The following is a 56,362-nucleotide window of genomic DNA, read 5'->3' as shown; positions in this document are numbered from 1 at the left end:
GGCATGGCGCGTCGCCTCGTTCCTGATCCGGAGCTGTTGGAAACGTGGCTTCTGCATCATGTCGGCACGTCAGTGCCGGCGGCATGATCTGTGGGATGTGTGTGCGCCGAAGCTACCGGAGCGTTGGGCATCCAGGGTGTTTGATGGTTCTCCTGCAACTGTAGCCGCTTCTGAAATCGCGAGAATGAAGAAGAAGTGGAGGACGGGAAGGACTGGCAAGCCCAGCCACGGCATTGGGAGCTTCAATGGACACTCATTCCGCGATCTGCGCTTGAAGTCTGCAAAGCGCGGTGAAGCAGACCTTGGTCGTCGCCGCTCGAAATGCAGAAAAGCCCGCAACTCGGACCTCCACTCTTCGAAAACGCTGCGCGATGTTGGAGTGGCCGTTCTGGTGAGGCTGCGCCGCAGCGCGGGCTCCGATCATGGACGGCCGGTATGCGCCAAAATCGCCAAGTTTTGGAGCCGCGCGTTCTAGGTCCGTGGCGAGTTAAACGAAGATAGATGGCGCAGGCAAGCGACGGCAGTTGCACGCCCTCGAAGCTAAATTTAAAATCATCACAATGGCTTAACCTTGTGCCCGTTCGCCCGGCGTCGCGCCGCCAATCCCGTGTCCGTACCGTGTCCGGACGCGCGCCCAGAGAAAATGACCCGACAAACGCCGACAGCAAGCGTTGCATCTGACCCTTGTATAGGTCTCTGACCCGCATCTAACTTGCCTGCTGTTCTCGACGGCAGTCGCCAGAAGTGAAGCAGATGGTTTGGGGCGTTGCGATCGAAACAGGGCCATCAGGCCAGGTCGACGGGTTTCCTTCGATAGATGGAGCGAGTTCTTCGATGCCTCCCATGACCAAGGGACGATCTCGAGGTTCTTTCCAAGACTGCAGATCGTCGATACATCGGTGTGAAAGGGCACGCTTCGAGGGGTTTTCCGAGAGCTTTGGGCGTTCATGAGGCTTCCCCGATTGACGACCGATTGGCGGGTCTTGTGGAGATTCACCCGGTCTTGGGGAGCGAAACCGAGTTTTCGCGACGAATGAGAAGGTCCAACGACGCCTTGGACACCGCAGTAAGGAACTATTCGGTATGATTAAGGGCGCTCGGCTGTGATGAAGGAACCGCTCGTTCTCTACATTAACCTTTTGCGTAGCGAAAGACGGCGGGCAGCGATGGAGGCCCGGCTCCGGGATGCCGGTTTCAAGACTTGGCAGCGCATCGAGGCCTGTGACGGTCAAAAACTGGACCTGGCGTCGTTCGACGCGTACTCCGACAATGACACTGCAGCGACGATAGGGCGCTCGCTGCTCAAATCGGAGGTTGCTTGTTATCAAAGCCACCTTGCAAGTCTCGACGCCTTCCTGTCGTCCGACGCAGATCATGCGATCATTTTCGAGGATGATGCTCTTGTGCCGGAGAATCTCGCTCAACTGTTAGAGGGGATCGTCCAAACTCTCGATGGCATGGATCTGGATTGGGATGTTGTGCATCTCGGCGCGCTGAACATCAATCAGATGTCCAGCCGTGTTGCGGCTTTCGCCGGGCACGAGATCTGTGTCGCGCATTTTTTTCCTATTCGAATGCACGCCATCCTCTGGACACGACCGGCAGCGGAGCGATTTGTGCAACGCTACCGCAGGATCTTGATGCCGGTCGACAAACAGTTGAGCGAGGACATGATCAGGAGCGGGACTGGTCTTGTGGTCTGGCCGTCGCCCGTAACGCAGGAGGGTCTGGAAAGCGACATCGAGGCTTCGGGGGGCAGAAGAAAGACATTCAAGAAGCGGTGGAACGAACCCTTGTTGCGCTGGCGCCGCAAGAAGCGGAACAAGGAAATCGCCGCCGAACAAATGCTGCAATTCGAGAAAGCGCGAAGAGACGGTGCCTGACGCCTGCGGTCGCGCTCGATAGGCTGCGGGCTTGCCGGCGCTGCTGGGTCAAGGCCTTGTTCTTGGGTCCGCGAGCCCCCTTACAAAAATCTGCCTACAGCTTTGAACCAGTCACGCACTCAGCCGGTCATCGTGTCGAAGAACGCGGCCCAGCGGTCAATCTGCGCCTGCTTCCCGTAACGTGAAATCGCAAACTGTCGTATCTCATGCGCGTCGTAGTCCTGAAGCCGCTCAACTGTTTGCAGCATCGCGTCTGCGAAAGTGTTCAAGTCGCCCGTGGGGGTTAACTCTCCAAGGAAGCCTTCGGTCATGATACTCCTCGGGCCGTCCGAATTCGTGGCCACGACCGGCTTTCCTGCTGCAAGCGCTTCGACGATTGGCAGACCGAAAGTTTCATAATCACTTGGCACACAACAAAAATCGACCGCATGTGCCAGGCTACGAATTTGGTCGCGCGAAAGATGTCCGAGGAAATGGATATTCGGATGCTGAGCCTTGGGTCCCGGTTCGTGCATGACGCGACCAGCCACCAAAAGCTGCGCATCTGGGAACCTTTCCAGTGTCATTAAGAAAGCGTCGATCAGAATATCCAAGCGTTTGATCTTGCGCCATTTTGTCCATGCGCCGATCAGTGGCCCGCCTGTTCGGTAAGTTTCGAAGGAAATGGTGTCTACCGGCTCCGAGCTTTCGATATCTTCGGGGGCCGGGTTAGGGATCGCGGCAGAGTTCTTCAGGGTCACGCCGAAATTGCTTTGGATGTGCGAAAGGACTGGCTCGGACACAGCCGCTATCCCGTCGGCTTTGCGGAAGAAATCCTTGAGCCTCCGTCGCTGTCCTATGAAGTGCTTGCGTTCGTAGGACGTGAGATGCTCCCAGCTTCCAAAGGGACGGCCCAGACGGTTGGCAACCTGCTTGGCGAACTTGCCGGAATCCGGTGCGCTTTGCAGGGACAGGACAAGGTCGATGTCTTTCCCATTGCAGAAGGAGGCGACAGCGGAGGCGATCAGCTGCGCATTGACAGCGTTGACCGGCATTTCTCCAAGAAACGTGCCGGGTGCCATGAGTGGGTTGATGTAAATGGCGTCGCCAAGATTGTTGAGCGTCTCGGCCTTCTCGCCCTTTTGATCCTTGATGGAGAAAACGTACACCGTCTCGAAGATGGTGCAGAACTGCCGGATGGTGACGGGAAAAAGCCCGGCCTTTGCCTTGTCGTCGGAAGGCGGGCCTTTCACGATTACCAGAATCGACTTACGCAAAGGAACTGTCCTTGACTGTTCTATTTGTGCTGAGATGTCGGCCGGCTTCTGCGGCAGTCACGCTCCAACTGGAACGTCCACAGGCCTGGGGCTACGAGACGCTCGCGCAACTGGCATGCCCTTGAGCCCGCTCATACGCCTGATCAGGCATGGGGATCAAGTAGGCCGGGCTCGGAAAAGACGCCAACATGGTTGACCTGCCCTCCGCAATTTCCCTCGTTATGCGGTCGACTTCGCCACCAAGGCTGCGAATTTGAAGGCATTTGCAGGTAAAGACACCACGATCGAGTGTCCTCTCGTCTTGGGCATCCCATATTATGCCCACCGGATCAGTGGAACGGGAACATTCCGCGCGTGGTTGTGACGAAGGAGAAGGTCCAGCTTCAAGCTTCCAAACTCTTATCAAGCGTGGGGCACATCGCCAGGACCAGGCAAGCAGACTTCCCGTCCCGCGGTCTTTCAAATCGTTGCACCCATCAGGCGGCGGAGCGATCCGACACCGATCCAGGCACGTAGTTCAGCACCGGCGCAAGCCAGCGCTCGGCCTCCTCCACGTCAATCCCTTTACGCCGCGCATAATCCTCGACCTGGTCGCGTTCGACCTTGCCAACGCCGAAATAGTAGCTGTCGGGGTGGCCGATATAGAGGCCCGAGACCGAGGAACCGGGCCACATCGCCATGCTTTCGGTCAGGCGCACTCCGGTTGCCTCCTCGGCGTCGAGAAGCTGGAACAGGGTCCGCTTCTCGGTGTGGTCGGGCTGCGCGGGATAGCCGGGCGCGGGACGGATGCCATCATAAGGCTCGCCGATCAATTGCTGCGGGTCGAAGGACTCCTCCGCTGCGTAGCCCCAGAACTCGCGGCGCACGCGTTCGTGCAGCATCTCGGCCATGGCTTCGGCGATCCGGTCGGCCAGCGCCTTCACGAGGATTGCGCCGTAATTGTCGTTGGCTTTGTCCAGCCGCTCGGCGATCTCGATCTCTTCGGGGCCTGCCGTCACGACGAACCCGCCGATGTGATCTGCGCCCTTGCCTTCGGGCGCCACGAAATCCGACAAGGCCAGATTGCGGCGGTCACCACGCTTGGCCGTCTGCTGGCGCAGCGTGTGGAAGGTGGCAAGCGGCTCGGTCCGATCCGCGCCGGAAAACAGGCGGATGTCGTCGCCGACCGCGTTGGCGGGCCAAAACCCCACCACGGCGCGCGGCGTGAACCAGCGTTCGTCGATGATACGGCTCAGCATGTCCTGCGCATCGGCGAAAAGGGCGCGCGCGGCCTCGCCCTGTTTCTCGTCATCGAGGATCTTGGGATAGACGCCGCGCATCTCCCAAGTGTGGAAAAACGGCGTCCAATCGATGTAGCGGGCGATCTCGGCCAGGTCCCAATCTTCGACCACCTGCGTGCCGGTAAAGGATGGGGCCTGCGGTGCGTAGGCATCCCAGTCGAGCTTGAGCGCATTGGCCCGTGCCGCGGCCAGCGGGACCCGCTGCTTGGCGCGCTCGCCGCGTTCGTGTTTCTCGGCGACCTCGGCATACTCCGCCTGGATACCCGAAACGTACTGCTCCTTTTGCGTGGGGCTGAGCAGCGCTCCCACAACGCCGACCGCGCGGCTGGCATCGGTGACATAGACGGTCTGCCCGCGCGTGTAGCGCGGCGCGATCTTGACGGCCGTGTGCACCTTCGAGGTTGTCGCGCCGCCGATCAGCAGCGGAATGTCGAAACCTTCGCGCTCCATCTCGGAGGCGAGGTGCACCATCTCGTCAAGCGACGGGGTGATGAGGCCGGAGAGGCCGATGATATCCACATTCTCTTCGCGGGCGACCTGCAGGATCTTCTGCGGCGGGACCATCACGCCAAGGTCCACGATCTCGTAGTTGTTGCAGGCAAGGACGACGCCGACGATGTTCTTGCCGATGTCGTGCACGTCGCCCTTGACGGTCGCCATCAGGACCTTGCCCGCCGATTGACGTCCGTCGCCGCCCGACAGGCGCTGTTCCTCTTCCATGTAGGGGAGCAGAACCGCGACGGCCTGTTTCATCACGCGGGCCGATTTCACCACCTGCGGCAGGAACATCTTGCCTGCACCGAAGAGGTCGCCCACCACGTTCATCCCGGCCATCAGCGGGCCTTCGATGACGTGAAGGGGGCGCTCGGCAGCGGCACGCGCGGCCTCGGTGTCTTCCTCGATGAATTCGGTGATGCCGTTGACCAGCGCATGCTCCAGCCGCTTTTCCACCGGCCAGTCGCGCCAGGCGAGGTCGCGCACCTTTTCCTCGCGCTTGCCGCCCTTGAAGCGGTCTGCAATGTCGAGGAGGTTTTCGGTCGCCGTGCCGCCTGCCTTGGGCTGACGGTTCAGGACGACGTCCTCGCAGGCCTCGCGCAGCTCTGGGTCGATCTGGTCATAGACCGCCAGCTGTCCCGCGTTGACGATCCCCATGTCCATGCCTGCCTTGATGGCGTGGTAGAGGAAGACCGCGTGCATCGCCTCGCGCACCGGTTCGTTGCCGCGGAAGCTGAACGAGAGGTTCGACACACCGCCCGACACGTGGGCATGCGGCAGGTTCTGCCGGATCCAGCGCGTGGCCTCGATGAAATCGACGCCGTAGTTGTCGTGGTCCTCGATGCCGGTGGCGACAGCAAAGACATTGGGGTCGAAGATGATGTCTTCGGGCGGAAAGCCCATCTCGTCCACGAGGATGCGATAGGCGCGGGCGCAGATCTCGGTCTTGCGCTCGAAAGTGTCGGCCTGCCCGGCCTCGTCAAAGGCCATCACGACGACGGCTGCGCCATAGCCCATGCACAGGCCGGCGTGATGGCGGAACGCCTCTTCGCCTTCTTTCAGGCTGATGGAGTTCACCACCGGCTTGCCCTGTACGCATTGCAGGCCGGCCTCGATCACCTCCCACTTCGAGCTGTCGATCATGATCGGCACGCGGGCGATATCGGGCTCGGAGGCGATGAGGTTCAGGAACTCGATCATCGCCTGTTTGCTGTCGATCAGCCCCTCGTCCATGTTGACGTCGATGATCTGGGCGCCGTTCTCGACCTGGTCGCGGGCGACGTCCAGTGCTGCGGCATAGTCGCGGTTGACGATCAGTTTGCGGAAGCGGGCCGAGCCGGTCACGTTCGTGCGCTCGCCGATATTCACGAAGGGAATGTCCGGCGTCAGGACAAAGGGCTCGAGGCCCGAAAGGCGAAGGTATCTCTCGGTCATGCCGGCACCTTTCTGGGGGCGAAGGGGACCACCGCCTCGGCGATGGCGCGAATATGATCGGGTGTGGTCCCGCAGCAGCCGCCGACCACGTTGACGATCCCGTCGCGGGCGAACTCGGCGACCTGCGCGGCGGTTTGATCCGGGCTTTCGTCATAGGCGCCAAAGGCATTCGGCAGCCCGGCATTGGGGTAGGCGCAGGTATGGGTCGTAGCCACAGCGGCGATTTCGGCCATATGCGGGCGCATCGCCGCCGCCCCGAGCGCGCAATTCAGCCCGACGCTGAAGGGCCTCGCATGGGCGACCGAATGCCAGAAGGCGGTCGGCGTCTGGCCCGACAATGTCCGCCCGGAGGCGTCGGTGATCGTGCCGGAGATCATGATGGGCAGACGCCGCCCGGCGCGGGCGAAACTCTCATGCGCGGCGAAGATCGCGGCCTTTGCGTTCAGCGTGTCAAAGATCGTCTCGATCAGGATCAGGTCGGCGCCGCCCTCGATCAACCCGTCGATCTGTTGCCCGTAAGCGATCCGCAACTCGTCGAAGGTCACGGCCCGGTAGCCCGGATCGTTCACGTCCGGGCTGATCGATGCGGTGCGGTTCGTCGGCCCGACCGCCCCGGCGACAAAGCGCGGGCGGCCATCCTGGGCCGTGGCGCGATCCGCCGCGCGGCGCGCAACCTGCGCACCGGCGACGTTCAGGTCGTGCACGGCCGCCTCCATTCCGTAATCGGCCTGGGCGATGGTCGTGGCTGAAAACGTGTTGGTCTCCAGGATATCGGCACCCGCCATGGCGAACTCGAACTGGATGTCCTCGACCGCCTGTGGCTGGGTCAGCACCAACAGGTCGTTGTTGCCCTGCTGCGGATGCTCGGCGTCGTAGTGGTGTCGGCAACCGGGGCCATGGATGTGACCGTTCCCGGTAAAATCCTCTTCCGTCATGTTGAGCGTCTGGATCATGGTGCCCATCGCGCCGTCGAGCACCAGAATACGTTCGGCGGCAAGCGCACGAAGGGGGGCAAGCACGGGGCTGTCGGGCAGGGAGAAGTTCAACATGGGCGTCGGTCCGATCCTTGGATTGAACCGCTATATAGGGCCTGCTGAACATGAGTTGAATTGAATGTTTCTACGGATGATTATGAGGCGCGCTCATTTCTGCGCGGTCCGCCACATGGATGGCCGCATTCAATTCAAAGCCGTCTTGGAATCCTCGGTGGCGGGATCACACGACGGCTTCAGCATTGTCGGGCGCTTTCAGCCGCGTCGCGGTCAAGGCCGACAAGGCGACCATCCCCGCCGCGGTGCCGAGGGTCAGTGCAAGCCCCCCGACCTGATAGGTCAGGCCCGACAAAACGGTTCCGATCAGCCGCCCTCCGGCATTCGCCATGTAGTAGAACCCGACATCCATCGTGACTCGTTCGTCCCGCGTGAACACGAGGATCAGGTAGGAATGCAGCGCCGAGTTCACGGCGAAGAGCGCCCCGAACAGCAAGAGCCCCGCAACCAGCGTGACCGTCAGCCAAGGCTGCGGCTCAGGCGAAGCCAATGTTGCGGCGCTCAGGGCAAACGGAACGAGGAACAAACCCCAGGCCCACGCTTTTGCCGCGCCGATCAAGGCGCTTTCCGACCGGTCCTTGGCCCGCAAGACGCGCGGGGCATTTGCCTGCACGATGCCATAGAGGATGATCCAGACGGCCATGAAGGTGCCGATCATGAAGAATGCCGCGCGGTTCTGCTCTTCGCTGCCGTCCGAGAGAACGGCGTAGAAATAGATCGGGATGCCGACGACGAACCATACATCCCGCGCGCCGAAAAGAAACACGCGCGCCGCGCTCAGCCAGTTCACGTTGGCCGATTTGGAAAACACCTCGGAAAACTTGGCGCCCTTGCGCCCCTTGGGCAGGCCACTGGGCATGGTCACGGCGATGGTGACAAGGATCACGGCAAGGACAGCCGCCATGACCAGGGTCGCCCAGACGAAGCCCATGGTCGCCAGAAGCGCCGCACCAAGCAGGAACCCAAGACCTTTGACCGCGTTCTTCGAGCCCGTCAGAACGGCGACCCAGCGAAACAGCCCGCCGTCTTCCTTGGGCGCCAAAAGCTTGACGGCGGATTTCGAGGACATCTTCGCAAGGTCCTTCGCCACGCCGGAGGCGCCTTGGACGACCATGACATAAGCGACGGAGAGCGTGACCGCCCAACCGGGATCGAGCTGCGCCAGCGCAAGCAAAGCGACAACCTGGATGCCAAGCCCTGCATAGAGGGTCGAGGTCAGGCCAAACCGCGCCGCCAGCCACCCGGCAGACAGGTTCGTCACCATCCCCGCGATCTCGTAGAGCACGAAAAGATAGGCGAGTTGGATCGGGCTGAAGCCGAGCGTGTGGAAATGCAGCAGCACCAGCATGCGCAAGGCGCCATCGGTCAGCATGAAGGCCCAATAGGCGGCCGTGACGGCGATATAGGCCGACAGACCCTCGGGGCGGTCCTTGGCCTGTGCGCTCACAGCGATGCCCCGACCATGCGGGCGACATCGACGAGGCGATGCGCGTAGCCCATTTCATTGTCGTACCAGACGTAGATTTTCACCTGAGTGCCGTTCACCACCATGGTCGAGGGCGCGTCGACGATGCCAGAGCGGGTATCATTCGTGTAGTCAGCAGAGACCAGTGGCCGTTCCTCGTAGCCGAGGATCCCCGACAACTCCCCCGTCGCAGCCGCTTCGAACAAGGCGTTCACCTCTTCGACGGTGGTGTGGCGCTCGACCTCGAAAACGCAGTCCGTGATCGACGCGTTCAGCAGAGGCACCCGCACGGCATGGCCGTTCAGGCGGCCCTTGAGTTCGGGATAGATCAGCGTGATCGCGGTGGCGCTGCCGGTTGTGGTGGGGATCAGGGAATTCAGCGCCGAACGCGCGCGGCGCAGGTCCTTTGCAGGCCGATCGACGATGGTTTGCGTGTTGGTCACGTCGTGGATCGTGGTGATCGAGCCGTGCTTGATGCCGATATTTTCGTGGATGACCTTCACCACGGGCGCGAGGCAATTGGTGGTGCAACTGGCGGCGGTGACGATGTGGTGCTGTGCGGGGTCGTAGATGTCGTGATTGACGCCGTAGACGATGTTGGCTGTCGGCCCGTCCTTGACCGGGGCGGACACGACGACCTTCTTCACGCCGGCTTCGAAGTAGGGGGCGAGCTTGGCCTCGGATTTGAAGACGCCGGTGCAATCGATGACGACATCCACCCCGTCGAGCGGCAGTGCGCCGAGGTCGCGCGTGCCGATGAAGGGCAGGCGTTTCCCGTCGATCGTGACACTGCTGTCGTCATGCGAAAACGCCGCGTCCCACCGGCCATGCACCGTGTCGAACTCAAGCAGGTGAGCATGCATGGCCGGGTCGCCGACGGCGTCATTGATCCATGCAATCTCGGCACCGCTGGCCAGCAGCGGCTTTAGGGCGAGCTTCCCGATCCGGCCGAGGCCGTTGAGCGCGTAGACAGTCATGCGGAGGTCTCCTCGGTCGTGCGGCCGATATCGTCCACCGCTTTTTGTAGCGAAATCCGGTCCAGTGCATCGACCGGCAGGGCGGCGAAAGCGCGGATGCGGTTGCGAAGCGCGCCATAGGCCTGTTGGAAGGCCAGCGATTTCTGGGCGTCGGTGCCCTCGGCCGTGACCGGGTCGGTCATGCCCCAATGGGCGCTGACGGGTTGGCCCTTCCAAGCCGGACAGTCCTCGTTCGCGGCCTGGTTGCAGACTGTGAAGACGAAATCCATCACCGGCGCGTCATCGCCCTGAAACTCCGCGATGTTCTTGGACCGAAGAACCGAGGTGTCGTGGCCCTTGTCGGCCAAAACTTGCAAGGCGAAGGGGTTCAGTTCCGAATAGGGTTTCGTGCCGGCGGAGTAGGCGTTGAACCGGTCACCCGCCTCGGCGCGGAGTAGGGCTTCGGCAAAGATCGAACGGGCTGAATTTCCCGTGCAGATGAACAGGACGTTAAATTTGCGGGCCGACATGGCGGGCTCCTGTGGCTCGGGGGGCGAAAGTGGCGGCAGGCAGAGGTCGGCCCGTCCCCGGCAACAATCCGTCACCAGGTAATCGAGCGTCTTTCGTACCTCTGTCATGTTGATGGCGTAGAGCAGTGACCGGCTGACCCGGTCCTGTGTGACCAAGTCCGCGTGGACCAGCGACGCAAGGTAGCCCGAAAGCGTGCTCGGCTTGATATCCAGCACCTCGGCGATCTCACCCGCCGAAACCCGGTCGGGGTAACGGCGCATCAATAGGCGAAAGATCGCCAGCCGCTGCGGATGGCCTAGAATCGTTAGGCGGTCGGGAATCAAATTTTCCATAATTCGGAAATTATCGAATTATTGAGTGCGGACAAGCTAAGATCCGCGCTGTCATGAAAGTTTCACGTTCAGGCTGACCGTGTCGCGCGCGGCACCAGGCGGTCCAACAGGTCAAGGCAGGCCTGCAACTGGCTGAGGGAGATGAACTCATCCGCCTTGTGGGCCTGCTCGATCGAGCCGGGGCCGCAGACGACGGTTTCCATGCCGAGCGATTGGAAAAGGCCCGCCTCGGTTCCGAAGGGCACCGTTTCGGCGCGGTTGGCGCCGGTCAGCTCCAGCAGGATATCCCGGGTCCGGTTGCCTTCGTCCGGTTCCAGACCGGCCACCTCGCCAATGACCGTTGTTTCGATCGTCGCGCCCGGATGGATGGCGCGCATGGCGGGCAGAAGCTCGGTTTGCACAAAGCCGGTCAGCGTGGCCTTCACGTAGGCTTCGTCCTCGGCCTGGACGGGGCGCATTTCCCAGTCCAGTTCGGCATGGTTCGCGATGATGTTGTGGACGGTGCCGCCGCTCAGCCTGCCGAGGTTAATGGTCGTCCACGGCGGATCGAACGGGCAGGAGGTCGGCGCGCGCGTCTTGAGCGCTTCGCGCAGTTCAAGGAGTTTCGCCGCGTATCGCGTCGCGAACTCGATGGCGTTCACGCCCAGGTCGGGCGCCGAGCCGTGCCCTTCGAGGCCGGAAAACACGGTGGTGTATTCGCAGCAGCCCTTGTGCCCTTCGATCACGCGCATCTCGGTCGGTTCGCCAATGACCGCAAGCCTGGGAAGAAGGTCGCGCCCCTTCAGGTGGTCCACCAATTGGCGGGCGCCGAGGCAGCCCACTTCTTCGTCATAGGTGAAGGCGAAATAGAGCGGGGTTTCCAGATCATCCGGGTCGACGCTGCCGGCATGGGCGAGGCAGGCGGCAACGAAGCCTTTCATGTCGCAAGTGCCCCGCCCGTAGAGCAGGCCGTCCTCTTCACGCAAAGTGAAGGGGTCGCTGGACCAGGCCTGGTCGGTCACCGGAACCACGTCCGTATGACCCGAGAGCAGCAGGCCGCCCGCAACCTCGGAGCCCAGGCGCGCGAACAGGCTGGCCTTGTGGCCGGTGCGATCTGTCACCAGCTCCACATGCGCGCCGAGCGCCGAGAGGCGGTCTGCGAGATACACCGTGATCTCGACATTCGGATCGGCCGACACGGTCGGAAAGGCGATCAGGTCACGCAGGATCGCGCGTGTTTCGTCGAGGCGACTCATCGGTATGTCCCTGCGTGTCTCTGGCAGATGGGTTTCGTCGACTACGCGGCCAGCGCCCGATCGAGGGCATTGGACAGTTTGTCGACCAGTTCTCCGATCTGATCCTCGCTGATGATGAAGGGCGGCGCGAGCAGGACGTGATCCCCGACGCGTCCATCCACCGTTCCGCCCGCCGGGTAACAGATCAGGCCTTCGTCCATGGCGGCCTTCTTGACCTTTGCGTTCAGTTTGCGGCTTGGATCGAAACTCTGTTTCGTATCGCGATCCTCGACCAGTTCGATGCCACGGAACAGGCCGCGCCCGCGGATATCGCCAACATGGGGGTGTTGGCCGAACCGCTGCCGCAAGGCCGCTTCGAGGGCGTCACCGCGGTCGCGCACCTGCGGCAACAGCCCGTCGTCGAGGATGCGGCTGACCACGGCGTTCCCGGCGGCGGCGGCCAGCGGGTGGCCATGATAGGTGTGGCCATGCTGGAAGCTGCCGGACCCTTGGGCGATTGCGTTGAAGATCCGCGCCGAGGACAGCATCGCGCCGATCGGGGCATAGCCGGCGCCAAGGCCTTTGGCGATGGTCACGATATCGGGCGCGACGCCGTCCTGCTCGCAAGCGAAGAAGGTGCCTGTCCGCCCCATGCCGCACATGACCTCGTCGAGGATCAGAAGCACACCGTGCCGGTCGCAGATCTCGCGGATATGTTTGAAATAATCCCCCGCCGAAGGCACGGCGCCAGCGGTCGCGCCGACGACCGGTTCGGCGATGAAGGCCAGCACCGTTTCGGGGCCGAGGCGCTGGATCTCATCCTCGAGGGCCTGTGCCGCGCGCTGGCCGTAATCCTCAAGGCTCTCCCCGTCGTGGCGGTGGTGATACTCGAAGCACGGATCGATGTGATACGTCTCCATCAGGAGCGGGGCGTATTTCTCGCGCCGCCAGGCGTTGCCGCCTGCGGCAAGCGCCCCCAGCGTGTTGCCGTGATAGCTTTGCCGCCTTGCGATGATGCGATGGCGGCCTGGTTGGCCAATCTCCAATGCATATTGGCGCGCCAGCTTGATCGCGGCTTCGACCGCTTCGGACCCGCCGGACAGCAGGTAGACACGGTCGATCCCGTCGGGGGCATGGGCGATCAGTTTGTCGGCCAGGGCCTCGGCCGGTTCGGACGTGAAGAACCCGGTATGGGCAAAGGCGATCTGGTCAAGCTGTGCATGGATCGCCGCGCGCACGGTCTCATCGGAATGGCCAAGGCAGGACACGGCGGCCCCGCCCGATCCATCCAGATAGGCGCGGCCCGCTTCGTCATAGATGTAGCAGCCTTCGCCCCGTGTCGCGGTCGGCAATGCGCCGGAGCCGCGCCCGAACACATGGTTGGCCATCGCGTCAGCCCTCCCGTACCACGAAAACAGATTGCCTGGCATGGCGCACGATGCGCGCCGCATTCGGGCCGATCAGGTAGTCACTCAGTTCAGGCCGATGGGAGGCCAGCACGATGGCATCCACGTCGAGCCGGTTCGCCGCCGAGATGACCTCGTCATAAACGCGGCCCAGAAGGACATGGGGGTGCACCTCGACATCCGCCGGGACATGCTGGGCCACCCAAGCCTTAAGTTCCTCGCCCACATGGGTGAGCGCCTTGTCCTCGTAGCCTTTCTCGAAAAACGTGCCGACAACCGACATCCCGAAATCGGGAACCACCGTCACGACATGCAGAACGCCGTCTTCCGGGCCGGCCAGGCGGAGCGCGGTCGGCAGGGCCTTGGCCCATGAATGTTCCGCGGACAGGTCCACGGGCAACAGGATTTTCTTATACATGCGCGCCCCTCCTTCAGAAGGCCGGTTTGGTCTGGCGCCGCCGCTGCAACAGGATCACCAGACCCAGCAGCAGCAACGCAGGAATGTAGAAGATCTGCGCCGGCATCCGGTCACGCGGCACAAGGACCGAGGCCAGTGTCACCGGGTCGTCGGCGTAGAAATCGAAATCGGCCAGCGCCTCGGCGGCGTCGGTTCCGAACATCGGCTCATCGAGGCGCATCACCTCGCCATCGGGAAAGAGCAGAAGGCCGGTGGCGTCCAGCCGCTCGGCCGCACTTCCGGCTGCGATGTCGATGGGCAGGGTGAGCGAGGTGGTTTCCCCGGTGTCGAAATCGGGGCCTTCAACCTCGACCCGCAGGCGGCTGCCCTCCGTCGCATCGGCGAGGGCTTCTTCGAACTGGATGGGGGGCACGTCCCGGAAGGGCGGCTGCACCATGTTCAACCACACATTCGGCACGAACAGGGTAAAGGCCACCAGCAAAAGCGCCGCGCTCTCGTAGATGCGCGACCGGGCCAGGAAATAGCCTTGGGTCGCTGCCGCGAAGAGCAGCATGGCGAAGGTCGCGATCACGAAGACCGAAACGGCCTGAAGGATGCCCGCCGTCGTGCCCAGGTCCACGCCGTAAAGGATCAGCGTCGGGTTGAAGATGAACAGGAACGGCAGCGCGACGGTCCGCAGGCTGTAGAAGAAGGCGGTAAAGCCCGTCCGGATCGGATCGCCCCCCGACACGGCGGCGGCCGCGAAACTCGCCAGCCCGACGGGTGGCGTCACGTCGGCCATGATGCCGAAATAGAAGACGAAGAGGTGCGCCGCGATAAGCGGGACGATCAGTCCTTCTTGCGCACCGAGCGAAACCACGACCGAGGCCATCAGGGACGACACCACGATATAGTTCGCCGTGGTCGGCAGCCCCATCCCGAGGATCAGCGAGAACAGGCCGACGAGCATCAGCATCACGATCAGCACGCCGCCGGAAAGCTGCTCCACCAGCCCGGCCAGTTCCGTGCCGATGGGTGTTTTCGTGACCGTCGCAACGATGATACCGGCGGCAGCCGTGGCCACGCCAATGCCGATCATGTTGCGTGCACCCGCGATCAGCCCGTCCAGCAGGTCGGCAAGGCCGCCCTTGAACTCGGACACCATCTGCCCGCCTTGCCCGCGGAAAATGGCCTTGAGCGGGCGCTGGGTGACGATGATCAGCAGCATGAGGGCGGTTGCGTAAAAGGCCGACTTCGCCGGGCTCTGGCGTTCGACCATCAGGAACCAGACCAGCACCACGATGGGCAGGATGTAGTGCAGGCCCGTGGCATAGACCTCTTTCACGGTCGGCAGCTTGATCTCGGGATCGTTCGGATCGTCGACTTCGAGGTCTGGACGGCGGGCTGCAACAGCGACGAGGAGGGCATAGACGCCAAGCAGAACCGCCATCATCACCGGGCCGGCCAGCGCCGGGGCGACGGCGCGCAAGGCTCCGACGCCGTAGATCAGCGCGGTAAAGGCGGCGCCAGCGACGGCGAAACCGATGAAAAACTTGACCAGCATGCCGATGAAGCTCTTGGCCTCACCCAAGGCAGGCATGTCCTTTTTCAGGGCTTCGAGGTGCACGATGTAGACCAGCGCGATGTAGGAAATCACCGCCGGGATGAAGGCGTGCTTGATGACCTCGACGTAGGAAATGCCGATGAATTCGACCATCAGGAAGGCCGCGGCGCCCATGACGGGCGGCATGATCTGGCCGTTCACGGAGCTTGCCACCTCGACCGAGCCCGCCTGTTCATTGGTGAAACCCACACGTTTCATCAGCGGGATCGTGAAGGTGCCGGTCGTAACCACGTTGGCGATGGAGGAGCCCGAGATCAGGCCCGTCATGGCCGAGCCGACAACCGCCGCCTTGGCCGGGCCGCCGCGCAGGTGGCCGAGGCCCGCGAAGGCGAGCTTGATGAAGTAATTGCCCGCGCCTGCTTTGTCGAGAAGTGAGCCAAAAAGAACGAAAAGGAAGACAAACGCTGTTGAGACGCCCAACGGAATGCCGAAGACGCCCGCGGTATCCAGCCATTGAGCGTTCATCAGCGCGGTAAAGCTGAGACCTTCATGCTCGATCAGTTCGGGGATCAGCCAGCCGGTGCCCATGTAGGCATAAAGCAGGAAGATCGAGCCGACGATCGTCAGGGCCGGGCCAAGCGCGCGGCGGCTGGCCTCCAACAGCACCAGAAGGCCGATCGCGCCAATGATGACCTGCGTCTGCGTCGGCAGGCCGGAGCGCGCGGTCAGGGCCAGCGTGTCGGAGAAAAGAAAAACGTAGAAGGCCGAACCACCGCCAACGATCGCAAGAACCCAGTCGGCAATCGGGATGCGGTGGCGGGGGGAGGATTTGAACGCCGGATAGGCGAGGAACGCCAGAACGATCGCGAAGGTCAGGTGGATCGGCCGCGTCTGCGACGAGTTGAGCGCGGGGATATACTCGGCGAACCAAAGCTGCGGCTGCGCGATCCAGAGCTGGAACAGCGACCAGGCCAGCGCCAAACCGGCGATCAGCAACGCAACACCGCGATTATCCGGGTCGCGCGCGCCGCTATCGCTGGAGGCGACGAGATCCTGAAGTTCTTCGTCGCTGAACTGGCGGCCACCGGCCTGTTGCTGTTCGTTGCCGTTCGTCATGCGCGTTCCCCCGGTTTCCGGCCAGGATGCCGGTCGATCGTTCCGAAACAAAAAGCCCGGAGCCGCGTGTGCGGCTCCGGGCAATACCCTCAGGCGAGGCTGCCGCAGATCATTCGATCAGGCCGGCTTCGCGATAGTAACGCTCGGCACCCGGGTGCAGCGGGGCCGACAGGCCGTCATTGGCCATTTCCGCCGGATCGAGGTTGGCGAAGGCCGGGTGCAGGCCCCGGAACTGGTCGATGTCCTCGAAGATCGCGCGAACGACCTGGTAGACGACCTCTTCGGGCACGTCCGCCGAGGTGACGAAAGTTGCGCCGACGCCGAAGGTCGTCGTGTCTTCGTCATTGCCGCGATACATGCCGCCGGGGATCGTGGCGGTGCGGTAGAACGGGTTGGCTTCGACCAGCGCGTCGACCGCTTCGCCGGTGACGTTCACCAGAACGCTGTCACAGGCGGTGGTGGCTTCCTGGATCGAGCCGGAGGGGTGGCCGACGGTGTAGATCATCGCGTCGATGTTGTTGTCGCACAGCGCCTGGCTCTGCTCGGCGGCTTGCAGTTCGGACGCGACCGAGAAGTCATCCATCGTCCAGCCCAATTCGGCCATCAGCACTTCCATCGTGCCGCGCTGACCCGAGCCGGGGTTGCCGACGTTCACACGCATGCCCTGCAGGTCTTCGAAGTTCTCGATGCCGGCATCGGCGCGGGCGACAACCGTGAAGGGCTCCGGGTGCACCGAGAAGACGGCGCGAAGCTCTTCGAACGGACCCTGCTCTTCGAAGCGCGAGGTGCCGTTGAACGCGTGGTACTGCCAGTCGGACTGGGCCACGCCGAATTCCAGTTCACCGCCGCGAATGGCGTTGATGTTGAACACCGAGCCTGCGGTCGATTCGACGCCGCAGCGGATGCCGTGCTCGGACCGGCCACGGTTCACGAGGCGGCAGATCGCGCCGCCGGTGGGGTAGTAAACCCCGGTCACGCCACCGGTGCCGATGGTGATGAAGGTTTCCTGGGCCGTAGCGCCACCGGCCGCAACCGCGCCGGCGATGGCCACAAGGCCACCGAGAACGTGCTTTTTCATGAGTACTCTCCCTGTCGATTGCGCGGCCCATCGGGCCACGAGACCTGCGAACAGTGAAACAAATGGTTGCCTGAGGTCAAGATCTGCAATCAACTGTTTCATCAGCGAGGCAAGTCGCAGAAACGGGAGGGATAGAGCTTGACTAGTCAAGCCGTCACGGAGAGCCACACATCGATGGACACGTTGCGCCGCGCGCTGGCGGAGATCGCAAGGGGCGCGTCACCCCGCGTGGCCGAGTTGGCAAAATGGGCGCAGAAGCACCCGGAAGAAATGGCCTTTCATTCCGTGCGCGGCCTGGCCGAATTCGCTGATGTGAACCCGAACACGGTGTTCCGGCTTGCACGGGCCTTGGGCTTTGATGGGTACGAAGCCTGCCGCCTGGCGTTTCAACAGGCTTTGCGCGGTGGAGAGGACAGCTATGCCGACCGCGCCGCCCGCCTGCGGGACACCGAGAAGGGTGCGCTGTTCGATGCCTTGGCCGGGGCGGCGCAATCGAATCTCGGTGCGCTGTTCGATCCCGAGACGGTTGAGCGCGTGGACCAGGCAGCGAGCCTGTTGCTGTCGGCGCGGCAGATCCATTGCGTCGGGGTGCGCAGCTGCTATTCGATTGCGCATTACCTGTCCTATACGGGCCGAATGGCCTTTGCCAATTTTGCCGCGACCCCGGCCGAGCCTGGCGCGATCGCCGACACTTTGACCGCGACCGGGCCGAACGATGTGGTGGTGCCGATTTCCTACTCGTTCTATTCCGCCGAGGCCGTTCGCGCCCATGAGATCGCGAAGTCGCGCGGCGCACGCATCCTTGCCATTACGGATCTTTATTCGTCGCCCTTGGCCGACGGCGCCGAGATCGTCCTGACCCCCAAGATGGATGGCCCCCAGGCCTTGCCCAGCTTGCTTGCCTATTTCGCATTGGCCGAGGCGCTGATCGCCCGCATGGTCTCCACCTCGAAAGAGGCGCGTGGCCGTATCGCGGATTTCGAGGCGCGGCTGACGAAATGCGGGGCGTATGTGGCCTGACGTGCAGGGAGGCGGCTGAACACGTCTGTGCCATGGCCAGCCGAAGGTGGATGCCGGCAGATCAACACGCAGCTTGACAATATTTTTGGAACGATCCAGAAAACGGTTCAATTGGAACGATCCAATTTGCAACCCGGAACGGAGGACGCCATGCGCTGGGGTTTGATCGGTGCCAGTACAATCGCATCTGAACACATGATCGGTGCAATTCGCGCCGCTGGCGGCGAGGTGGCCTCTGTCCTGAGTTCCAGCACCGACCGCGCCGAAAGCTACGCCGCCGAGCATGATATTCCCGTGGGGGTAAGCGACCTGGACGCGCTGCTCGATGGCGATATCGACGCGGTCTACATCTCGACCACCAATGAAAAGCATTTCGCGCAGGCCATGGCCGCGATTGCGGCGGGCAAGCACGTGCTGTGTGAAAAGCCGCTGGCGATGACGGTGGCCGATGCGGCGGCGATGGTGCGCGCTGCCGCGGATGCGGGCCTGACCTTTGGCACCAACCACCATCTGCGCAACGCCGGCAGCCATCTGGCGATGCGGGACCTCGTGCAATCGGGCCGCATCGGCGATGTTCTGTCGGTTCGGGTGTTCCACGCCGTCTACCTGCCGCTGCACCTGCAGGGCTGGCGCATCGACAATCCCGAGGCAGGGGGCGGCGTGATCCCCGATATCGCGGTCCATGACGCCGATACCGTCCGGTTCCATCTGGGCGAGGACCCGGCCGAGGTCGTGGCGATGCAAACCGCAAGCGGCCTCGGGCAGGGCGTGGAAGACAGCGTGATGTCCGTCTGGGCGATGCCGTCCGGTGTGCAGGTGCTGACGCATGAAAGTTTCACCCACCGCTTCACCAGTTCGGGCTTCGAGGTGCATGGCACCAAGGGCTCGATCGTTGCGAAGAACGTCATGACGCAGCGACCCGTTGGAGAAATCACCCTGCGGACCGAGGCGGGCGAAGAGGATATTCCCTTCGAGACGCACAACCTTTATGCGCGATCCCTTGGCCTTTTCCATGACGCGGCCAACGGCAAGGGGCGGCCCTCTGCCGATGGGGTCGATGGTGTGAAATCCCTGGCCGTAGCCGCCGCCGTGGCCAAAGCGGCCAAGAGCGGGCAGCGGACGTCCGTCGATTACGCGGGGGTCTGAGGCATGGGCAAGCTGGTCAGCCTGTCAGATGCAGCCGCGCGCATTCCGGACGACGCGGTTGTCACCGTGTCCTCATCCTCGGCGCTGGGCTGTCCCGACGCGATGCTCAAGGCCATCGGCGACCGGTTCGATGCCGAGGGGCATCCGCGCAACCTGACCACGCTGCACCCGATTGCCGCGGGCGACATGTACGGGGTCAAGGGTGTCGATCACATTGCCAAGGATGGTCTTCTGTCCACGATCATCGGGGGCAGCTACCCGTCCGGGCCGTCTTCGCTGCCGATGCCCGAGATCTGGAAGATGGTCACCGAAGATCGCGTTGCGGCCTACAACGTGCCGTCGGGCATCATGTTCGACATGCATCGCGACGTGGCCGCGCGCCGCCCCGGCGTGTTGACCAAGGTCGGGCTGGAAACCTTTGTCGATCCGATCCGCGAAGGCTGCGCCATGAATGACACCGCGGCCGCACGCCCCATCGTGGCGCGCGTCGAGTTCGGCGGCGAGACTTGGCTGCACTTTCCCAACATCGTGCCGGATGTGGCGATCATCCGGGCTACGACGGCGGATGAAACGGGCAACCTGACCTATGAACACGAAGGGGCATATCTCGGCGCGCTCGATCAGGCGATTGCCACACGCAACCACGGCGGCCTGGTCATCGCGCAGGTCAAACGCGTGACCGCGGCGGGCAGCCTGCGGCCACATGACGTGCATGTGCCGGGTCATCTTGTCGATCTGATCGTGGTTGCGCCCGACCAGAAACAAACGACCGAGACGGAGTACGACCCCGCGATCTCGGGCGAGATCATGCGGCCCTGGGCAAGTTTCAGCCTCGCCGAACATGGCGTCGAGAAGGTCATCGCGCGGCGTGCCGCGATGGAGTTGCGGCGGGGAATGACCGCCAATCTTGGCTTCGGCATCTCGGCCATGGTGCCGCGCATCCTTTTGGAGGAGGGCCATGAACAGGCAGTGACATGGGCCATCGAGCAGGGCGCCGTCGGGGGTATGCCGCTCACCGGTTTCGCGTTCGGATGCGCGTCGAACGCGGATGCTTTCGTACCCAGCCCCAACCAATTCAGCTATTTCCAGGGGGGCGGCTTTGACATGTCCTTCCTGTCCTTCCTCGAGGTGGACGTGGAGGGGAACGTCAATGTCTCGAAGCTCGGGAAAAAGCCCTACCTGACGGCGGGCTGCGGTGGATTCGTCGATATCACGGCCCACGCCAGGAAGATCGTCTTCTCGGGCTATTTCGAAGCGGGCGCGCAACTTGAATTGTCCGACGACGGGCTGCGTGTCGCAAAGCCCGGCAAGTTCACCAAGATGGTCGAGGCGGTGGAGCACGTGACCTTCGCGGGCCAGCGCGCGCTGCGGACGGGGCAGGACGTGCTTTATGTCACCGAACGTTGCGTGATACGTCTGAGCGAAACCGGCCTTGTCGCGACCGAGATCATGCCGGGCATCGACCCCGGACGCGATATCGTCACGGCCAGCGAGGGCCGTGTCGTGGTGGCCGAAGATGCCACGACCATGCCGCTGTCCTTGTTGCGCGATGCGCCGATGGGGTTGTCGCTATGAGTGCCGTCCATCTTCAGGTTGACGGTCCGATCGCGCGGATCGTGATCGACAACCCCGCCAAGCTGAACGCCTTCACGGTCGAGATGCTGAACCAGCTCGAGGCGCATTGCGCCACGCTGGAACGGGATCTGTCGGTGCGCGGCGTCCTCCTGTGTTCCGCGGGTGAGCGCGCGTTCTGCGCCGGGGCGGACATCAAGGCCTGGGCCGCGTTGTCGCCGACCGATTTCGCCCGCCATTGGGTGCGCGAGGGGCATCGGGTGTTCGACCGGCTGGCGCGCCTGTCGAAACCGACGATTGCCGTGATCCAGGCCCATGCGTTCGGTGGCGGGCTGGAACTGGCGACCGCTTGCGATATCCGCGTCATGGCACCCGGTGCGACATTGGCCCTGCCCGAAGCGCAGGTGGGTATCGTGCCCGGCTGGTCCGGCACGCAACGGCTGGCCCGTCTTTTGCCGGAACCCGTGCTGAAAGAGATGGCCCTGTTCGGCAGGCGGTTGTCGGCGGAGCGCGCCCTTGCGCTGGGCTTCTTGGCCGAGGTTTCGGATGACCCGATGGCTACGGCGCAGGCCATCGCAGACGGCCTGCTCAAGGCCTCGCCCCGCGCGCATGAGGTTGCGAAATACCAGATCCACGCCGGTGTCGGAGAAGACGCCGCCGCGATGATCGAGGCGTTGGGCGGCGGCATGATCGGCGCGACGGACGACAAGACCGAGGGCGCCGCTGCCTTTGCCGAGAAACGCAAACCAGATTTTTCCGGACGTTGAGACATGACCGACCTGACCCTGATCCCCGCCACGCAAGCGCAACTTCCTGCTGACCCGTTCAAGGGACGGCATCTGATCGATGGCGCGTGGACGGATAGCGCCGATGGCGCGACCTCCGAACGCTACTCGCCCGCGCATAAAGTGCTGGTCAGTGTCGCGGCCAAGGGCGGCACGGCGGAAACCGAAGCCGCGATCTCGGCGGCGCGCCGGGCCTTTGACAACGGAAACTGGTCGCGATCCTCCGGCCAGGACCGGGCGACGCTGCTTCTGAAAGTGGCGGACCTGATCGCGCGTGATATTGACCGGATCGCCCTGATCGAGACGCTGGAATCCGGCAAGCCGATCAGCCAGGCCAAGGCCGAGATCGAGATCGCTATCGACCTGTGGCGCTACGCGGCGTCGCTGGCCCGCACGATGAGCGGCGAAAGCCACAACTCGCTTGGACCAGACATGCTGGGCCTTGTCCTGAAAGAGCCGATCGGGGTTGCGGGCATCATCTGCCCCTGGAACTTCCCGTTTCTGATCGTCAGCCAGAAATTGCCCTTCGCCCTGGCGGCGGGGTGCACGGCGGTCGTGAAGCCTTCGGAACTGACGCCATCGAGCACGGTCATCCTCGGTGAATTGCTGGTGGAGGCTGGCCTGCCCACCGGTGTCGTCAACATCGTCCTTGGCTATGGCGATCCCGTGGGGGCGATGCTGTCGACGCATCGCGATGTGGACATGGTTTCCTTCACCGGGTCCACCGCCGTGGGCAAGCGCATCGTGGCCGCTGCCAGCGACACGCTGAAGAAGGTCTCGCTCGAACTGGGGGGCAAGAACCCGCAGGTCATCTTCCCCGATGCCGACCTCGACCAAGCCGCCGATGCCATCACGTTCGGCGTCTACTTCAACGCGGGCGAATGCTGCAATTCGGGCAGTCGCATCATCGTGCATGAAGATGTCGCCGAAGAGCTGGTCGAAAAGGTCGTCGCCCTGTCACGCAAGGTGCCGTTCGGCGATCCGCTTGACCCGCGGACGCAGGTTGGTGCGATCATTTCGACCGATCACCTCGACAAGATTGATGGCTACGTGCAGGAGGCGGCCAAATCCGGTGCTGGGATCGCACTGGGTGGCGGTGCCCTGCGCATCGACGGTCTGGATGGCCAATTCTACCAGCCCACCGTCGTCACCGGCGTCACGCCGGATATGCCGATTGCGTTGGACGAAGTCTTTGGTCCCGTTCTTTCGGTGCTGACCTTCAAGACCGCAGATGAAGCGATCGCGCTGGCCAATTCGGCCTCCTACGGATTGTCGGCCGGCGTCTGGAGCCGCGACGTCTCGACCTGCCTCGACTTTGCCCGTCGCGTCGAGGCCGGCACGGTCTGGTCGAACACCTGGATGGACGGCTATGCGGAACTGCCCTTCGGGGGCGTCAAGCAGTCCGGGCAGGGGCGCGAACTTGGGCGCTACGGTCTCGAGGAGTTTCTTGAAGCGAAAACCGTGCAGCTTCGGATCGGGGATACTCGGGCAAAATGGGTGGCCGAGTGACCCTACGCGCCGCCATTCCAGTCGGGCTGACCCGGCTTGAAGAGGATGTGAAGATCCTCGGGCGGCTCTCCGGCCATGCGGCGCAACAGCATTTCGGCCATGGCGCGACCTGTGGCCCTGAGGTCTTCGAAGACGGTTTCGATGCGCGGGCGGATGTTGTCGAAGATGGGCGAGGCGCGCTTGGCCACGACATCGGCGTCGATGCCCGGTGTCGCGCCAGTATCGGCGAGGGCTGCCATCGTGACCAGCGCGGTCACTTCGCCCACGCAAATGTAGCCATCGTGTGGGGTTGGGCCGCGCCGGTTTTCGCGCAGGGCCTCGGCAATTTCGGGCGTGGGGCTGTCGAGGGTGACCCCAGCGACGATTTCATGCTCGATCCCCGCGGCGCGTGCCGCCGACAGGAACCCGTAGCGCAAATGCTGGGTAAAGCTGAACCGATCCTCGGGCAGGATCAGGCTCAGCCGTCGCCGACCCTTTGCAACGAGGCGTTCGACGGCCTGCCGGGCAAAGGCTTCGTTGTCGAAATCGACCCAGGCATGGGGCGTGGTGAAATCCGTTCGGCCATGGCTGACGAAGGGAAAGCCGCTCTCCATCAGCAGGCGCGCGCGCGGGTCGAAGCATTCCGTTCGCGTGAACAGGATGCCGTCGGCCAGATTGTTGCGCATGATGTTGCGGACAAGGTCGAGACGGTCTTCGCCGATGTCGTCGGGCACGACGGTGACGGAATATCCCGTGCCGCGCAGGACCTCGGTGATTCCGCTGAGAAATTCGTGGGTGAAGCCAAGAAATTCGTGTTCGGTATTGAGCAACAGCGACACGACCTGCGTACGGCCCGTCCGCAGGCGGCGGGCGGCCCGGTCCGGCACATAGCCAAGGCGTTCAGCGGCCTCGGCAACCGTCTTGCGGGTTTTCAGCGCGATTCGCGGATCGTCGGACAGCGCGCGCGACACCGTTGCCACGGAAAACCCGGTCGCCTGCGCAACAGTCCGCAGGGTCGGTCGTTCGGTCGACGCCTCGATGGGCAGCGTTTGCGTCTCTGGCGGACGGGTCATGCGGGTGGCTCGCGCTCTGGGGTGGTTCGGTCGCCATAATGCAGGGGAATTCAAACGTTTCAATAGGCCATCTGCGCTGCGTCCGCATTGCCGCATCGCAGAAATTCATAATGATTATAGGGCAATGCCAACTATTCCGGGGAATCTGCCGAAACAATTTAAGGTTGACTTGCCCATAAATTATAACGTTTTAATCCGTCAGTCCTAAATCGGACCTTGGTCAACAGGGAGGAACACGATGACCATGCTCAAGCAACTTCAATTCACGGCGGCTGCCGTTGCGTTGTCCACCACAGCGGTGGCAGCGCAAGAGGTCGAGGTGCTGCACTGGTGGACCTCGGGCGGTGAAGCGGCGGCCCTCAACGTCCTGCGAGAAGACCTGTCCGGCCAGGGCGTCGAATGGATGGACATGCCGGTTGCCGGTGGCGGCGGCTCGGACGCCATGACCGTGCTGCGTGCCCGCGTCACCTCGGGCAACCCGCCGACCGCCGTGCAGATGCTCGGCTTCTCCATTCAGGACTGGGCCGCCGAGGGCGTGCTTGCCAATCTCGACGAACTGGCCGCCGAACAGAACTGGGGCGAGGTCGTGCCCGAGGCGCTGCAGCGCTTCTCGACCTATGACGGCAGCTGGGTTGCCGCGCCGGTCAACGTGCACTCCACCAATTGGGTCTGGGCCAACACCGCGCTGATGGAAGAGCTTGGCATCGAACAACCCACCACCTGGGAAGAGTTCGTCGCCGCAATGCAGACCGCGCAGGATGCCGGCTACACCGCGCTCGCCCATGGTGGTCAGGCCTGGCAGGACGCGACCATCTTCGACTCGATGGTAATGGGCGTCGGTGGCCCCGACTTCTACCAGGCCTCGATGGTCGATCTCGACCCCGAGGCGCTTGGCTCCGAAACGATGGTCGAAGCCTTCGAGCGCATGGCGACCTTGCGTGGCTTCGTCGATGACAACTTCTCGGGCCGTGACTGGAACCTCGCCACCGCGATGGTGGTCAATGGCGAAGCGCTTTTCCAGATCATGGGCGACTGGGCCAAGGGTGAATTCGTGAATGCGGGCCAGACCGCGGGCGACGAATTCCAGTGCTTCCGCGTGCCCGGCACCGAAGGCACCGTGACCTTCAACTCGGACCAGTTCGCCATGTTCGCGGTGGAAGATGCCGACGCGCAGGCGGCACAGCTTGCCATGGCCTCGGCCGTGATGAGTCCCGAGTTCCAGATCGCCTTCAACCTCGTGAAGGGCTCGGTCCCGGCGCGTACCGACATCCCGTCGGATCAGTTCGATGCCTGTGGCCAGATGGGCATGGCGCAACTGGCCGAAGCAGCGGCGAACGGTGCGCTCTTCGGGTCGATGGCGCATGGTCACGCCAACAACCCGTCCGTGCAGAACGCGATGTACGACGTCATCACCGCCCATTTCAACGGCGAGTATGACGCGGCCACCGCTGCCGAAGAACTGGTGACTGCCGTCGAGATCGCCCAGTAATCGTGGCGATCTCAGGGCCGGCCCCGAGTATGGGCCGGCCCGACACCGGGCCGTTTGCCCGACGCCATCCGACAGACAGGGGAGGGGGCCGCGATGGCCGCAGCCGACACACGCGCGGATTTCCGGACGCGTATGCAGAACTGGCTTCCGAAGATCGTGCTCGCGCCGTCCGTGACGCTGATGCTGATCTTCGTCTACGGGTTCATCTTCTACACGATTTACCTGAGCTTCACCGGCAGCCGCATGTTGCCGTCCTATGACTGGGTGGGTCTGCGCAATTACGAAAACCTGTTTCGCCTGTCCCATTGGGAAATCGCGATCACGAACCTTGGCATCTTCGCCTCGCTCTACATCATCATCTGCACGCTGATCGGCCTGTCGCTGGCGATTTTCCTCGACCAGAAGATCCGCGGCGAAGGGTTTCTGCGTCCGATCTACCTTTATCCGATGGCGCTCAGTTTCATCGTGACGGGTACGGCATGGAAATGGCTGCTCGACCCGGGCATCGGGATCGAGGCCACGATGCAGACCTGGGGGTTCACGGAATTTACCTTCAACTGGATCAAGGATCGCGACATGGCGATCTACACCATCGTCATCGCCGCCGTCTGGCAAACCAGCGGCTTCGTCATGGCGATGTTCCTTGCTGGCCTGCGCGGCATCGACAACGAGATCCTGAAAGCTGCGCAGATGGACGGCGCCTCGAACTGGAGCCTCTATCGCCGGATCATCATCCCGCAGCTGCGCCCGGCCTTCCTTTCGGCCTTCGTGATCCTCTCCCACCTCGCGATCAAGTCTTATGACCTTGTCATCGCGATGACCGATGGCGGGCCAGGGCGCGCGACCGAACTTCCGGCGACCTTCATGTATTCCTACACCTTCACGCGCAACCAGATGGGGATCGGTGCGTCTTCCGCCGTCATCATGCTGATGACGATCGCGGCGATCATGATCCCCTATCTCTACGCTGAACTGCGGGAGAAAAAGTGATGTCCGTCGCCACGCAAGACACTGCGATCCGCACCGGGCGCGTCACCCGCACCTTCATCTACGTTTTCCTGCTCGTCTTTGCGCTGTTCTACCTGCTGCCGTTTCTGGTGATGGTGCTGAACTCGCTGAAGCCGCTGGAGGAAATCACCGGTGGCAACATGATCGCGCTGCCCCAGGACTGGACGATCGCGCCTTGGCTGTCGGCATGGTCGACGGCGCAGATCGGGGTCGAGCCGACGGGCCTGCGCCCGTATTTCTGGAACTCGATCAAGATGGTCGTGCCGGCAGTCGCCATCTCGACGGTCCTCGGCGCGCTGAACGGCTATGTCCTGACCAAATGGCGCTTCCGCTTCGACACGATCCTGTTCGGCCTGATGCTGTTTGCCTGCTTCATCCCGTTCCAGATCGTCCTGATCCCCATGGCGCGTATCCTGGGCGAGCTTGGAATCGCGGGCACGACCACGGGGCTGATCCTCGTGCACGTGGTCTATGGCCTCGGGTTCTCGACCCTCTATTTCCGCAACTACTACGCCGCCTTCCCGACCGAGTTGGTGCGGGCGGCGCAGATCGACGGGGCGGGGTTCTTCCAGATCTTCTGGCGCATCCTTTTGCCCAGTTCCGGGCCGATCATCGTGGTCTGCGTGATCTGGCAGTTCACCAACATCTGGAACGACTTCCTTTTCGGGGCGTCGTTCGCCAGCGGCGGGGCGGCGCCGATGACGGTCGCGCTCAACAACCTCGTCAACTCGTCCACGGGCGTGGCGGAATACAACGTCCACTTTGCCGGCGCGATCATGGCCGCCGGTCCCACGCTCCTCGTTTACATCGTCGCCGGTCGCTACTTCGTGCGCGGCCTCATGGCTGGCTCGGTCAAGGGATAAGCAACCATGGGTTTTCTTGATATCAATGGCGTCACCAAGGCTTACGGGGCGGTCGAGGTTCTGCACCATGTCGACATCTCGGTCGACGAGGGGGAGTTCTTGGTGCTCGTCGGCCCGTCGGGCTGTGGCAAGTCCACGCTCCTCAACATGATCGCCGGGCTGGAGGGGATCACCTCGGGCGATATCTCGATCAAGGATACGGTGATGAACGGGGTTCACCCGTCCAAGCGCAACATCGCGATGGTGTTCCAGTCCTACGCGCTCTACCCGAACATGACGGTGGGCCAGAACATCACCTTCGGGCTTGAGATGCATGGCACCCCCAAGGAAGAACGCGAGCGCAAGATGCGCGAGGTGTCGCAACTTTTGCAGATCGAGAACCTGCTCGACCGCAAGCCGGGGCAGCTCTCGGGCGGTCAACGCCAGCGGGTTGCGATGGGGCGGGCCCTGGTCCGGGACCCGGACGTGTTCCTGTTCGACGAGCCGCTGTCGAACCTCGACGCCAAGCTGCGCGTCGACATGCGGACCGAGATCAAGAAGCTGCACCAGAAGCTGGGCACCACGATCGTCTACGTCACCCATGACCAGATCGAGGCCATGACCCTGTCGACGCGGATCGCGGTGATGAACAAGGGGTATGTGCAGCAACTCGGCACTCCGAAGGAGATCTATGACAACCCCGCCAATGTCTTCGTCGCGACCTTCATGGGATCGCCTGCAATGAACGTCCTTCCGACAAAGCTTGAGGATCGGAACGGCGCGCTTCACGCGGTGCTGAGCGGGGCCGAGGGGCAGGAGGTCATCTTGCGGATCGACGACGCGCCCGCGGCCTACGGGGCCTACAAGGGGCGCGAGGTGCTGCTTGGCATTCGCCCCGAGGCGATCACCGATCCCGAAGGCGCGGACCGCAACGCCCGGAATATCCAATCGCTGACGAATACCGTTGGCGTGACGGAACCTGCCGGGGCCGATACCTTCGTGACGATGCATGTTTCGAACCGGGATTGCATCGCGCGGATGCGTGCAGACGCGGATGTTCATCCGGGCCGGCCCTTCGAATTCGCGGTGAACATGGACAAGGCCGTGCTGTTCGATCCCGAAACCGAAAACCGTATCGGATAAAGACCGCCGCCCCTTTCCGGGGGCGGTTTGATTTGCTATTGGAACGATCCAATAAATATGCGGTTTGGGAGGGCGGCGGGTGACCGACGTGGTTATCATCGGATCGGGAATGGGGGGCGCCACGCTGGCGGCGGCACTGGCCCCAACCGGTGCGCGGATCACGATTCTCGAACGTGGCCACCAGATCCCCGACGATGCGCCGGCCCGTGATCCGTGGCGCATCTACGTGAATTCGGCCTTCCGGTCGGATGAGACATGGCTGGACGAGGCCGGGCGGCCATTCGAGCCGGGGAATTACTACAATGTCGGGGGCAACACGAAGCTCTATGGCGGGGTGCTGATCCGCTGCCGCGCCGAGGACTTCGAAGAACAGCAGCACGCAGGTGGCCTCTCGCCCGCCTGGCCATTTCGCTACGATGAACTGGCGCCGTGGTATGACCGGGCCGAGCAACTGTACCAAGTGCGCGGCGATGCAAGCAGCGACGCGACCGAGCCGCCGCATGGCCAGCCCTACCCGTATCCCCCCATCCCGGATGAACCGGCCGTGGCGGAGGTGCGCGCGCGCCTCGAACGCGTGGGCGTTCGGCCTTTCACCCTGCCGCTTGGCGTCGATCTGAACCGCTGGCTGGCGGGCGGTGCGACCGGTTGGGATGGCTACCCGGACACGCGATGCGGCAAGATGGATGCCGAGACCTGCGGCCTCGCCGAAGCCCTGCGGCACGAGACTGTCGAGTTGATCACCGGGGCCGAAGTGACGGGGTTGGCCCTGGGTGCGGATAACAAGCGGATCGGCGAGGTCATCTACCGGAAAGACGGTGAAGAACATCGCCTGCGACCGGCCCTCGTGGCGCTTTGCGCCGGGGCGGTGCAGTCTGCCGCGTTGCTGCTACGCTCGGGCATCGCGAACAGCTCGGACCAGGCCGGGCGCTGTTTCATGAACCACAACGCGACCGCGATGATCGCCATCGACCCGCGGTTCCGGAATGACGCGGTCTATCAGAAAACCTGGGGTATCAACGCTTGGTATCACTCCGATGGCGCAGGTGGCCCGCCCTTGGGCAATGTCCAGCTTTTGGGGCGTGTCACGCCGGATATTCTCAAGACACAGGTGCCGCGCCTGCCCATGCCGCTGGCGCGGTGGGTGTCGGGCCACGCCATCGACCTCTACCTGATTTCCGAGGACCTGCCGGACCCCGAAAGCCGCGTCGTTCTGAACGGGGGCAAGGTGCAACTGCTTTGGCGTCGTTCGAACATGGCCGCGCATGCGGGGTTGGTCGCCAAAACGAAAGAGACGATGAAGAAGGCAGGGTTCCCCATCGTTCTTTCGCGCCTTTTCGACGGCCGGGTGCCGTCGCATCAATGCGGCACGGTTCGCATGGGGGACGATCCGCAGAACTCGGTCATCGATCCGCAGTGCCGATCCTGGGATCATCCGAACCTCTTTGTGGCAGATGCAGGGGCCTTGCCGACCTCGGCGGCGGTAAACCCGTCGCTGACCGTGGCCGCGCTGGCGCTGCGCGCGGCGGAGACCATCAAGAAGGAGATCGCGGCATGACGCGCGTGGCACTCATCACCGGGGGGCAACAAGGGATCGGCCTTGGGATCGCGCGCGCCCTGGTGGACGCAGGCTGGCGCGTGGCGCTGGCGGCGGAACTGGAGGGCGCTGCCGAGACGGTCCGGGCGGCTCTTGCAGAGCTTGGAGAGGCGGCCAGTTACCACCAGCACGATCTGCGACAGATCGAGGATGGATCAGGCCTGATCGACGCCGTCGAACAGGCCCATGGACCCATCACCACTTTCGTATCGAATGCCGGCGTGCCAGCGATGCAGCGCGGTGACCTTTTGGAGATGACGCCCGAAAGTTTCGATCGCTGCATGGATGTGAACCTGCGCGGCGCGTTCTTTCTTGTACAAGAAGCTGCAAGGCGGATGCTCAGGGCGTCGAGCGATCCTTACCGCTCGATCCATTTTGTCACCTCGGTCAGCGCGTCCATGATCTCAACCGACCGTGCGGAATACTGCATCTCCAAGGCCGGGGCCTCGATGATGGCGCAAAGCTTCGCCGCCCGTCTCGCGCCAGAGGGGATCGGCGTGTTCGAGTTGCGCCCCGGCATCATCGCCACGCCCATGACCGCGCCTGTCGCCGAACGATACGATGACCGCATCGCGGGCGGCCTCGTTCCCGCTGGCCGTTGGGGGCAACCCGCGGATATCGGCACGGTCGTGGTGCCGCTGGCCGAGGGGCGTTTCGATTTCGCAACCGGCGCCGTCATCCCGGTGGATGGCGGCCTGTCGATCCATCGTCTGTAAGGGGCCAGGAATGTCCGAAGGCTTTGATTTCATCATCATCGGTGGCGGCAGCGCCGGGAGCGTCCTGGCCGCCCGCCTGACCGAGAACTCCGATACGCGCGTTTGCCTGCTCGAGGCGGGCGGGCGCGACCTTCACCCCTTTTTCCACCTGCCTGCCGGGTTCGCCAAGATGACCAAGGGCATCGCGTCCTGGGGGTGGAGCACGGTCCCGCAACGCCACATGGGCGGCAAGGTCTTTACCTACACGCAGGCCAAGGTGATCGGCGGCGGGTCCGCCATCAACGCGCAGATCTACACGCGCGGCAATGCACAGGATTACGACGACTGGCGGCAGATGGGCTGCGAGGGCTGGGGCTACGAGGATGTCCTGCCCTATTTCCGGCGGGCCGAGGATAACGACACCTACGACAACCGGTACCACGGCAAGGGCGGGCCCTTGGGCGTATCGCAACCCGCCGCGCCCCTGCCGATTTGCGAGGCGTATTTCGAGGCCGCGAAGGCCTTGGGTATTCCGCACAACGAGGACGTGAACGGCGAGAAACAGGACGGCACCGCCTATTACCAGCTCACCCAGCGACATGCGCGACGCTCCTCCGCCGCGATGGCCTACCTGGCGCCGAACCGGAAGCGGGCGAACCTCACCATCCGGTATAATGCCCAGGTCCAACATTTGATCATCGAGAATGGCCGCGCCACCGGTGTCGCGTTGACGGACGGAACGCGGCTGACCGCCGAGGGCGAAGTGATCCTGTCCTCCGGCGCCATCGGGTCGCCGCGCCTGTTGCAGCTTTCGGGCATCGGGCCGGCCGATCACCTGGCGGGGCACGGGATCGACGTGGTGTTCGATCAGCCCAACGTGGGGGAGAACCTGCAAGACCATCTCGACCTGTATTGTATCTGCGAAGTGTCCGGCCCGCACACCTATGACCGCTATGCCAAGCCGCATATGTCGGTGCTGGCCGGGCTTCAGTATCTGCTGACCCGCACCGGGCCGGTGGCCTCATCGCTCTTCGAGACCGGGGGGTTCTGGTATGCCGATCCGAATGCCCGCTCGCCCGACCTGCAGTTTCACTTGGGTCTTGGCACGGGGATCGAGGCGGGCGTCGCCGCGATGCCAAATGGCGGCGTCACGCTGAATTCCTGCTATTTGCGCCCACGGTCGCGCGGCACCGTGCGTCTGGCCAGCGCCGATCCGGCGAAAGCACCGCTCATCGACCCGAATTACTGCGCTGATCCGCTGGATCGCGAAATGTCGATCCGCGGGTTGAAGCTGACGCAGCAAGTTCTTGCACAAGAACCTTTGAAGCCCTTCATTAAGGCTGAGCGTTTGCCCGGGCCGGACGTGAAGACCGATGAAGAGTATTTCGCCTTCATCTGCGAACACTCCAAGACCTCGCATCACTGCGCGGGCACCTGCCGGATGGGCATCGACCCCGGCGCGGTCGTCGACCCGCGCCTGCGCTTCAACGGGATCGAGGGGCTGAGGATCGTGGACAATTCGATCATGCCCACCGTCATCTCCTCCAACACCAATGCCGCGGCGATCATGATCGGCGAAAAAGCCTCTGACATGATCCGCGAAGACCACGGGATCTGAATCATGTTGCGCCTGCCCACCTATGAAGGAACGCTCAAAGACTATGCCCTGACAGGCGATCCGCTGTCGCCGCGTGCGCCTGAGATTTCCCTGACCCGTACTGCCTTTGCCGCCGCGCATGTCATCTCGGACCCGATGGCTGAGCGGGACCCGTGGCTTGGCCGCCCCGCCGTCGATTGGGACGCCACGCTCAACTTTCGGCGCACGCTTTGGGATCAGGGCCTCGGCCTGGCCGAGGCAATGGACACGGCGCAGCGCGGCATGGGTGTCGATTGGGCCACGGCGCGGGAGTTGATTGACCGCACGATGCGGGACGCCAAGGCGCATCCGCTTAAGCCGCGCGTCGCGTGCGGGGCAGGGACCGACCACAAGCCGCTGTCGGAGCTGACCGATGCAGAGGCGATCATCGCCGCCTATGCCGAGCAGATGGAGGCGATCGAGGCCGCTGGCGGGCAATTGATCCTGATGGCGACCCGCGCGCTTCCAGCGATCAAGGCGGGGCCCGAGACCTACGCATCGGTCTATGATCGCCTGATCGAGCAGGCGGCAGAGCCGGTCATCCTGCATTGGCTGGGTGACATGTTCGACCCGGCCTTGACCGGCTACTGGGGCAGCACCGACGTGGCCGAGGCGACCGAGATCGTGCTCGACCTGATCACCCGCCACGCGGCGAAAATCGATGGCATCAAGATCAGCCTGCTGGACCAGGCGCATGAGGAAGCCTTCCGTGCCCGGCTGCCCGATGGTGTGCGCCTCTACACTGGCGATGACTTCAACTACGCCGATCTGATCGAAGGCGACGGCACGCATTATTCGCATGCGCTCCTCGGCATTTTCGCGGCCATCGCACCCGCCGCCAGCCAGGCGCTGGAGGCGCTCGCCAAAGGCGACACGGAAACCTACCACGCGCTTTTCGCGCCCACTGTTCCGCTTAGCCGCGAGATCTTCAAGGCGCCCACGCAGTTCTACAAGGCGGGCATCGCGTTCCTGTCTTGGCTGAACGGGACGCAGCGCCATTTCATCATGCCGGCCGGGTTCCAATCGTCGCGCGAGATTACCCAATATGCGCAGGTCTATCGCCTCGCCGATCAAGCGCGGCTCCTCTCGCGCCCCGATCTTGCCGAGGCGCGGATGCGCACCCTTCTGGCCCTGCACGGGATCGACGGCTAAACAGGCCGCATGAAACGCCGCCCCACCATCATGGATGTCGCCGCCCGCGCGGGCGTGTCGAAATCCACGGTCAGCCTTGTCCTGCAAGGGTCCAAGCAGGTGCGGGCGGAAACGCGTGACTTGGTGCGCCAAGCCATGGCCGAGCTGGGCTATGTCTACAACCGCGCGGCGGCCACGTTGCGCGGGTCGTCTGTCGGGCTGGTCGGCCTTGTCATCAACGATCTGCGCAACCCCTTCTTCACCGAGTTCGCGACGACCCTGCAAATGGCCCTGGCGGCCGAGGGGTATGCCACCGTTATCTCGAACTCCGACGAAGACCCTGCGCTGCAGGCCAAGCTCGTTGCCTCCATGATCGAGCATGGGGTGAACGCCGTCGTCATATCGCCCGCCTACGGGGACGGGCCCGCGACCTTCGACCAACTGGCGCGGGCGGGCATTCCGGTGCTCCAGGTCCTGCGCCAGATCGACGACCGCCTCGATCTCTTCCCCTTCTCGAGTTTCGACTATGCGACCGGCAGTGCCGAGGCGGCCCGCCATCTGATCGCGCAAGGCGCACGCCGCATTGCGTTTGTCGGCGGGCTGGAGGGGCGGGCCATTACCCTGGAGCGCATGTCGGGCTATCTCGCCGAGCTGGATCGTGCCGGTCTTCCAGCGCTTCAGGTGCAGGGGCGCGCCACGCGGGCCTTCGGGATCGAAATGGCGGATCATCTTCTGGCGGACCATCCCGATTGCGATGCGGCCATCTGTTTCAACGATCTGGTCGCGTTGGGCCTTATGGCCGGGTTTGCCCGTGCCGGACGGCAGCCGGGCCGCGATTTCCGCCTCGTCGGGTTCGACGATATCGAGGAATGCGCACAGGTCTGGCCGCAGCTTTCCTCGGTGTCTTGCGACATCGCGGATTTCGCGAGAGAGACGGCGGAAACCCTTCTGACATGGATGAAAGAGGGTCGTGTCCCGGCACCCGAGCGGCGCGCGCCCGTGCATCTGGTGGCGCGTGCGTCCAGCCTTGGAGAAACCGAATGACCCCTGACACCCTGCTCCGCCGCATGTTCGACAAAGCGGTCGAGGTGGCCGACCCGATGCAATCTCTTGCGCGCGTGCTGCCTCCGAAACCCGAGGGCCGTGTCGTGGTCGTCGGCGCGGGCAAGGCAAGCGCGCGGATGGCCGAGGCGGTCGAGGCCGAATGGGGCCCGTGCGCGGGGTTGGTGATCACGCGCTACGGGTATGCCCGCCCCTGCAAGGGGATCGAGATTGTCGAGGCCGCGCATCCCGTCCCCGATCAGGCCGGAGCGGACGCGACCCTGCGCATGCTCGCCTTGCTGGAAGGGCTGGGTGAGGATGACTTCGTTCTCGCGCTGATATCGGGCGGGGCCTCGGCGCTGCTGACCGCGCCCGCCGGTGACATCACCTTGTCCGAGAAACAGGCGGTCAATGCCGGGCTGCTCGCCTCGGGGGCGCCCATCGGGCAGATGAACATCCTGCGCAAGCATCTCAGCCGGGTAAAGGGCGGGCAGCTTGCGGCTGCCGCCTATCCCGCGCGAATGCTGTCGCTTATGATCTCGGACGTGCCGGGGGACGATCCCGCGTTGATCGGGTCCGGACCCACCGTAGGCGACGCCAGCACACCGGCCGATGCCCGCGCCATTCTGGACCGCTGGAAGATCGAAGCCGCCCCGAGCGTTCACGCCGTTCTTGCCGGCGAAACGGGGGTGATCCCCCCGGACGATCCGCGTCTGTCGCAGGTCGAAAATGTGATCTACGCGGCCCCGTCCCAGTCGCTTGAGGCCGCTGCCGAGATTGCTGCCGCTGCGGGCTACGCGGTCGAAATCCTCGGCGATGCGCTGGAAGGTGAGGCACGTGAAGTTGCCGCAGAACATGCAGAACTGGCCCGTGCCGCCAAGGGGCCACGCCTGCTGCTCTCGGGTGGCGAACTGACCGTCACGCGTCGCGGCGACGGCGTTGGCGGCCCGAACGCGGAATATGCGCTGGCACTTGCCGTTGCGTTGCAGGGCGCGCGCGGCATCCACGCCATTGCCTGTGATACCGATGGCGTCGACGGGGCCGCCGAGGTGGCCGGGGCCATCATCGGCCCTGATACGCTGAACAAGGCGCGCGCCGCAGGGGTGGACCCCTCCGATGCGCTGGCCAGAAACGACGCGCACAGCTTTTTCGCCGCCATCCACGATCAGATTGTCCCCGGCCCGACATTGACCAATGTCAACGACTTCCGCGCCATTCTGATCGAAGGCTAGGCCATGCTACATCACATCGTCCTGCTGGACCCCGCCAATGCCGAGGCCGCCGATCACTTGCGCGAGGCCTGTTCGATCCTTGCCAATCTCGTCGGCGAGGTGCCGGGCATGGTGGCCTTTCACCATGGTCCCAACCGCGATTTCGAGGGTAAGTCGGCGCGCTACGCCTATGGCTTCACCGTGACCTTCACGGATCGCGACGCGCATCTCGCCTACGAATGCCACCCCGAGCATATCCGCGCCGGTGAAATCCTCGTGGCGAATTCCTGCGGCGGGCATGACGGGATCTTTGTCGCCGATCTCGAAAGCTGAGGGCGAGGCTGGCCCCGCGCACCCTTTCCGGGCAAACTGCGCCGCGAGCAGAAAACCCGAATGCGCAGGACCAGCCACGAGATGAGCACAGAGACGCTGTCGATCTTCTTCGTCGCCGACGGCGTGCGGCTGGAATGGCAAAGCTGGCTACTGGCATCATCGCTGGCGTGCGCGCATGACGGACGGGGCGACGTGCGCCTCTATGCTTACGCGAGCGAGGGGTATCTGCCCGAGGTCCATGCGGCAACGCGCGACCTGTACGAGGTCTGCGGCGTCGAACTGCGTCCTTTGCCGGATACGCCGAACTGGCGCGGTGACTATCCGCATGGCAACAAGCTGGTCGCCGCCAGCGACCGGCGAGACGGGGCGCGGGCGATCTTTCTCGATACCGACATGGTTTGCGCCAAGCCCCTGACGCCCATGGCTGACCTGCCAGCGGATACGGTCGCCGCCGCGCCGGAAGGATTGCCGACCTGGGGCAAGGAGAACGATCGCTGGGAGCGCGCCTATGCCCATTTCGGTCTGCCCCTGCCAAAGGAACGGCTGCGGCTGCTGCGCGGGCGGAAGCTGGAATACCTGCCCTATTTCAATGCCGGGTTCGTCTGCTTTCCCGAAAGACCAATGACTCATGATGGCAAGCGGTTTGCCGATCACTGGCTCGAAACGGCGCTCGATTTCGACCACAACTGCGCCATCGGCAACAAGCGGCCCTGGCTTGACCAGATCACCCTGCCGCTGACCTTGGCGCGGTTCGGCTACGCCACCGAAGTGCTGGGTGAGACGTGGAACTATTCCCTGACTAGGCGCAAGGATTACAGCCAGACACCGGATGTCGAGATCCTGCATTACCATCGCGCGGCCTTCCTGGAGCAGGCCCCGCAATGGCCCGCGATCCTTGAGGATTTCTGGGCGCGGATGCCGAAACACCATCACGACCACGCCCATGCCTGTCTAACCGAGATGGGGCTGACGCTCTGACATCTTGCCCCTCTGCGCGCCCCGTGCTGATCTGTGCGGGGGAGGGCATATCTGATGAACATCGCGATCTGGCTTGAACGCATTGCCAAGGTGGCTGGCGGGACCCCCGCCTTGATGCTGGGCGACACGGTCGTGGCCGATTACGCCGGCTTTCATGCCCGCGCGGCGTCGCTGGCTGCGGCTTTGCTGGAAAAGGGCATCTTGCCCGGCGACCGGGTCGGCATCTTCGCCAAGAACTGTCCCGACTACCTCGTCTGTTTCTACGGCATCTGGATGGCAGGTGCCGCGGCCGTGCCGATCAATGCCAAGCTTCACCCCAAGGAAGCGGCCTGGATCCTGTCCGATGGCGATGCAAAGCTTTGTTTCGTGACCGAGGATTTGGGTGCCGGTCTTGCCGACCAGACCGAACGCGGGCTGATCGACGTGGGCGGCGAGGATTTCGCCGCCATGACCAGCGGACCCGCAGCGCCGCTGGTCGAGCGTGACGATACGGACCTGGCGTGGCTGTTCTACACCTCGGGCACCACTGGAAAGCCCAAGGGCGTGCAGATCACCCACGGCATGCTGGCGGCAACGTCGCTTTGCTATCTCATCGACGTGGACCCGGTCACATCCGACGACGCGGCGCTTTATGCCGCCCCGATGAGTCACGGCGCGGGGATCTACGCCCCCATTCATGTCCGCATGGGCGCGCGGCATATCGTGCCGGTCTCGGGTGGGTATGACGCGGGCGAGGTCCTTGCCCTGTCCGCCGCGCATGGTCCGACCTCGATGTTCATGGCGCCGACCATGGTGCGTCGTCTGACCGATGCCGCCAAGGCGCTGGGCCTGCGCGGCGATGGTATCCGAACGATCGTTTATGGCGGCGGCCCGATGTACAACGCCGATATCGAGGAGGCGGTCGAGTGGTTCGGTCCGAGATTCGTGCAGATCTACGGGCAGGGGGAATGCCCGATGGCGATCAGCGCGCTGTCCCGGGCCGACGTCGCCGACCGAAGTCATCCCCGGTGGCGCGCGCGCCTGTCCTCGGTTGGACGGGCGCAGTCGCGGGTCGAGATCGCCATCGGCGACGGAGCGGGGGCTTTCCTGCCACCGGGCGAGATCGGCGAAATCATGGTGCGGGGTGCGCCGGTGATGCCGGGATACTGGCAAAACCCCGAGGCGACGGCAAAGACGCTACGCAACGGCTGGCTCATGACCGGTGACATGGGGCGGCTGGACGAAGACGGCTACCTGACGCTTGCCGACCGATCGAAAGACGTCATCATTTCCGGCGGCACCAACATCTACCCGCGCGAGGTCGAGGAGGTGCTTCTGACCCATCCTTCGGTGCACGAGGTTTCCGTCGTCGGTCGCCCATCCGAAGAGTGGGGCGAGGATGTCGTGGCCTTCGTGGTCACGGTTCCCGGCACGACATGCGATCAGGCCACGCTCGATGCCCATTGCCTCGACAACATGGCGCGGTTCAAACGGCCAAAGGCCTATGTCGCTTTGCCCGAACTGCCCAAGAACAATTACGGCAAGGTCCTCAAGACCGAGCTGCGCAAACGTCTGGAGGAGGACGCGACATGACCGACCTGTCTGGAAAAACCGCCCTTGTAACCGGCTCTGTCCAGGGGATCGGCCTTGCCATTGCCGAGGCGCTGGCCGAGGCGGGCGCGCGGATCGCGGTGCATGGCATCGCAGGCGATGCGCAAATCGAAGAGGTCTGCAATCACCTGCGCGACAAGGGCGCGCCGCAGGCCGAGTTTTTCCCGGGCGATCTGCGCGACCCTGACCGCATCGACGCGCTGATGGACGCCGTTGCCGCCTGGGGTGGGGCGGATATCCTCGTGAACAACGCGGGCATCCAGCATACCGCCCCCATCGCCGAGATGCCGCGCGAGACATGGGATACGATCCTGCAGATCAACCTCTCCTCTGCCTTCTCGACCATGCAGAAGGCCCTGCCGCGCATGGCCGAACGCGGCTATGGGCGCGTCATCAACATCGCCTCGGTCCATGGCCTTGTCGCGTCGAAGGACAAATCGCCCTACGTGGCGGCCAAGTTCGGGCTGGTGGGGTTAAGCCGGGTGGCCGCGCTGGAATACGCGGCCTCGGGCGACAAGAAAAAAGGGGGCGTGACCGTCAACTGTATCTGCCCCGGCTGGACGGAAACCGCGATCATCGAACCGCAGATCCAGGCGCGGGCGGGTTTGCATGGCGGTGATCGGGATCTGGGTATCGCCGACCTGTTGGCCGAGAAGCAGCCCTCGCAGCGCACCTCGGACCCGTCCGAGATCGGGGCGCTGGCGCTTTGGCTATGCGCACCCATCGCGCACAATGTCACCGGCACGGCCATTCCCATCGATGGCGGCTGGACGGCACAGTAGGGAGGCGGGGCCACAAGACCGGGCAAATCCGCTGGCCGCGCCTTGTTGCCGCGCAATCGGCACTCTACATCGCATTCCATGAAACGCTTCATCCCTTTCGTGAAATCCGATCCGGTGGTCGCCGTGATCCGGCTGAACGGTGCGATCATGGCCTCCCCGCGGGGCGGTCTGTCCGATGCCGCTTTGGCCCCGGCGATCGAACGGGCGTTTCGCAAGGGCAAACCGGCGGCCGTGGCACTTTCGATCAATTCGCCCGGTGGCAGCCCGGTTCAATCCTCGCTCATCGCCGCGCGCATTCGCCGGCTGTCCGAGGAAAAGGAGGTTCCGGTTCACGCCTTCGTCGAGGACGTGGCGGCATCGGGCGGCTATTGGCTGGCCTGCGCGGCCGATCACATCTGGGCCGACCACAGCTCGATCCTCGGCTCCATCGGGGTGATCTCGGCCGGGTTCGGGTTCCACGAGGCGATGCAAAAAATCGGTGTCGAACGCCGCGTTCATACCGCCGGTGAAGACAAGTCGATCCTCGACCCCTTCCGCCCCGAACGCGCCGAGGACGTGGACCGCCTGAAAGATCTTCAGTCCGACATCCACGACGCGTTCAAGGCGCATGTCGCATCGCGCCGGGGGGATCGCCTGAGCGGCGACAAGGATTTGTTCACCGGCGCGTTCTGGACCGGTGCCAAGGCGGTCGAATTGGGCCTTGCGGACGGGATCGCGCATCTCGTTCCTAAGATGAAGGACCTGCATGGCGACAAGACGCGCTTTGCCGTTTACGGCCCCAAGCGCAGCCTTTGGCAGCGCTTCGGCGCGCAGATCGCGCAGGATTTCGGCCGAGGACTTGAGGAGCAGGCGCTTTGGGCCCGCTACGGGCTGTCCTGATGGTCAAGATCGTCACCCTGTTCCTGATCTTCATGATCGTGCTCGCCATGTTTGGCCGCCTGCGCCTGCCGGGCCTCAAGCGCGGAAAGGGCCTGCCGAAACCGCGCCTTTGCCCGGAATGCGGACGATACAACCTGCGCGGCGGCGATTGCCCGCACTGCACGGAAAGGCGGGACTGACGGCATGTGGATGGAGTTCGCGCTGGCGGGGCTCGGCCTCGTCATCCTGCTTCTTGCAGGGGATGTGCTGGTCAAGGGCGCCGTCAATCTCAGCCTGCGCCTGGGCATCCCCGCCCTGATCGTCAGCCTGACGGTCGTGGCCTTCGGAACATCCGCGCCGGAACTGCTGATCAGTATCAAATCTGTCCTCAATGGCGTGCCGGGCCTGGCGCTTGGCAATGTCGTTGGCTCGAATACCGCGAACATTCTTCTGGTTCTCGGCATCCCGGCGTTGATCTCCGGCCTGCGCGCCGGGAGCGACACACAGCGCACCTATATGGTGATGATCGTCTCGACGCTGATCTTCATCGGCCTTGCCTTTGCCGGCCCGATCACGTGGTGGCATTCGATCATCCTGCTGGGCATTCTGTCGCTTGTCCTGCTTGACGCGGTGCGGTCCGCCCGCGCGCATCGGCGCGAGGCGAATGGCGCCAGCGCCGAAGAGGCCGCCGAGATCGCAGGCATCGAGGAACTGGAAGAGGCCGATCCAGACATGCCGTGGTGGCAGATCGGTCTGTACGTCCTGCTGGGCCTGATCGGCTTGCCGTTGGGGGCGGATCTGCTGGTGGACAGCTCCATCGCCATCGCCTCGGCCTATGGCGTATCCGACACGGTAATCGGTCTGACGCTGGTGGCCGTTGGCACCTCTTTGCCCGAGCTTGCGACAACGGTCATGGCGGCGATCCGCAAACATGCCGATGTGGCGCTCGGCAATGTCATCGGGTCCAACATGTTCAACTTGCTGGCCATCATCGGGGTGGCGGCGCTGGTTGGGCCGATCCCGGTCGACCCGGAATTCCTGAGTTTCGATCTGTGGGTAATGCTGGCCGCCTCGCTGGTGCTTGCGCCCTTCGTGTTCCTCGGGCTGCAAATGGGCCGTTTGGTCGGGCTGGGTTTCTCTGCCCTTTACGTGACCTATATCCTCGTTCTCCTGACTTGAGCGGAAAAGAGGCTTTCATGACGGCACTGGTGACGGGCGCGGGCAAGCGTTTGGGCAAGGCAATGGCGCTGGAACTGGCCCGGGCTGGCCATGACGTGGCGGTTCACTACAATTCCAGTGCCGACGCGGCCGAGGAAACCGCGGCCGAGATCCGCACGATGGGCCGCAACGCCGTGACCGTAGGGGCCGATCTGCTGGACGAGGGCGCGGTACAAGCGCTCTTGCCAAAGGCATCCGAAGCGCTTGGGCAGCCCATTACCATCTTGGTCAATAACGCCTCGATCTTCGACTACGACAATATCGAAACAGCGACGCGTGAAAGTTGGGATCGCCACCTCGAATCCAACCTGCGCGCGCCTTTCGTTCTGACGCAGGCGCTGGCCGCGCAGATGCCCCCCGCGCAGCCGGACGAGAATGGCGAGCCACAGGCACAAGGGCTGGTCATCAACATGATCGACCAGCGCGTGCGCAAGCTGACGCCGGAATTCATGACCTACACGATTGCGAAGATGGGCCTCTGGGCCTTCACCCGTACGGCGGCGCAGGCGCTGGCCCCCCATGTCCGGGTCAACGCCATCGGGCCGGGGCCCACGATGCAGGGCGCGCGGCAGTCGGACGAGCATTTCGCGAACCAGCGCGCAGCCACTGTTCTGGAGCGCGGCGCGGACCCTCAAGCCATCTGCGAGGCGCTGCGGTATTTCCTGACGGCGCGCGCCGTAACGGGGCAGTTGATCTGCGTCGATGGGGGGCAACACCTGGCTTGGCAAACCCCGGACGTGCTCGGGGTGGAGTGATCGTTGCAGTTGACGCGACCAAACTTCTCCACCGTGAGTGACGATGTGACGTTAGGGTAACGCCCGCGTGACAAATGCAAGACTGGCGCGGCTGAGAGAAAAAATATCATTTTAAAACAATGACATATTTGGCCGCCCAAAAATTGTGCAATCTGCAGAAGTCGGCCAAAAATAAGGGAAAATTCTCTATCCCCAAGTTTTATCCGGAAGCTTATCCACAGGATTGGGGGATATTCCAAGGCTTGCATCCGGCCTCAGACCGGTGCAGCCCGGAAAGGAATCGACTTAGGTCCTGAACGATGTCGGAAATGGTCGAAAACCAACCGCAAACCGGGCACGAGGTCATCCAGGCCTACGTGCGCAAGCTCGACAATTCGCCGGGTGTCTATCGCATGCTCGATGCGCAATCGCGCGTGCTTTACGTCGGCAAGGCGCGGGCGCTCAAGCGGCGCGTTTCGAACTACGCAAAGCCCGCCGGTCATAGCCCGCGCATCGCGCGCATGATCCGCGAAACCGCCTCGATGATGTTCCTGACCACACGCACGGAAACCGAGGCGCTGCTGCTGGAACAGAACCTGATCAAGCAGCTCAAGCCGCGCTACAACGTGCTGCTGCGGGACGACAAGAGCTTTCCGAATATTCTCGTCGCCAAGGATCATCCCTATCCGCAGATCAAGAAGCATCGCGGCGCGAAGAAGCAGAAGGGCAGCTATTTCGGCCCTTTCGCAAGTGCGGGGGCCGTGAACCGAACGCTGAACCAACTGCAAAAGGTTTTCCTGCTGCGCAACTGCACCGATGCCAGTTTCGAAAGCCGCACGCGACCTTGCCTGCTTTACCAGATCAAACGCTGCTCGGCGCCCTGTGTCGGGTATATTTCCGAAGCCGATTACGCGGCCTCCGTCCGCGATGCGGAACGTTTCCTCAAGGGCGACTCGAAGGATTTGCAGGAGCGTCTTGCAGCCCAGATGCAGGAGGCCTCGGCGGCCATGGAATTCGAGCGCGCTGCAGCGCTTCGTGACCGCATCCGGGCGTTGACGGCTGTTCAGTCTGCGCAAGGCATCAACCCGCGCGGCGTGACCGAGGCGGACGTGATCGCGCTGCACATGGAGGGGGGGCAAGCCTGTGTGCAGGTCTTCTTCATCCGGGCCAACCAGAACTGGGGCAACCGCGATTTCTATCCGCGCGTGGGCCCCGATATCGACGAGCCCGAGGTGCTGGAGGCCTTCCTTGGCCAGTTCTACGACCAGAAAGAACCGCCGCGTCAGGTGATCCTCTCGCACCCGGTCGAGAATACCGACCTGATGGCCGATGCCCTGTCGCAGAAACGTGGCCGCAAGGTCGAGATCGTGGTGCCCCAACGCGGTGAGAAGGCTGAACTGGTCGATAGCGCCCTGCGCAATGCCCGCGAAAGCCTTGGCCGCCGCTTGGCCGAGGGGCAGGCGCAAGCCAAGCTGCTCGACGGTCTGACCGAGGCGTTCGACCTCGACGGGCGCCCGTCGCGGATCGAGGTCTATGACAACTCGCACATCCAGGGGGCGCATGCCGTCGGTGCGATGATTGTCGCCGGCCCCGAGGGGTTCATGAAATCGCAGTACCGAAAGTTCAACATCCGCGGTGACAGCCTGACGCCGGGTGACGATTTCGGCATGATGAAAGAGGTTCTGACCCGCCGCTTTCAACGCCTTCTCAAGGAAGATCCCGACCGGGAGTCCGAAGCGTGGCCGGATCTGTTGTTGATCGACGGCGGTGCGGGTCAGGTCAGCGCCGTGGCCGAGATCATGGAAGAACTCGGGATCGACGACGTGCCCTTCATCGGGGTCGCCAAGGGGATCGACCGCGACCAGGGCAAGGAGGAATTCTACCGCCCCGGCAAGCCGGCCTTCGCGCTGAAAAGAAACGACCCGGTTCTCTACTTCATCCAGCGGATGCGGGACGAGGCGCACCGGTTCGCCATCGGCGCCCATCGCCAGAAACGCGCCAAGGCGGTGTCCGCCACGCCGCTCGACGAGGTGCCCGGCGTCGGCGCGACCCGCAAACGCGCGCTCTTGAACCATTTCGGCAGCGCCAAGGCCGTGTCACGTGCAAACCTCGCCGACCTGAAGGCGGTCGAAGGAATTTCCGATCAGATGGCCGAGACGATCTACGCCTTCTTCCATGAGCGCGGCTGACAGGATAAGTCTTCGCCCATGAACTGGACCTTGCCAAACATCCTTACCGTGTTCCGCCTGATCGCTGCGCCTATGGTGGGGCTGATCTTTCTGTTTCTGCCACGTCCTGCCGCGGATTGGGTGGCTCTGATCCTTTTCGTGGTGGCGTCGTTGACCGACTACGTGGATGGCTGGATGGCGCGGTCGTGGAACCAGGTGTCGAAATTCGGCGCCATGCTGGACCCGATCGCGGACAAGGCGATGGTGGTGATCGCGCTGGCGGTCATTCTTGGCCTTCACGGCATCACGGCGTGGACGCTGGTGCCTGTCACCGCGATCCTGTTCCGCGAGGTCTTCGTCTCGGGCCTGCGCGAGTTCCTGGGCGATACGGCGGGGACGCTCAAGGTGACCAAGCTCGCCAAGTGGAAGACGATGGTTCAGATGGTGGCAATCGCGCTGCTGTTCGCCTGGGGCCTGTTCGACCACTACTTCCTGATGCAGACCTTCGGCATGAACGGAGAGATCGTCAGCGGCATCCTTGCCGGCGAGATCGAGGATACCGTTGGCCTTACATGGAAATATCAAGGTCTGATGACCGTGTCCTACGGTGGCCTCGTCTTGTTGTGGCTGGCCGCGGCCCTGACCCTGATCACCGGGTTCGACTATTTCCGCAAGGCGCTGCCTTACCTGAGGGATAATCCATGAAACGGGATCTGCGCTATTTCGCCTGGCTGCGCGAGCGGATCGGCACCGGGCATGAGAGCATCGAGACCGAGGCCGCAACCGTTGCGGACCTGATCGAAGAGTTGCGGCAACGGGACGAGGCTTATGCTTTTGCCTTTTCCGACACCGCCGCAATCCGGGCCGCGCTGGATCAGGACTTGGTCGAACTCGACACGCCCCTGGGCGATGCCCGCGAGGTGGCGTTCTTTCCGCCCATGACCGGGGGCTGAGTGAGATGGAGACCGTGCGCGTTCAATCCGACCCGTTCGACATGGGGGCCGAGTTGAACGCCTTCGCCGCCGCCATGGCGAAGAAGAACGCGGGCGCCGTGGTCAGTTTTTCGGGCCTCACGCGCGACATCGCAACGGGCGATCTGGATGCAATGGAGATCGAACACTACCCCGGAATGACCGAAAAGGCGCTGGCCGAGATCCGGGACGAGGCGATCGAGCGCTTCAACCTGTCGGATGCCATGATCCTGCACCGCCATGGCCGGATGGGGCCGGGGGAGCCGATCATGATGGTGGCAACCGCTGCACGCCATCGCGCGGATGCCTTTCAGGGCGCCGAGTTCCTGATGGACTACCTGAAATCCCGCGCGCCCTTCTGGAAGAAAGAGATCACCGCCCAAGGCGCGGAATGGGTCGCCGCGCGCGACGAGGACGAAGACGCCCTCAGCCGTTGGTAGGGGCGCGCGGCGCTACTGCGCGCCCTGGTTCATCTGCTCGATGTAGCTGCGCAGTTCCTCGGTCTCGGCCCGCGCTTCGCGCAGACCCTCCATCGCCGCGCGCAACTCTGCCTCGGTCTGGCTAAGCTGGTTGGTCAACTCGTTCTCGCGCTGCTGAAGATAGGCGATCGCCTGGTCGCGCGTTTCCTCGGCATCGTGGAGGGCGCGTGCGAGTTCTTCCATCTCGCCCAGGTCTGCGCTCGACACCTGGCTGAAACGGTTGACCAGCCACCGCGCCAGCCAACCAAGCGCAAAAGCCACGAACAGGATGATCGCGATGGCGATGATGAATTGCAGGCGGTTCATGCGCCTTACTCCTCTTCTTCCGCGGCTTCGGCGGCCTCGGTTATGCTGTCAGGGCGCGGCTGGGGCCGGATCTCGAATTCGTATTCCTCGGACGCTTCGGGCGCGTCCTCCCCGTCGCCCGCCTCCTCGCCGTCCGCGTCTTCCGCCCCGGCGGCCAGCAGGCGGAACTCGATGCGACGGTTGAGTTCGCGCCCTTCCTCGGTTTCGTTTGAGGCGATGGGCTGGCTTTCCCCATAGCCCTGTGCCGTCAGGTTCGAGACCAGAACGCCCCGCGCCAGGAGCCCGTTCAAAACCGCGTCGGCGCGCGACTGGCTGAGGTTCAGGTTCATCTCTTCGCGGCCCTGGCTGTCGGTATGGCCGCCAATCTCCATGCGGACATGCATGCAGTTGGGCAGGATTTCCGCGATGCGGTCGAGGATCTCGCCGGCTGCCTCGTTGATTTCGACCGAGCCGGGATCGAACACGATTTTCGTCTCTTCCTGCACCGCCTGGATCTGGGCGACGCATTCTTCCGCGGTCGGCAGGGAGGCGATGGGGTCGAGCGCCTCGTCATACCTGACATCGAGCTGGAAATCGGCGGCAGGACCCAATTCGTCAGCCAGTTGCCGGGCCAGAACCGAGGCAAGATCCGGATCGCCGGTGGTGCCGGACAGGTTCAGCGTGTCAGCTTCAAGGATAAGCTGCCCTTCGTGCAACGCGGACAGGGCGCGCAGGCCTGCCATGGTCCGCACCGACCAGCCCTCGGGCAGGTCGCTGACGGCGCGGGTGGCCATGTCGGTCCGATCACGCCCGAAGGTCGCCACCGCAAAGGCCTGAACCGAGCGGCCCACGGCCCCTTGGGGCAAGCGGCCCCGCAAGCTGACGCCGGTGTCAGGGTCAAGCTGCGCAACGAAGCGCGACAGGCCGGCGGATGTCGGGCTCTGTGTTTCCGGGAGGATCCCGGTCAAGGAAAAGACCGCGGGCAGTTCGGCGTCCAGTTCGCCGACCAACTGGTCGAACCGGTCCTGTGACATGCCTTCGCTGCCCGTCAGGGTCACGTCGGCATCGCTGAAGGTCAGCGTTCCGGTCTCAAGCTGCGCCAGCGTACCGATGGCCTGCTCGACGGCAGCGGCCCAACGCGGTGTGGGCACGCCAAGGCCAACGGTGCAGTCGATCTCGCCTTCGACACCGGCGGCCTGCGCGGCGGCAATGATGCGCTCGGCGGCTTCGGGCGTGTCGGCTGAACAGGTTTCCATTCGCGTGCCGTCCTCGTCCCGCACCAGGCGCAGCGCGAAGGGGGTCAGGACCGGACGGGGCGCCGAGATGTCCAGGACCACCTCGACCCCGTCCGGGCGGGCGGCCTCCAGCGTTTCGATGAACTCTGCCCGTTGCTCGGCGCTTTCGCTGACGGCTTCGATCTCCACCCGGTCGGCGAAGACGGTCACCTTGGACCGAGGCAGTTCGCGCAGGGCTTGCAGCCCGTAGTCCATTGCGGCTTGCCAGGTTGCGGGCGCGGGGTAGTCGGCGGTCTCGACCATGTCCATGACCTCGACCCCCTCGGTCACGCCCGAGATCGACTCGACCACCGTGTCCCGGCCGGTCGTAAGGGGCACCAGGCCGATCAACTGGATGCCGTCCCCGTTGCGCAGCATGTCCAGCGAAAAGCGCGGGGCGGTCGTCGTGTCGGCCACCGCGATTTCGAGGTGGTTCACGATCCTGTCGGCATCGACGATCGCACTGGCGCGACTCAGGGCGCGGAAGGCCGAGGCCTCGTCCGGCGCGGTTCCGTCGAGAAAGAGTTGCAGACCGTCCGCGCTCACTTCGGCCCAGCCCAGTCCCTCTTGCTCCAGCGCCTGTTCCACCGCGTCGACCGATCGGTTTTCGATCGTGATGGCGGCAAGGATGGCTGTCCCGATCGACAGGACGCCGGCAGCGGCAAAGGCGGCGGCCGTGACAAGATGGGGTGTGCGGTTCATGGGCGGCGTGTCATCCGTATCCGTAAGGGGATGCACAGGGCCTACAGCCTGACGCGACCGTGTTCAATCAGACCAGCGCGGCCACGGCGAAAAACAGCGCAGGCAGCAGCCCCGCATCGCGGTTCGATCTGAACAGCATCAGGCAAGCCTCGCCATCGTCGATCTTGAGCCGCTGCAACTGCCACGCCATGTGCCAGCCCATCGCCCAGACGCCCGCCAGGGCGATGACGAGGGACAGGACGTTGCCCTGCGGCACGAGCGCGACCAGAACCGCCACCATCAACAGGGCGACCGACAGCGCGAGAAAGCCGCGCAACCATTGGCGTGTTTGGTCGCCGAACAGCCGCGCGGTCGATTTCACACCGATCAGCGCGTCGTCTTCCTTGTCCTGGTGGGCGTAGATCGTGTCGTAGAACAGCGTCCATGAAATGCCGCCGAGATACATCAGCACGGCGGGCCAGCCCAAGCTGCCGGTATGCGCGGTCCAAGCAAGCAGCGCGCCCCAGTTGAAGGCGAGGCCGAGGAACACCTGCGGCCACCACGTGAAGCGTTTGGCGAACGGGTAGATCGCCACCGGCAAGAGCGACAGCAAGCCCAGCAGGATCGCGTTCACGTTGAAGGTCACGAGGATCAGGAAAGCCAACAGCGATTGCGCCACCAGCCATGCAAGGGCGAGTTTCGGCGTCACCTGTCCCGATGGGATGGGCCGCGATTTCGTGCGCGCCACGGCGGCGTCGAAATCCCGGTCGGTGATATCGTTCCACGTGCAGCCCGCGCCGCGCATCAGGAAGGCCCCGATGCCGCAGCCCAAGACGATCCAAAGGTCGAACCAGTTCAGGCCCGCCGGATCGGCGGCGGCGGCCAGCATGACGCCCCACCAGCAGGGCAGCAGCAAAAGCCATGTGCCGATCGGACGGTCGGCGCGACTCAGCCGCAGGTAGGGACGTGTGGGCGCTGGCGCCCAATGGTCCACCCAGTTGCCCTTGACCGCATCGGCCACCTGGCCCTCTGGCGTTTCCGTCGCCTCGCTCATAACGTGCTTCCCATGTCGCGTCCCAAGATACGCCTCTTTGTAGATCACCCGCTTGGTCCGGGGCAAACGGTCCCCCTGTCGCGGGAGCAGGCAAATTACCTGTTCAACGTCATGCGCCTGTCGGTCGGGGCCGAGGTGGCGGTGTTCAACGGGTCCGAAGGAGAGTGGCGCGCCACTGTCATCGAGGCGGGCAAGCGCGCGGGCACCCTGGACTGCGTTGAGCAAATCGCGCCCCAGCAGAGGCCACCGGACCTTTGGCTGCTCTTCGCGCCGATCAAGAAGGCCCGCACCGATTTCATCGTGGAAAAAGCGGTCGAGCTTGGCGCGGCCCGGATTTGCCCGGTGCAAACCGATTTCACCAATGCCGAGCGGATTCGGCAGGACCGCCTTCAGGCCCACGCGGTCGAGGCGGCCGAGCAATGCCTCGGGACTTACGTCCCGCCTGTCGATGATCTTCGCAAGCTGTCCGATCTGCTGGCCGACTGGCCTGAGGATCGGCACCTGGTATTCGCCGATGAGTCGCTGCTCGGTGCCAGGGAATCCCTGGCCGCTGCGCCCGAGGCCGAGAAATGGGCAATCCTGATCGGCCCCGAAGGCGGGTTTTCACCACAGGAGCGCGAGCGGTTGCGCGCCTTGCCCTTCGTCACCCCGATCTCGCTGGGGCCGCGCATCCTGCGCGCCGATACGGCGGCGGTTGCGGCCTTGACCCTGTGGCAATCCGAGCGGGGCGATTGGCGATGAACGGATTTCTCCGCCCCGAGGCTGCGGCCACGCTGAAACGCTGGCGCGAGGTCATCGCGGCGCTTGCCGTGGCGCTTCTTGGCCTCTGGATCGCGCAGCAGCCGGGGCCGATCCTTGGCGGGTTCGGGCTTATCCTTGCTCTGCTTGCGGTCGCGGTGCTGATCCCGGCCATTCGCCGCGCGCGGTTTGCCGCCTCGGGCGAGGGGCCTGGCGTGGTGCAGGTCGATGAACGCCGCATCCTTTACATGGGGCCGCATCATGGCGGCTCGGTCGCATTGGATGAACTGGCGCTGATCTCCGCGCGGCGGACACCCGATGGCCAGCTGACCTGGGTTCTGGTGGAAGGCGGGCAGGTCCTGACCATTCCCGCCGATGCAAAGGGCGGCGAGGCGCTGTTCGACGCTTTCACAGCCTTGCCCGGCCTGTCGGCGCAACAGGTTCTGACGGCACGGGAAAATCCGCATCCCGGCACACATCGCCTGTGGCAGCGCACACAGTCTCCGGCCTTGACACGGTAGGCGCACCGCGCCACCTCTGCCATCCAATCGCGTGCAACAGGCCCGGAGCGCCCCAGATGTCCATTCCTCAATCCGGCGGCGGTCCGATCGAACGCCCAGAGCAACTGGCCGAGTATCTCGCCTCGGGCTGCAAGCCCAAGGAAGACTGGCGCATCGGCACCGAGCACGAGAAGTTCGGCTACACCAAGGATACGCATGCGCCGCTGCCCTATGACGGTCCGCGCTCGATCAAGGCAATGCTCGAAGGTCTGCGTGACCGCTTTGGCTGGTCCCCGATCCTTGAAGGCGACAACATCATCGGCTTGGAGCTGAACGGCGCGAATATCAGCCTGGAACCGGGCGGGCAGTTGGAACTGTCCGGCGCGCCGCTGGAAACCATCCACCAGACCTGCGACGAGGTGAACGAACACCTGCGCGAGGTGCGCGCGGTGGCCGACGATCTTGGCGTTGGGTTCATTGGCCTTGGGGCTGCGCCGATCTGGCGGCACGAGGACATGCCGATGATGCCCAAGGGGCGCTACCGGTTGATGACGGATTACATGGACCGGGTCGGCACGCTTGGCAAAACCATGATGTATCGGACCTGCACGGTGCAGGTGAACCTCGACTTCGCCTCGGAGGCGGACATGGTTCAAAAGCTGCGCGTGGCGCTGGCGCTGCAACCCGTGGCCACCGCGCTCTTTGCCAACTCGCCCTTCATCGACGGCGCGCCCAACGGGCACAAGTCATGGCGCAGCCGCGTCTGGCGCGACCTCGATGCCGACCGCACCGGCACGCTGCCCTTCGTGTTCGAGGATGGGTTCGGCTTCGAGGCCTGGGTCGATTACGCGCTCGATGTGCCGATGTATTTCGTCTACCGCGACGGGAAATACATCGACGCGCTCGGCCAATCCTTCCGCGACTTCCTGAAGGGTGAACTGCCTGCCCTGCCGGGGGAAATCCCGACCCTCTCAGACTGGGCCGATCACCTGACCACCATCTTCCCCGAGGCACGGATCAAGAAGTTCATCGAGATGCGCGGCGCCGATGGCGGCCCGTGGCGTCGCCTTTGCGCTTTGCCCGCGCTGTGGGTCGGCCTGACCTATGATCAGACCGCGCTGGATGCGGCGTGGGACCTAGTAAAAGACTGGGATGCCGAGACGCGCGAAGCGTTGCGCGTCGCGGCCTCGGTCGATGCGCTCGACGCGCAGGTTGGCACCATCAAGATGCACGATCTTGCGCGCGAGGTTCTCGCGATTGCCGAGGCGGGTCTGAAGGCCCGCGCCCGGCCCGGGGCTGGCGGGCTTGTCCCGGACGAGACGCATTTCCTTTCGGCGTTGAAGGACAGTATCGAGACCGGCCATGTCCCCGCCGATGAGCTTCTTGCGAAGTATCACGGCGAGTGGGCGGGCGATCTCGACCGGATTTACGACGAGTTCAGCTACTGATCAGCCGCTGCGCGCGGCCTTGTTCTGCTGGATCGCCGGCGCAACCCGCGTGCGGTAATACTCGGCGAAATCCGACTGATTCTTGGCTTGCACGGCCTCGCGGACGTCGTCTGGCAGTTGCCTGACGAACGCCGGATGGGCCGGCGGCGGGCGCTCGCGATCCGGTGCCGGGTCCGGCCCGAAGCGGTTGTTGCCATGCGTCCCGGGCAGGCACAGCACCACCAGGAACCAGACCGAGGCGATCAGCGGAACGGTCGCAATCATCAGGATGATCGGCATCGCGCTTTCGGGGCTTCCGAGGAACGGGATCAGGAACACCGCCCCGACAAGGGCAAGGATCGTCACCGCGGTCGGCATCAGGATGAACCAACCGCTGCGGTCGGTGTCATGCAGGCGGCGCACGGTTACGGAAAGCTGTGGCAGCCATCCCAGGACGATGTAACCGGCGTAGAAATAGCCGATGTAGTAGAGCAACTCGGTGTTGTTGTCGAAAAACGCCTTTGACGCGCTGGCATCTGTTACCCTGAGCAGAAGCTCGGGGTCACGGGCAAAAACGTAGCCAAGCCCGATCTGCGCTGCCGTTGCCGCGACGGCGAGGAACAGCGCGAACCACCAATATTCAGCGCGACGGGCACGGCCCGAGAAATTCAGGATGTTGAAATAGCAACTCGCGATTGCCTTCAGCGGACCCATGCGCGTCAGCCCCCTTCTCTGCAAATAACCAGATACGGTCCCGAGATGCCGGTCGAAGATGACCTTAGCGTGGCGCGCATTTGACCGAGCCCGGAATTTCGCAAGCGCCGGCATGAAAAAACCCGCCCGGACGGCGCCGGGCGGGATGAACTTGGAACCTGTCCGCCTGGTGCGATCAGGCGGCGGCCATCGTGCCTTCGCCGGCCAGCGGGTCGGGGCCGAAGCGGTTCGGGCCAACCGTGCCGCGCTGCACGAACCAGTAGATGTACAGGATCACACCGACGATCGGGATCAGAATGATGAAGATCCACCAACCCGACTTGTCGAGGTCATGCATGCGACGCACGCTGACGGCGATGCCGGGCAGGATCAGGCCGAGCATCCAGATGAGGGACAGCGCCGGAAAGCCCAGCACGGCTGTGTCGATCACGTTGGCCACCGCCGAGCCGATGATGTTGAACAGGTAGAACCACCAGAATTCGGACCGTTGCGCGCGTCCCGAGAAATCGACATACTTGCTCAGGCAAGTGCGGACTGCCGTCATGAAATCCATTTGCTGTCTCCAATGCATTACCGTGGTCGTTTGCTGGCCCGGTGGGCGGCAATGCCCTTTGGCCCGATGTCACGAGCGTGCGGGCAGCCGCCGCGGCTTGGCAACGGCAAAGTGACGTTAGGTAAGGAAATCCGCCGCGAGATCGCCTGTCTCGGCGTGGTTTCAAGCGGTTTGGGTCAGCGTCCGGCCAGTGGATCGGCTCCGTGCTGGTTCGGTCCGGCGGTGCCACGTTGCACGAAGAAGTAGAGCAGCACGAGGAAGCCCACGATCGGGATCAGCGCGATCAACAGCCACCAGCCAGAGCGGTCGGTGTCATGCAGGCGTCGCGCGCCGACGGCCAGACCGGGAAGCAGGATCGCGAGGCGGAACAGCGGTGCCAGAATGTCGACATCCTGTCCGCCCACCAAGGTGCCGAACAGGGCCCGGTCCACCATCTGCAAAACCGCCGATACGATGAGCGAGAAAAGGTAGAACCACCAGAATTCGGATCGCTGCGCGCGCCCCGAGAAGGTCGCGTATTTGCCAAGGACGGTTTTGACAGCCGTCATGAAGTCCATGGGGGCACCCTCCCTTTGCCGGGGCGGATGTCAGGCCGACTTCTTGCCGATCCGCGATTCCGTCCCGTTCAGCAGACGCGTGATGTTCTCGCGATGGCGGATCAGGATCAAGACGGCCAGCAGGATGCACAAGAGCACCAGTTCGGGCCGCCCGAGAAACAAGGCGGCAACCGGCGACAAAACGGCCGCGACCAGCGCCGACAGAGACGAATAGCGCGTCACGGCGGCCACGATCAGCCAGGTCGCGCAGGCTGCCAGCCCCACGGGCCAGGCCAATGCCAGCAGCGTGCCGATGAAGGTGGCAACCCCCTTGCCCCCCTTGAAGCCGAGAAAGATGGGAAAGCAATGGCCGAAAAAGGCCGCGAAACCGGCCAGTTGCGCCGCATCCTCGCCCACCAGCGCGCGAGTCAGCAGCACGGCGATGGCGCCTTTGCCCGCGTCCAGAACCAGCGTCAGGAAGGCGGCCAGCTTGTTGCCGGTCCGCAGGACATTGGTCGCACCGATATTGCCAGAGCCGATCTTGCGCAGGTCCCCCAACCCGAAGAGCCGCGCCATGACGATGCCAAACGGGACGGAGCCCAGAAGATAGGCCGCCACACCGGTGATGGCGAGCAACATGGCAGAGGTTTCGATGGCCGGGATCATACCGCGCCCTCCTCGGAAAAGACCGTCTCACCGCCGACCCATGTGTGGTGGACGCGCCCCTCCATGCGGGTCAGGTCGAAGGGTGTGTTTTTCGACTTCGACCGCAGGGTAGACCGGTCGAGGATGAAGGGCGCATCGGGGTCGAACAGCACGAGGTCGGCTGGCGCGCCCTTGGCCAAGCGCCCGCCGGGCAGGCCAAAGCGCCGCGCCGGGTTCAGGGACATCGCGCGGAACAGCTGCGGCAGGCTGAGCTGCCCGGCATGGTAGAGCCGCATCGCGGCGGGCAGCATCGTTTCCAGCCCAACGGCGCCCGAGGCCGCGGCCTCGAAGGGCAGGCGTTTCGACTCCTCGTCCTGCGGCGTGTGCATCGAACAGATGATGTCGATGGTCCCGTCGCCGACGGCCTCGACCATCGCCAAGCGGTCCTCCTCGGACCTGAGGGGCGGCTTCAGTTTGAAGAAGGTGCGGAAATCGCCAACGTCCAATTCGTTCAGCGTCAGGTGGTGGATCGAGACACCCGCCGTCACGTTCAGCCCGGACGCCTTGGCGCGCGCCAAGGCGGGCAGGGCGACCGCGGTCGAGATCTGGTCGGCGTGATAGGCCACACCCGTCATCTCGACCAGGGCGAGGTCACGCTCCAGCCCCATGCGTTCGGCCATGGGCGGGGTCGAGGGCAGGCCACGCAGCGCCGCGAACTTGCCGCCCGTCACCGCCGCGCCCCGGCTCAGGCCCGGGTCCTGGGGGTGCCCGACGATCAGCGCGCCAAGGCCGCGCGCATAGGTCATGCAGCGCGACAGCACGCGGGTTTCCTCGCAGACCGCGTCGCCATCGGAAAACGCGACCGCGCCCGCATCCATCAGGAACCCGATCTCGGTCATCTCGCGCCCCTCGCGGGCACGGGTCAGGGCCGCCATCGGGCGCACGCGGATGGGCGTGCGGTCATGCGCACGGCGCGTGACGAATTCCAGCACCTCGGGCGTGTCAATCGGCGTCAGCGTGTCGGGGCGTGTGACCATCGTCGTCACGCCACCGGCGGCTGCGGCGCGGCCCGCGCTGCGGAACCCCTCCTTGTGGCGCTCGCCGGGTTCACCGACCTTCACGCCCACATCCACGATGCCGGGGGCAAGGCACATCCCGTGGCAATCCATGCCACCCTCGGCCCCACCTTCGCCCACCGCTACGATCTCGCCGCCCGCGATTCGCAGCCAGCCGCGCGTGTCGGTCCCGGCCTCGGGGTCGATCAGCCGCGCATTCCGAAGCAATTGGTCTTTCATGCGCCCCTCCGCGCCCGCGCGCCGTCGATCTCGGCGATCACCTTGGCGGTGTCGGGCTGGTATTTCAGCAGGTACTTGTCGCCCGTTCCCGTGACCACCTGCACCGCCGAGAAAATGGAGCGCACGGCCGCGATCTCGCGCAGCCAGATCACGCGTGGCCCCGGCCCCAGAAGCCGGCGGTCGGTCAGGTCCCAGCGCATCTTGGTCTCGTCCGAGGCG

Annotated in this window: 53 protein-coding genes (2 of these 53 cut by a window edge); 32 read left to right on the top strand and 21 right to left on the bottom strand. The window is 63.9% G+C overall.

Features of this window, described 5'->3' with window-relative positions; all coding sequences use genetic code 11:
- Positions 1 to 87: the end of a DUF2478 domain-containing protein gene (locus ABD923_RS14770; RefSeq protein WP_310796405.1), read on the top strand. Its footprint begins 414 nt before the window's first position; the window shows 87 of its 501 coding nt (coding positions 415-501); the start codon falls outside the window, past its left edge; the stop codon is at positions 85 to 87.
- A gap of 1,019 nt (positions 88 to 1,106) precedes the next feature.
- Positions 1,107 to 1,883 (top strand): glycosyltransferase family 25 protein, encoded by a 777-nt coding sequence (locus ABD923_RS14765; RefSeq protein ID WP_259549228.1) that lies wholly within the window; start codon positions 1,107 to 1,109, stop codon positions 1,881 to 1,883.
- A gap of 119 nt (positions 1,884 to 2,002) precedes the next feature.
- Here the strand turns inward: ABD923_RS14765 and ABD923_RS14760 are convergent, their stop codons facing one another.
- The 11 genes from ABD923_RS14760 to ABD923_RS14710 all read right to left on the bottom strand — a co-directional run bounded on the left by ABD923_RS14760 (position 2,003) and on the right by ABD923_RS14710 (position 17,456).
- Complete coding sequence (locus ABD923_RS14760) at positions 2,003 to 3,139, bottom strand: glycosyltransferase family 4 protein (RefSeq protein WP_259549231.1); 1,137 nt, start codon at positions 3,137 to 3,139, stop codon at positions 2,003 to 2,005.
- A 476-nt stretch (positions 3,140 to 3,615) separates the two neighbouring features.
- On the bottom strand, positions 3,616 to 6,348 hold the full coding sequence (gene metH / locus ABD923_RS14755) for a methionine synthase (RefSeq protein ID WP_259549248.1): 2,733 nt from the start codon (positions 6,346 to 6,348) through the stop codon (positions 3,616 to 3,618).
- Positions 6,345 to 7,397 (bottom strand): homocysteine S-methyltransferase family protein, encoded by a 1,053-nt coding sequence (locus ABD923_RS14750; protein WP_259549250.1) that lies wholly within the window; start codon positions 7,395 to 7,397, stop codon positions 6,345 to 6,347. The genes metH and ABD923_RS14750 overlap by 4 nt, the downstream gene beginning before the upstream one ends.
- A 166-nt stretch (positions 7,398 to 7,563) precedes the next feature.
- Complete coding sequence (gene arsJ / locus ABD923_RS14745) at positions 7,564 to 8,844, bottom strand: organoarsenical effux MFS transporter ArsJ (protein WP_259549252.1); 1,281 nt, start codon at positions 8,842 to 8,844, stop codon at positions 7,564 to 7,566.
- A complete protein-coding gene (locus tag ABD923_RS14740; protein ID WP_259549254.1) occupies positions 8,841 to 9,839 on the bottom strand; it encodes an ArsJ-associated glyceraldehyde-3-phosphate dehydrogenase in 999 nt (332 codons plus the stop codon). The genes arsJ and ABD923_RS14740 overlap by 4 nt, the downstream gene beginning before the upstream one ends.
- The gene (locus ABD923_RS14735; protein ID WP_259549256.1) at positions 9,836 to 10,681 is read right to left on the bottom strand and encodes an arsenate reductase/protein-tyrosine-phosphatase family protein; all 846 of its coding nucleotides are present in this window, start codon (positions 10,679 to 10,681) and stop codon (positions 9,836 to 9,838) included. The genes ABD923_RS14740 and ABD923_RS14735 overlap by 4 nt, the downstream gene beginning before the upstream one ends.
- A gap of 68 nt (positions 10,682 to 10,749) precedes the next feature.
- Entirely contained in the window at positions 10,750 to 11,916 is a 1,167-nt protein-coding gene (argE, locus tag ABD923_RS14730; protein ID WP_259549258.1) for an acetylornithine deacetylase, read from the bottom strand.
- 41 nt (positions 11,917 to 11,957) lie between these two features.
- Positions 11,958 to 13,283: an aspartate aminotransferase family protein gene (locus ABD923_RS14725; RefSeq protein WP_259549265.1), complete on the bottom strand. Its 1,326-nt coding sequence runs from the start codon at positions 13,281 to 13,283 to the stop codon at positions 11,958 to 11,960.
- A gap of 4 nt (positions 13,284 to 13,287) precedes the next feature.
- A complete protein-coding gene (locus ABD923_RS14720) occupies positions 13,288 to 13,719 on the bottom strand; it encodes a universal stress protein (RefSeq protein WP_222191444.1) in 432 nt (143 codons plus the stop codon).
- A 13-nt stretch (positions 13,720 to 13,732) separates the two neighbouring features.
- Entirely contained in the window at positions 13,733 to 16,378 is a 2,646-nt protein-coding gene (locus tag ABD923_RS14715; RefSeq protein ID WP_259549277.1) for a TRAP transporter permease, read from the bottom strand.
- Positions 16,379 to 16,487: 109 nt separating this feature from the next.
- Entirely contained in the window at positions 16,488 to 17,456 is a 969-nt protein-coding gene (locus tag ABD923_RS14710) for a TAXI family TRAP transporter solute-binding subunit (RefSeq protein WP_222191446.1), read from the bottom strand.
- Between the two features lie 174 nt (positions 17,457 to 17,630).
- Here ABD923_RS14710 and ABD923_RS14705 point away from each other — a divergent pair, with 174 nt between their 5' ends.
- The 5 genes from ABD923_RS14705 to ABD923_RS14685 all read left to right on the top strand — a co-directional run bounded on the left by ABD923_RS14705 (position 17,631) and on the right by ABD923_RS14685 (position 23,488).
- On the top strand, positions 17,631 to 18,476 hold the full coding sequence (locus ABD923_RS14705; RefSeq protein ID WP_345229519.1) for a MurR/RpiR family transcriptional regulator: 846 nt from the start codon (positions 17,631 to 17,633) through the stop codon (positions 18,474 to 18,476).
- Between the two features lie 150 nt (positions 18,477 to 18,626).
- Entirely contained in the window at positions 18,627 to 19,622 is a 996-nt protein-coding gene (locus tag ABD923_RS14700) for a Gfo/Idh/MocA family protein (protein ID WP_259549281.1), read from the top strand.
- Positions 19,623 to 19,625: 3 nt separating this feature from the next.
- Positions 19,626 to 21,197, top strand: coding sequence for an acyl CoA:acetate/3-ketoacid CoA transferase (locus ABD923_RS14695; protein WP_259549283.1), 1,572 nt, complete (start codon positions 19,626 to 19,628; stop codon positions 21,195 to 21,197).
- Positions 21,194 to 21,961 (top strand): enoyl-CoA hydratase/isomerase family protein, encoded by a 768-nt coding sequence (locus ABD923_RS14690; RefSeq protein WP_259549289.1) that lies wholly within the window; start codon positions 21,194 to 21,196, stop codon positions 21,959 to 21,961. Before ABD923_RS14695 ends, ABD923_RS14690 begins: the two co-directional genes overlap by 4 nt.
- 3 nt (positions 21,962 to 21,964) lie before the next feature.
- Positions 21,965 to 23,488, top strand: a complete 1,524-nt coding sequence (locus ABD923_RS14685) for an aldehyde dehydrogenase family protein (protein WP_259549310.1) — start codon at positions 21,965 to 21,967, stop codon at positions 23,486 to 23,488.
- A 2-nt stretch (positions 23,489 to 23,490) separates the two neighbouring features.
- Here the strand turns inward: ABD923_RS14685 and ABD923_RS14680 are convergent, their stop codons facing one another.
- A complete protein-coding gene (locus tag ABD923_RS14680; protein WP_259549311.1) occupies positions 23,491 to 24,540 on the bottom strand; it encodes a LacI family transcriptional regulator in 1,050 nt (349 codons plus the stop codon).
- Positions 24,541 to 24,784: 244 nt separating this feature from the next.
- Between ABD923_RS14680 and ABD923_RS14675 the strand changes: the two genes are divergently transcribed.
- From ABD923_RS14675 to ABD923_RS14570, 22 genes are all read left to right on the top strand, one after another.
- Complete coding sequence (locus tag ABD923_RS14675; protein ID WP_222191704.1) at positions 24,785 to 26,029, top strand: ABC transporter substrate-binding protein; 1,245 nt, start codon at positions 24,785 to 24,787, stop codon at positions 26,027 to 26,029.
- 93 nt (positions 26,030 to 26,122) lie between these two features.
- Entirely contained in the window at positions 26,123 to 27,019 is an 897-nt protein-coding gene (locus ABD923_RS14670) for a carbohydrate ABC transporter permease (protein ID WP_222191453.1), read from the top strand.
- Positions 27,019 to 27,900, top strand: a complete 882-nt coding sequence (locus ABD923_RS14665) for a carbohydrate ABC transporter permease (RefSeq protein WP_259549314.1) — start codon at positions 27,019 to 27,021, stop codon at positions 27,898 to 27,900. Before ABD923_RS14670 ends, ABD923_RS14665 begins: the two co-directional genes overlap by 1 nt.
- A gap of 6 nt (positions 27,901 to 27,906) precedes the next feature.
- Entirely contained in the window at positions 27,907 to 29,022 is a 1,116-nt protein-coding gene (locus ABD923_RS14660; protein ID WP_259549315.1) for an ABC transporter ATP-binding protein, read from the top strand.
- 79 nt (positions 29,023 to 29,101) lie between these two features.
- Entirely contained in the window at positions 29,102 to 30,577 is a 1,476-nt protein-coding gene (locus tag ABD923_RS14655; protein ID WP_259549317.1) for an FAD-dependent oxidoreductase, read from the top strand.
- Positions 30,574 to 31,332 (top strand): 3-ketoacyl-ACP reductase, encoded by a 759-nt coding sequence (locus ABD923_RS14650; RefSeq protein ID WP_259549325.1) that lies wholly within the window; start codon positions 30,574 to 30,576, stop codon positions 31,330 to 31,332. The genes ABD923_RS14655 and ABD923_RS14650 overlap by 4 nt, the downstream gene beginning before the upstream one ends.
- 10 nt (positions 31,333 to 31,342) lie before the next feature.
- A complete protein-coding gene (locus tag ABD923_RS14645) occupies positions 31,343 to 32,929 on the top strand; it encodes a GMC family oxidoreductase (RefSeq protein ID WP_259549326.1) in 1,587 nt (528 codons plus the stop codon).
- A gap of 3 nt (positions 32,930 to 32,932) precedes the next feature.
- Positions 32,933 to 34,099, top strand: coding sequence for a dihydrodipicolinate synthase family protein (locus ABD923_RS14640; protein WP_259549328.1), 1,167 nt, complete (start codon positions 32,933 to 32,935; stop codon positions 34,097 to 34,099).
- A gap of 9 nt (positions 34,100 to 34,108) precedes the next feature.
- Positions 34,109 to 35,122: a LacI family DNA-binding transcriptional regulator gene (locus ABD923_RS14635; RefSeq protein ID WP_259549332.1), complete on the top strand. Its 1,014-nt coding sequence runs from the start codon at positions 34,109 to 34,111 to the stop codon at positions 35,120 to 35,122.
- The gene (locus ABD923_RS14630) at positions 35,119 to 36,351 is read left to right on the top strand and encodes a glycerate kinase type-2 family protein (RefSeq protein WP_259549334.1); all 1,233 of its coding nucleotides are present in this window, start codon (positions 35,119 to 35,121) and stop codon (positions 36,349 to 36,351) included. Before ABD923_RS14635 ends, ABD923_RS14630 begins: the two co-directional genes overlap by 4 nt.
- Positions 36,352 to 36,354: 3 nt before the next feature.
- On the top strand, positions 36,355 to 36,663 hold the full coding sequence (locus tag ABD923_RS14625; RefSeq protein WP_259549336.1) for a Dabb family protein: 309 nt from the start codon (positions 36,355 to 36,357) through the stop codon (positions 36,661 to 36,663).
- Positions 36,664 to 36,744: 81 nt separating this feature from the next.
- Complete coding sequence (locus tag ABD923_RS14620) at positions 36,745 to 37,641, top strand: hypothetical protein (RefSeq protein WP_259549338.1); 897 nt, start codon at positions 36,745 to 36,747, stop codon at positions 37,639 to 37,641.
- A 54-nt stretch (positions 37,642 to 37,695) separates the two neighbouring features.
- Complete coding sequence (locus tag ABD923_RS14615; protein WP_259549340.1) at positions 37,696 to 39,213, top strand: class I adenylate-forming enzyme family protein; 1,518 nt, start codon at positions 37,696 to 37,698, stop codon at positions 39,211 to 39,213.
- Positions 39,210 to 40,013, top strand: coding sequence for a 3-hydroxybutyrate dehydrogenase (locus ABD923_RS14610; RefSeq protein ID WP_259549342.1), 804 nt, complete (start codon positions 39,210 to 39,212; stop codon positions 40,011 to 40,013). The genes ABD923_RS14615 and ABD923_RS14610 overlap by 4 nt, the downstream gene beginning before the upstream one ends.
- A 78-nt stretch (positions 40,014 to 40,091) precedes the next feature.
- Positions 40,092 to 40,892, top strand: coding sequence for a S49 family peptidase (locus tag ABD923_RS14605; protein WP_259549344.1), 801 nt, complete (start codon positions 40,092 to 40,094; stop codon positions 40,890 to 40,892).
- Entirely contained in the window at positions 40,892 to 41,071 is a 180-nt protein-coding gene (locus ABD923_RS14600; protein WP_222191467.1) for a hypothetical protein, read from the top strand. Before ABD923_RS14605 ends, ABD923_RS14600 begins: the two co-directional genes overlap by 1 nt.
- 10 nt (positions 41,072 to 41,081) lie before the next feature.
- The gene (locus ABD923_RS14595; RefSeq protein WP_259549842.1) at positions 41,082 to 42,050 is read left to right on the top strand and encodes a calcium/sodium antiporter; all 969 of its coding nucleotides are present in this window, start codon (positions 41,082 to 41,084) and stop codon (positions 42,048 to 42,050) included.
- Between the two features lie 17 nt (positions 42,051 to 42,067).
- The gene (locus tag ABD923_RS14590; protein WP_259549345.1) at positions 42,068 to 42,844 is read left to right on the top strand and encodes an SDR family oxidoreductase; all 777 of its coding nucleotides are present in this window, start codon (positions 42,068 to 42,070) and stop codon (positions 42,842 to 42,844) included.
- A 308-nt stretch (positions 42,845 to 43,152) separates the two neighbouring features.
- Positions 43,153 to 45,012, top strand: a complete 1,860-nt coding sequence (gene uvrC, locus ABD923_RS14585) for an excinuclease ABC subunit UvrC (RefSeq protein WP_259549346.1) — start codon at positions 43,153 to 43,155, stop codon at positions 45,010 to 45,012.
- Positions 45,013 to 45,030: 18 nt separating this feature from the next.
- Positions 45,031 to 45,696, top strand: coding sequence for a CDP-diacylglycerol--glycerol-3-phosphate 3-phosphatidyltransferase (gene pgsA / locus ABD923_RS14580; RefSeq protein ID WP_259549348.1), 666 nt, complete (start codon positions 45,031 to 45,033; stop codon positions 45,694 to 45,696).
- The gene (gene moaD, locus ABD923_RS14575; protein ID WP_222191472.1) at positions 45,693 to 45,944 is read left to right on the top strand and encodes a molybdopterin converting factor subunit 1; all 252 of its coding nucleotides are present in this window, start codon (positions 45,693 to 45,695) and stop codon (positions 45,942 to 45,944) included. Before pgsA ends, moaD begins: the two co-directional genes overlap by 4 nt.
- Positions 45,945 to 45,949: 5 nt before the next feature.
- Positions 45,950 to 46,402 (top strand): molybdenum cofactor biosynthesis protein MoaE, encoded by a 453-nt coding sequence (locus ABD923_RS14570; RefSeq protein WP_259549350.1) that lies wholly within the window; start codon positions 45,950 to 45,952, stop codon positions 46,400 to 46,402.
- 12 nt (positions 46,403 to 46,414) lie between these two features.
- Here the strand turns inward: ABD923_RS14570 and ABD923_RS14565 are convergent, their stop codons facing one another.
- From ABD923_RS14565 to ubiA, 3 genes are all read right to left on the bottom strand, one after another.
- On the bottom strand, positions 46,415 to 46,747 hold the full coding sequence (locus tag ABD923_RS14565) for a hypothetical protein (protein ID WP_222191473.1): 333 nt from the start codon (positions 46,745 to 46,747) through the stop codon (positions 46,415 to 46,417).
- Between the two features lie 5 nt (positions 46,748 to 46,752).
- A complete protein-coding gene (locus tag ABD923_RS14560) occupies positions 46,753 to 48,702 on the bottom strand; it encodes an OmpA family protein (RefSeq protein WP_259549353.1) in 1,950 nt (649 codons plus the stop codon).
- A gap of 67 nt (positions 48,703 to 48,769) precedes the next feature.
- Entirely contained in the window at positions 48,770 to 49,735 is a 966-nt protein-coding gene (gene ubiA, locus ABD923_RS14555) for a 4-hydroxybenzoate octaprenyltransferase (protein ID WP_259549355.1), read from the bottom strand.
- A gap of 12 nt (positions 49,736 to 49,747) precedes the next feature.
- Between ubiA and ABD923_RS14550 the strand changes: the two genes are divergently transcribed.
- The 3 genes from ABD923_RS14550 to ABD923_RS14540 are packed head-to-tail and all read left to right on the top strand — an operon-like array spanning position 49,748 to position 52,421.
- A complete protein-coding gene (locus ABD923_RS14550; protein WP_259549357.1) occupies positions 49,748 to 50,476 on the top strand; it encodes a 16S rRNA (uracil(1498)-N(3))-methyltransferase in 729 nt (242 codons plus the stop codon).
- Positions 50,473 to 50,994, top strand: coding sequence for a hypothetical protein (locus tag ABD923_RS14545; protein ID WP_259549358.1), 522 nt, complete (start codon positions 50,473 to 50,475; stop codon positions 50,992 to 50,994). The genes ABD923_RS14550 and ABD923_RS14545 overlap by 4 nt, the downstream gene beginning before the upstream one ends.
- Before the next feature lie 56 nt (positions 50,995 to 51,050).
- Positions 51,051 to 52,421 carry a glutamate--cysteine ligase gene (locus ABD923_RS14540; RefSeq protein ID WP_259549360.1) on the top strand — a complete coding sequence of 457 codons (1,371 nt, stop codon included), beginning with the start codon at positions 51,051 to 51,053 and terminating at the stop codon, positions 52,419 to 52,421.
- Here the strand turns inward: ABD923_RS14540 and ABD923_RS14535 are convergent, their stop codons facing one another.
- The 6 genes from ABD923_RS14535 to ABD923_RS14510 form a co-directional block, all read right to left on the bottom strand.
- Positions 52,422 to 53,114, bottom strand: coding sequence for a DUF805 domain-containing protein (locus tag ABD923_RS14535; protein ID WP_345229518.1), 693 nt, complete (start codon positions 53,112 to 53,114; stop codon positions 52,422 to 52,424).
- A gap of 175 nt (positions 53,115 to 53,289) precedes the next feature.
- The gene (locus ABD923_RS14530) at positions 53,290 to 53,658 is read right to left on the bottom strand and encodes a DUF805 domain-containing protein (protein ID WP_345229517.1); all 369 of its coding nucleotides are present in this window, start codon (positions 53,656 to 53,658) and stop codon (positions 53,290 to 53,292) included.
- A gap of 185 nt (positions 53,659 to 53,843) precedes the next feature.
- Complete coding sequence (locus ABD923_RS14525; RefSeq protein ID WP_259549370.1) at positions 53,844 to 54,224, bottom strand: DUF805 domain-containing protein; 381 nt, start codon at positions 54,222 to 54,224, stop codon at positions 53,844 to 53,846.
- Positions 54,225 to 54,254: 30 nt separating this feature from the next.
- Positions 54,255 to 54,866 carry a glycerol-3-phosphate 1-O-acyltransferase PlsY gene (gene plsY / locus ABD923_RS14520; RefSeq protein WP_259549843.1) on the bottom strand — a complete coding sequence of 204 codons (612 nt, stop codon included), beginning with the start codon at positions 54,864 to 54,866 and terminating at the stop codon, positions 54,255 to 54,257.
- The gene (gene pyrC, locus ABD923_RS14515; RefSeq protein ID WP_259549390.1) at positions 54,866 to 56,143 is read right to left on the bottom strand and encodes a dihydroorotase; all 1,278 of its coding nucleotides are present in this window, start codon (positions 56,141 to 56,143) and stop codon (positions 54,866 to 54,868) included. Before pyrC ends, plsY begins: the two co-directional genes overlap by 1 nt.
- A protein-coding gene (locus ABD923_RS14510; RefSeq protein WP_259549392.1) for a hypothetical protein crosses the window boundary here: on the bottom strand, positions 56,140 to 56,362 show its 3' portion. The gene runs 233 nt beyond the window's last position; 223 of the gene's 456 nt are visible here — the last part of the coding sequence; its start codon lies off the right edge, out of view — the gene reads right to left on this strand; its stop codon occupies positions 56,140 to 56,142. Before ABD923_RS14510 ends, pyrC begins: the two co-directional genes overlap by 4 nt.

The organism is [Roseibacterium] beibuensis (genome assembly GCF_039542305.1).
In the GTDB taxonomy this organism is placed as follows: domain Bacteria; phylum Pseudomonadota; class Alphaproteobacteria; order Rhodobacterales; family Rhodobacteraceae; genus Roseibacterium; species Roseibacterium beibuensis.
The sequence above is the reverse complement of the archived record's forward strand: the minus strand, read 5'-3'. Positions and strand labels throughout refer to the sequence as shown.

Excerpts from the sequence above, each read along its gene's own strand:
- ABD923_RS14765 (WP_259549228.1), top strand. The coding sequence starts at position 1,107 with ATGAAGGAACCGCTCGTTCTCTACATTAACCTTTTGCGTAGCGAAAGA.
- metH (WP_259549248.1), bottom strand. The coding sequence starts at position 6,348 with ATGACCGAGAGATACCTTCGCCTTTCGGGCCTCGAGCCCTTTGTCCTG.
- ABD923_RS14750 (WP_259549250.1), bottom strand. The coding sequence starts at position 7,397 with ATGTTGAACTTCTCCCTGCCCGACAGCCCCGTGCTTGCCCCCCTTCGT.
- ABD923_RS14740 (WP_259549254.1), bottom strand. The coding sequence starts at position 9,839 with ATGACTGTCTACGCGCTCAACGGCCTCGGCCGGATCGGGAAGCTCGCC.
- ABD923_RS14735 (WP_259549256.1), bottom strand. The coding sequence starts at position 10,681 with ATGGAAAATTTGATTCCCGACCGCCTAACGATTCTAGGCCATCCGCAG.
- argE (WP_259549258.1), bottom strand. The coding sequence starts at position 11,916 with ATGAGTCGCCTCGACGAAACACGCGCGATCCTGCGTGACCTGATCGCC.
- ABD923_RS14725 (WP_259549265.1), bottom strand. The coding sequence starts at position 13,283 with ATGGCCAACCATGTGTTCGGGCGCGGCTCCGGCGCATTGCCGACCGCG.
- ABD923_RS14720 (WP_222191444.1), bottom strand. The coding sequence starts at position 13,719 with ATGTATAAGAAAATCCTGTTGCCCGTGGACCTGTCCGCGGAACATTCA.
- ABD923_RS14715 (WP_259549277.1), bottom strand. The coding sequence starts at position 16,378 with ATGACGAACGGCAACGAACAGCAACAGGCCGGTGGCCGCCAGTTCAGC.
- ABD923_RS14710 (WP_222191446.1), bottom strand. The coding sequence starts at position 17,456 with ATGAAAAAGCACGTTCTCGGTGGCCTTGTGGCCATCGCCGGCGCGGTT.
- ABD923_RS14705 (WP_345229519.1), top strand. The coding sequence starts at position 17,631 with ATGGACACGTTGCGCCGCGCGCTGGCGGAGATCGCAAGGGGCGCGTCA.
- ABD923_RS14700 (WP_259549281.1), top strand. The coding sequence starts at position 18,627 with ATGCGCTGGGGTTTGATCGGTGCCAGTACAATCGCATCTGAACACATG.
- ABD923_RS14695 (WP_259549283.1), top strand. The coding sequence starts at position 19,626 with ATGGGCAAGCTGGTCAGCCTGTCAGATGCAGCCGCGCGCATTCCGGAC.
- ABD923_RS14690 (WP_259549289.1), top strand. The coding sequence starts at position 21,194 with ATGAGTGCCGTCCATCTTCAGGTTGACGGTCCGATCGCGCGGATCGTG.
- ABD923_RS14685 (WP_259549310.1), top strand. The coding sequence starts at position 21,965 with ATGACCGACCTGACCCTGATCCCCGCCACGCAAGCGCAACTTCCTGCT.
- ABD923_RS14680 (WP_259549311.1), bottom strand. The coding sequence starts at position 24,540 with ATGACCCGTCCGCCAGAGACGCAAACGCTGCCCATCGAGGCGTCGACC.
- ABD923_RS14675 (WP_222191704.1), top strand. The coding sequence starts at position 24,785 with ATGCTCAAGCAACTTCAATTCACGGCGGCTGCCGTTGCGTTGTCCACC.
- ABD923_RS14670 (WP_222191453.1), top strand. The coding sequence starts at position 26,123 with ATGGCCGCAGCCGACACACGCGCGGATTTCCGGACGCGTATGCAGAAC.
- ABD923_RS14665 (WP_259549314.1), top strand. The coding sequence starts at position 27,019 with ATGTCCGTCGCCACGCAAGACACTGCGATCCGCACCGGGCGCGTCACC.
- ABD923_RS14660 (WP_259549315.1), top strand. The coding sequence starts at position 27,907 with ATGGGTTTTCTTGATATCAATGGCGTCACCAAGGCTTACGGGGCGGTC.
- ABD923_RS14650 (WP_259549325.1), top strand. The coding sequence starts at position 30,574 with ATGACGCGCGTGGCACTCATCACCGGGGGGCAACAAGGGATCGGCCTT.
- ABD923_RS14645 (WP_259549326.1), top strand. The coding sequence starts at position 31,343 with ATGTCCGAAGGCTTTGATTTCATCATCATCGGTGGCGGCAGCGCCGGG.
- ABD923_RS14640 (WP_259549328.1), top strand. The coding sequence starts at position 32,933 with ATGTTGCGCCTGCCCACCTATGAAGGAACGCTCAAAGACTATGCCCTG.
- ABD923_RS14635 (WP_259549332.1), top strand. The coding sequence starts at position 34,109 with ATGAAACGCCGCCCCACCATCATGGATGTCGCCGCCCGCGCGGGCGTG.
- ABD923_RS14630 (WP_259549334.1), top strand. The coding sequence starts at position 35,119 with ATGACCCCTGACACCCTGCTCCGCCGCATGTTCGACAAAGCGGTCGAG.
- ABD923_RS14625 (WP_259549336.1), top strand. The coding sequence starts at position 36,355 with ATGCTACATCACATCGTCCTGCTGGACCCCGCCAATGCCGAGGCCGCC.
- ABD923_RS14620 (WP_259549338.1), top strand. The coding sequence starts at position 36,745 with ATGAGCACAGAGACGCTGTCGATCTTCTTCGTCGCCGACGGCGTGCGG.
- ABD923_RS14615 (WP_259549340.1), top strand. The coding sequence starts at position 37,696 with ATGAACATCGCGATCTGGCTTGAACGCATTGCCAAGGTGGCTGGCGGG.
- ABD923_RS14610 (WP_259549342.1), top strand. The coding sequence starts at position 39,210 with ATGACCGACCTGTCTGGAAAAACCGCCCTTGTAACCGGCTCTGTCCAG.
- ABD923_RS14605 (WP_259549344.1), top strand. The coding sequence starts at position 40,092 with ATGAAACGCTTCATCCCTTTCGTGAAATCCGATCCGGTGGTCGCCGTG.
- ABD923_RS14600 (WP_222191467.1), top strand. The coding sequence starts at position 40,892 with ATGGTCAAGATCGTCACCCTGTTCCTGATCTTCATGATCGTGCTCGCC.
- ABD923_RS14595 (WP_259549842.1), top strand. The coding sequence starts at position 41,082 with ATGGAGTTCGCGCTGGCGGGGCTCGGCCTCGTCATCCTGCTTCTTGCA.
- ABD923_RS14590 (WP_259549345.1), top strand. The coding sequence starts at position 42,068 with ATGACGGCACTGGTGACGGGCGCGGGCAAGCGTTTGGGCAAGGCAATG.
- uvrC (WP_259549346.1), top strand. The coding sequence starts at position 43,153 with ATGGTCGAAAACCAACCGCAAACCGGGCACGAGGTCATCCAGGCCTAC.
- pgsA (WP_259549348.1), top strand. The coding sequence starts at position 45,031 with ATGAACTGGACCTTGCCAAACATCCTTACCGTGTTCCGCCTGATCGCT.
- moaD (WP_222191472.1), top strand. The coding sequence starts at position 45,693 with ATGAAACGGGATCTGCGCTATTTCGCCTGGCTGCGCGAGCGGATCGGC.
- ABD923_RS14570 (WP_259549350.1), top strand. The coding sequence starts at position 45,950 with ATGGAGACCGTGCGCGTTCAATCCGACCCGTTCGACATGGGGGCCGAG.
- ABD923_RS14565 (WP_222191473.1), bottom strand. The coding sequence starts at position 46,747 with ATGAACCGCCTGCAATTCATCATCGCCATCGCGATCATCCTGTTCGTG.
- ABD923_RS14560 (WP_259549353.1), bottom strand. The coding sequence starts at position 48,702 with ATGAACCGCACACCCCATCTTGTCACGGCCGCCGCCTTTGCCGCTGCC.
- ubiA (WP_259549355.1), bottom strand. The coding sequence starts at position 49,735 with ATGAGCGAGGCGACGGAAACGCCAGAGGGCCAGGTGGCCGATGCGGTC.
- ABD923_RS14550 (WP_259549357.1), top strand. The coding sequence starts at position 49,748 with ATGTCGCGTCCCAAGATACGCCTCTTTGTAGATCACCCGCTTGGTCCG.
- ABD923_RS14545 (WP_259549358.1), top strand. The coding sequence starts at position 50,473 with ATGAACGGATTTCTCCGCCCCGAGGCTGCGGCCACGCTGAAACGCTGG.
- ABD923_RS14540 (WP_259549360.1), top strand. The coding sequence starts at position 51,051 with ATGTCCATTCCTCAATCCGGCGGCGGTCCGATCGAACGCCCAGAGCAA.
- ABD923_RS14535 (WP_345229518.1), bottom strand. The coding sequence starts at position 53,114 with ATGGGTCCGCTGAAGGCAATCGCGAGTTGCTATTTCAACATCCTGAAT.
- ABD923_RS14530 (WP_345229517.1), bottom strand. The coding sequence starts at position 53,658 with ATGACGGCAGTCCGCACTTGCCTGAGCAAGTATGTCGATTTCTCGGGA.
- ABD923_RS14525 (WP_259549370.1), bottom strand. The coding sequence starts at position 54,224 with ATGGACTTCATGACGGCTGTCAAAACCGTCCTTGGCAAATACGCGACC.
- pyrC (WP_259549390.1), bottom strand. The coding sequence starts at position 56,143 with ATGAAAGACCAATTGCTTCGGAATGCGCGGCTGATCGACCCCGAGGCC.